A 57671-nucleotide genomic window follows, 5' to 3' on the forward strand; every position below is an offset into this window, starting at 1 on the left:
AATCGTTATCGATTAAAATCTTAGCTTCCTTTGTTGGAAGTAGTTTATCTCCTTTATTGCTCAGTGCGATTTGCTCTAATATATCTATCCTATTAGGCAATCTTGTTAGTGCACCACCAGTACCAACTATCCATTTAACGTTTGTTAAGTCCTTACCTTCGGCTAAGGTTTTTTTGCCATTGCTGCCATATAAATCTCTGAAACCACCTGCGTGGCGATGCATAGAGATTTTAACGGCCTCAAGTGTAAGTCTTTCAACAAACTTCTTTTCTTCATCGGTAACCGGTATAGGCTTATGATTTTCTATTAACTCCTGAGTTTCTTCTGGAGTCATATTTAAATCCTTAGCCAGTTTTTCTACACCAATCATTTCGACAACGTTTCTCATATTTACATATACACCCAAGTCACCTTCTACCGTTCTCTTAGCAACAGGTTCTGGGCTAATAAGTATTCTACCTATTTCTTCACTGCCTTCTGTTACAGAATGAACATCCGTTGTGGCACCACCTACGTCCAGTGTTACCAAATCCCCCATATGATCTTTTAAAAGCTTAGAAGCCTCCATAACTGCTCCAGGAGTAGGAATGATTGGTCCGTTCACAAGCTCTCTCACCCTAGCCATACCAGGCGCATGTATAATATGGTCTTCAAAAGCATCCTGTATAACCTTCCGTGTAGGTTCTACATTTAACACGTCTATCTTTGGATAAACATTGTCAACTATATATAACAAATGAGATTTACCGTTCTCTTCAAAAATCTCTTTAATATCTTCATGATTCTCTATATTACCAGCATAGATTATAGGAACATCAATATCAAGACCTGCAATAATCTCAGCATTATCAAGGGCCGTATCCCTTTCACCATAGTCCACGCCACCGGCAACGAGGATTATATTAGGATTTGTATTCTTTATTTTCTTTATATCTGACCTTCTGAGTTTACCAGCAGTTACTAGATGTATGTTAGCTCCAGCTCCAAGGGCAGCTTCCCTCGCAGCCTTAACTGTCATATCATAAACTAAACCATGTACTGTCATCTTAAGACCACCGGCAGCACTACTAGTAGCAAGCATCTCATCATAGCTTATTTCTTCAAGTCCTAGATTATTTCTTAAATCTTCTATTGCATTATTTAGTCCTATATTCACATCTCCCTCGACTACTGTCGTTGGAGCCTGACCTTGCCCCAAGAACTTGGGGCAGTCAGTGTCTATACCATTAAAAGCGTTTACTACTGTCGTGGTGCTACCAATTTCGGCTACCAGGACATTAATTTTCATTTTTCTCCATTTCCCTTCTTTTCTTAACTAAGAATGTAGCAACATGTACTCCCTTTGATGTCTTATCAAATCCAGCATCAATACCTTGTTGTACAGCTATTTCTGGAGTAACCTGTGTACCACCACAAGCTATCATAATCTTATCTCTTATACCTTTTTCTACTGCATATTCGTGGATTTTCTTCATGTTCTTATAGTGAATATCGTCGTGACTTATTATTGTAGATGCAAGGATAGCATCAGCTTTTAATTCGATTGCAGCATCTACAAGTTTTTCTACTGGGCAAGAAGTTCCAAGGTACTCAACTTCGATTCCCCACTTTTCTATACCACCATGCTTAATGTCTATAACTTCACGAAGTCCAACTGAATGCTCATCTTCTCCAACAGTTGCAGCAACAACCTTAAGTGGCTTTCTCTCCATTTCTTCCCAAAGCTCTTCATTACTCATTATTTCTGGCTCTGGTGGTATTTCTAAAGTGCTTATGTCAAGGTCAAATTCTACTTTACCCTTTACTTGAACTCTTGATCCTTCAGATGGATGTAGCACTTCAGTATGGATAACCTCTGGATCTTTTAAGTTCATTTTCTTAGCAAATTCTATAGCCGCAAATTCTGCAACTCTTTTGCTTGTTGGTAAGAATATTTCAACTTGTACAGTTCCATCAGCTAACCACTCTACCTCTGGCTTAACAAGGTTTGTATTTCTATACTCTTCGCATTCTGCCATACGAGTATTTACATTATCATTTTCATCTAATTCATCGATGTATATTATTTTTTCTGGCTTTTCTAATGTACAACCATCGATTAAGCTTGATGGATTATCTACTGCTGCTTCACCATACTGAGCAAGATTGTTGTATCCATAGTGAGCTGTTACAGGAGCCATGTAGTCTTCGTCTCTTTCGAATACCATTCCAGCACCTATACCTGCATTGATCTTTCTTCCAATACCATCTCCATTTCTTTCTGGGTACATTCCTGAATCAACGAAGAATCCTTTTTCAACAGCTTCAAAGTATCCACCAACTTCAAGAAGCTCTTCAAGATAAAGAACTGCTCTTTCCTTTAACTCTCTAACTTGCTCAGGCAAGTATCCATCCTTCTTAAGTTCAACCATCTCTAGTAATCCGTCAAGACCTACTAAAGTTTGCTTAGCAGTATCACAAGCTTCGATGTTAAACATATGCCAAGGTACATTTCTACCTTCGTCAGGAGTTATTGTTGATTGAATATCAGCACTTGTAAGCTTTGAAATCATCATGTTCATAACATGAGTTACTGTAGCTTCTCTAGATGAAGAAGTTATATACTTAGTGTTTTGTTGTGCTCTCATTTTGTACTCTGAGAATATATCTCTAAGTGCAACAGCGTATGGTAAATCATACTTTGTACAAGGTACTGGAGCTGCTGAAGGTGGAACTGTAGAAAGACAAATATTTTCTTTCTTCATACCTACCTTGTGAGAGAATATAGAGTTAATACCATGTTGAACTATAAGCTCTGGCATAACCTTCCATGCATCCCTTGCAGTTGCATTAGCATTATGTGCACCATCTATTTGAGCCATGTCTACATGAGCCATTACCTTCTTAGACTCAGCAGCGTCAATGAATGATCTTACCATGTTGATATTTCTATAAAGAACGTTGTATTGTGGATCCTGGTGAGCACCATTAACTCCCTCTTCTGCAAACATAACTGCTATATCAGGACCAGCAACACCTGATACATATGAATGGTAGTTAATTGGTCTTCCTACTTCGTCTTCAATAAAGTCTAAAGCTTTTCTTTGAGCTCTAACTTGCTTTCTTGTTACAGGGATTCCACCTATACCTTGAGGCGAACCTTCTATAAGTCCATCGTAGTGAGATTGTCCTGCAGTTCTGATAACCATTATGTGGTCAGCACCATGCCATGCAGCCATTCTCATTCTTCTAATATCATCTTCAAATCTACCTGATGCGATTTCTGTAGTAATTGTTTCTTGTGGTTGAGGATCTAAGTTCTCAAAGTAACGAACAGCAGCAGGTATACCTATAGAGTTAGTTAAAGGCTCTGAACAATCTGAGTAAGTGTGAGGTCCTACTTGAAGATTATCTACTTTCTTTCTCCAAGTCCAACCTTTTCTCTTTGGTGTATAGTTTTCTAAATCATTTAGTATGTCTTTTATATCCATTTTTTCATTGATATCTACTTTTTTCATTACTTATTCCCTCCTTTAAAGATTGCTACTGCGTCATCCCAGTGCTTTCCGTCTATCATTTCAAGTCCTGCTTGTCTTAGAGGGATATTTTTCTCCTTTGACACTCTGTATACTACATTACCTACACCTTTACCTATTAAACCTCTATCTATTGCTCCCTCAACTAGTGGCTTAGCTTCTAAACTTGAAAAACCCATTCTTAGAAGTACTGAACGCTCAACAGATGGAGTTGTATGAGTTCTAGCAAGCTCAAGTAACGGCTTTACAGATTCCTCTGCAAGCTCCCAAAATCTTTGCTTTAATTCTTCGTCAGAAAGATTCGCTAAGTGCGCTCTTCTTTGGTTAAAATCATCTTCTCTCTTTAAATGTCCTTTCATGATTCTCCTCCTTTTTTCTCTTGTTACCTTTTATTTCAATTCATTAAGAATCTTTTCTACAAATTCTTTATCTGACTTTGTGTCAGCAGCTAAAAACTCTAAATCTTCGGCACTTACCTCAGATACATCGTTTTGCGCTAAACAGTTCTTAATATATGATTTTCTGATCTTCTCTAAATCTAAATCTACAGTCTTAATCATCTCTGGATGAGCCGGGAATATAATATTTTTACCAGGAACTTCATCCTGAGGATTTCCAAATACAATTTCTATTCCGTTTTCCCTAGCAAAGGATAATTGTGGCTGAATATGCTTTCCAGCTCCTGTATACTCTGTCTCTTGTGCAATTATGATTTGATCTTCATCCATTTGCTGAGCAAGACTAAAGGCTGCCGCTAAGGATGTATTTCCCGCTGGACCTCTTTCAAGTCCCTCTAATTGAGCAAGAGCCTCAGTCATATAGAATACTTCACCTTGTGTTACTGTTACATATCTATCCATGTATCTAAGTGGTCTAGCAGCTGATCTAGGAACGTCAGATCTATCAGGCCAAGTTGAAAATGGAATTCCAAATCCTGTGTGACCAGTTGTAAATGACTTTTTGTTAAATTGCTCGTCGCTTGCCATGTGTAACCCCTTAAGATTTACACTAGCACCAACTACCTGAGTACCCTCTGCACCTGCTTTCATTAGTCCTCTTGCAGTTCCAGTTAAGTTTCCTCCACCTGCATTTGTACAAACCACTACATCTGGGTCTCTTCCTATCATTTCTCTCATTTCCATAGAAAGCTCATATCCTAGGGTTTCAACCCCTGCTATTCCAAATGGAGTATATAGAGAAGCATTGAAGTATCCCGTTTCCTCAAGTAATCTTAAGAAAGTATAGAATAACTCTGGACCTACAGTAAGTTGAACAACCTCTGCACCATAGGCTTCACACTTTCTAGCCTTTTCGATTATTTCTGGCTGTCCCTTTCCTTGACTGTCATAGCATTCCTGAACTATGATACATTTAAGCCCATGAATAGCTGCTTGGCTAGCTACTGCCGCGCCATAATTACCACTAGTTGCGGCAATTACACCTTTATATCCATTCTTTTTGGCATGGTAAACTGCATTGGCAGCTCTTCTAGCCTTGAAGCTTCCTGATGGATTAGCAGCTTCATCTTTGATGAATATCCTTGCACCCTTTCCTTTTCCTGCTATTTTTCTAGCAAGATTAGTCAGGTTTTTCATCTCTAGTAATGGAGTGTTTCCAACTCCAGTAGATCCTTGAATTTTTTGCATTTCCTCAAGGGTGTATCCAGTTTCCTTCATCATTTTTTCATAATCAAAGGCAATACCTTCACGCTCAAATCTATCATAGTCAATACCTACGGCTTTTTTCATTATCTCATTTCTGCGAGACATTACTCCACCATAGCTCATATCTTTACTCATTTCCTTCACCTCCAAATAGTATTTCCTTTAATTGAAGGCCTATCTTAAATACCTCCGGTACTGTGTTACCAAAGGAATGGGTATATGAAGGGTTAACCTCAACAAGCTTACCAGTAACCGTTCTACCCGTCATAGTCTTAATAGTAACCATATCGCCTATCTCTGCATCTTTTTCAATAAATCCCTTTACCCATGTTTCAAGTGGTACTTTTTTAGTATCTTCTGGAACCTGTGGAGCTCTTTCTTCAGGTTTCAAAACCACATTGTATATATTAACCCAATCGCCCTTCTTTGCGCTCACTGCTTCCACCTCACATAATTAAACTTTTTTATGCATAGAGCGAAATGCTATGTTTTTTAACACTGCACTCCGCACTACACACTAAATACTATTTTATCAATTATTATCTTTCAATAAAGTCTCTCATGTCACCCATAATTGCTCTAGGTACAGGTAAGTCTAACATTGTCTTAAGTCCTGCAGAAGCATTGATAACTTGAGGAATCATGTTAACACACATAGCTATAGTTCCAAGTCCACCTTCAACTTCAGGCTTAATTGACATATTTACTTCTGGAGTACCTTTGATATTTATATAGTCTCCTGTAAAAGTTCCTTCCATTTCAGGCTCGATTTGTTGTGGGTGAATCATGTCAATCTTAACTTCACCATCAACATAACCTTGTCCAGTCATGTTAACTCCTGCAACATCTCCAGCAGCTGCAAATCCATGAGGTGATTTTCTATCTACGCTTGTAACGATTGGCTTCATTTGTTGCTCAAACTTACCAACTTTCCAACCAATAGCATCAGCGATCATTTGAATAGATTCAGCAAATCCAACGTGACCTGCCATAGTTCCTTCTTCACAACGTCTGTTGAATTCATCAACTTTCATTCCAACGCCTTGTTCTTCCATAACAGTATGTCCAAATGGAGATAAACTATTAACTCTTTTTGCTTCGATATGCTTTACATCTGTCATACATCCAGTTAAGCAAACAACTAGTAAGTCCATTATTAAACCAGGGTTGATACCAGTACCTAAAATAGTAACTCCATTTTCCTTTGCTATTTTATCAAGTTCTGCAGCTAATTCTGGTTCTTGAGCTTGTGGGTAAGCCATTTCTTCAGCTGTAGAGATAACGTTTACCTTTTGCTCTAAACAATACTTAAGTCTAGGAAAAGCTGCCTTAGTGAAAGAGTCAGTTGCTGTTAAGCAAACATCGCAAGATTTTTCAGTTACAACTTCTTCTATATTAGAACTTATTATAACTGGTTTTCTATCTCCTCTTTCAACTCCTAAAACTTCATACATGTCTTTTCCAACTCTAGCTTCATTTCTGTCGCAAACTCCAACGATTTCTACACCTTTCTTATTAAGTAACATTTCTGCCATGCCACTTCCCATTGCTCCAAATCCCCAAATTGCCACTTTTACATTTTCCATTTTATAAAGCACCTCCGAAATTTTCTATGTTTTTCACACTAAATAGTATTAGCAATTCCCGTGCCATAATAATATTTAAATAATAAAAAATAATAATCTTTTTATCAATTAGTTATGCATATTTATAATGTATTTCGTGTCGATTCATGCATATTTATAAGTTTATAGATTCTATTTATGTCAGATTAGCCTGTAGAAAAAAGAAAGAGCAAAATATTTTGCATGGTGTGCAAATTATTTTGCTCTATGTTCCTAATTTAAACTTCCTCATCTTATATTGTAGGTTTTGTCTTGATAATCCCAATTCCTTTGAAGTTCTAGTAATATTAAATTCATTCTTATTTAAATAACGTTCAATTATTTCTCTCTCGATATTCTCTAAATAATCGCCTAAGTTCTCAAATTCTTCAAACTTGCTTACTTCTTGGTGCTCAGTATTTAAAGATTCATTTTGCATCATTAACTCTTCTACATAGGATGGAAGATGCTCTTTCTTAATAACATGTTCCTCTAGTACCATATTCATAGCCGATTCAATGAAATTTTCGAGTTCTCTAACATTACCGGGCCAAGAATAATTTAAAAAGGCTTCTAAAAGTTCCTCTGATATCATCCAAACATCTTTATTTAACTTTTTATTATAGTACCTTATAAAATAGTCTATAAGTGGCGGAATGTCTTCCTTACGCTTTTTTAGAGGCGGTATATTGATACTTATTACATTTATCCTGTAATACAGATCTTTTCTAATGTTGTTTTTCTGAACGGCTTCAATAGGATTCTCGTTTGTAGCAGCAATAATTCTTACATCAATAGGTATGTCCTTTAAGCCTCCAACCCTTCTAATATAGCCCTCTTGAAGAACTCTTAAGAGCTTTGCCTGTAGTGGTAAACTCATGGAGTTAATTTCATCTAAAAATAGTGTTCCTCCACTTGCTTGTTCAAAGAGTCCTGGTCTATCAACTGCACCGGTAAAGCTCCCTTTACTAGTTCCATACAATATACTCTCTAGAAGGTTTTCTGGAAGGGCTGCACAGTTCTGAGCTATGAAAGGCTTGTCCTTTCTTCCGCTTTCATAATGTATGCTTTGAGCAAATAGCTCTTTTCCAGTTCCAGTATCTCCATATATAAGGACACTTGAGGTTGTTCTACATGCTCTTTTAGCAAAGGCTATCGCCTTTATGAAGGCTTTGTCATTTCCGACGATATTATCGAAGGTAAAATGCTTCTTTATTTTCTTTTCACTCTTAACGGGTTCTATCAATCTTTCTTGAAGCTTAATAATTTGCTCCGATAAATTACTTACATTAGTAATATTTTTTGCTATTTCAATAGCCCCTATAATCTTTGATTTTTCAACAATTGGAAGGGTTGTATTAATCGTTGAGATTTTCTTGCCCTTTAAGTTTAAGTAACTTTGCTTAAATTGCTCTATGGTTTTACCGGTCTTTAATACCTTTAGAAGGGTACTAGTCTCGTTAGTAAGGCTTGGAAATACTTCTAAGAGATGCTTTCCAAATACTTGTTTTTCTTCTAAACCTTCAATCTCAACCATAGCAGAATTATATATTATTGTTTTACCACTTTCATCAATTACATGGATACCTTCTTCGATATGGGGCAAAATATTTTGCACTATGTGATTTAATATTGTTGCATTTTCCAAACCGTTCCCCCCTTGCTATCAAAGGCTCTCTACCATATTTTTAGCTTGCAATTTCGTTTATATTACTCAAGCCCGCTATTTTACTACCCGAATCACCAAATGCATCTCTATATGATTCACTGTTCAAAATCTTACAGTTAAAACTATTGTCTAAAGTTTAATGGGTAAATTATTTTCTAGAGTGCAAAAAGTAAATATTATATTTATACATAATTAAAAAACTTGAAATTTTTCTACATATTATGAAAAATGAATCAAAATTACTCGACAATTTCAGTTATCTCAGATAAATATTTTTTACTTTCCTTAAATTTATCATCTTTTTTTCTAATAATGATGTAAGTTAAGGCCAATAATATAGCTCCAATAAATAGAGAATATAATTCGATCCCTTTAGTTACACCTAAAAGAGTTAAAATAGAATTACCACCAGCAATTCCGATAATCAGCATAATTAGTGGTATCCCATAGGCTATAAAGGCAGCTGTCAATACATTTGGAGTTCCCATATCAACCATTACCTTATCCCCTATCCCAGCACTAGCTGAGTTTAACGCTTCAATCTTCATATTCATATTTTCTTCACCTATATGACAGGCTCCACAATCACCACAAGCAGAATGCTTCATTAACAGAACCGTAGCATTACCTTTATCAGTTGCTATAACTCTTCCTTCTCTTCTCATAGTTTTCTCCTTTTATCCATTAATTACTTTATAAACTTTAACATTGTATTAATTAATTCGTCTATTACTTCATCTTCAGGGTTATTTTGTAGAGAATTTTTAATACATCCTTTTAAATGATTCTCTAAAACTATTCCTCCAACTTTATTCATGGCTGAACGAACAGCTGCAATTTGCACTAGTATATCGTTGCAGTACCTATCATCTTCAATCATTTTTTGTATACCCTTTACTTGACCCTCGATTCTCTTCAATCTTTTAAGAAGGGCATCCTTTTCTGTAGAATATGAATTCATTACATCACCTCATTATTATTCTTTTGTCATCTTGTTATGTCTATTTTAATCAGTAGATTATGACAAATTCCCCATATCTATAGATTAACATATATCCTATAAATATGGGGAATTATTTTTCCTATTCTTCTATATCTTCAACTAATTGAATCTTAAGCTCTTCTAATTGTGTTTCATCTGCAACGGAAGGAGCCTCAGTAAGAAGACATCTTGCATCTTGAGTTTTAGGGAATGCTATTACGTCTCTGATATTATCGGTACCAGTTAATGTCATAGTTAATCTATCAAGACCATAGGCAATTCCACCATGTGGAGGAGTCCCATATTTAAATGCATCTATTAAGAATCCAAATTTTTCATTAGCTTCCTCTTCACTAAATCCAAGGGCTTTGAACATTCTTTCTTGCAGCTTAGAATCATGAATTCTGATACTACCTCCACCAATTTCCGAACCATTTATTACTAAGTCATAGGCTTTAGCTCTAGCTTCTTCAGGCTTAGACTCTATAATATCTAAATCTTCTTCAAGCGGTGAAGTAAATGGATGATGCTTAGCATAAAGTCTGCCATCCTCTTCATCATACTCAAATAGTGGGAAGTCAGTAACCCATAGGATTTTATATTCATTTTCATCGATTACTTCAAGCTTTTTGGCAATCTCAATTCTCAGTGCTCCAAGTGTCGCATATACAACCGATGGCTTATCTGCAACAAATAGAATTAAGTCTCCCGCTTTTGCCTCCATCTTATCAGTTATTGCCTTAATATCTTCTTCACTCAAGAATTTAGCTATTGGAGAATCTACACCTTCATCTGCCAGCTTCATCCATGCAAGTCCTTTAGCTCCATAGGTCTTAGCAAATTTCTCAAGGTTCTTCATACCTTTTTTACTAAATTTGTCTGCTCCCCCATTGATATTGATAGCCTTTACATCGTTACCATCCTTAACAGTCCCAGCAAAAACTCCAAACCCACAATCCTTTACAATTTCATTCAGATTCTTAAGTTCATATCCGAAACGTAGATCTGGTTTATCGCTACCGTATCTTTCCATAGCTTCCTTGTATGGCATTCTCATAAAAGGTGTATTAAGTTCTATTCCATTAACCTCTTTAAATACCTTTGAAACAAGTTTCTCATTTATCTTAAGTACATCCTCTACATCCACAAAGGACATCTCTATGTCTACCTGCGTAAATTCAGGTTGTCTATCTGCCCTTAGGTCCTCATCTCTAAAACACTTTACTATTTGATAGTACTTGTCAAATCCTGACACCATCAATAACTGCTTAAATATTTGAGGTGACTGAGGTAGTGCATAGAACTTTCCAGCGTTAACTCTACTTGGAACAAGATAATCTCTTGCACCCTCTGGAGTAGGCTTAGTCAATACTGGGGTTTCTATATCTAAAAATCCATTCTCATCTAAGAAGTCTCTAATAGTAGAACCAATCTTACTTCTAGTTCTTAATAATTTTTGCATCTTAGGCTTTCTAAGGTCTAAATATCTATATTTTAATCTTAATCTTTCCCCAGCATCATCTTCGTCCTTTATATGGATAGGTGGTATTTCCGATTCCGATAGGATCTTTAATTCCTCAACGAAAACTTCTATTTCTCCAGTTGGTAGATTTGGATTTATTGATTGCCTCTTTGTTATCTTTCCCCTTATAGCAATTACAAACTCGCCTCTAATCTTTTCAGCTTTGTTAAAGGCTTCTTCTGATACGTCCTTATCGAATACGATTTGCATAAGGCCATCTCTATCTCTTAGATCAACAAATATTAGTCCACCTAAATCTCTTCTTCTTTGAACCCATCCCATTAATACAACTTCTGTACCAATGTCTTCAGTTCTTAGTAGTCCACACATGTGGGTTCTTTTCAATCCACTTAACATTTCAGCCATTTATAAAACCTCCACTCTTTTTACTATTTCATCAACTATTGAATCTAAGGCTATTTCATCTTGATTTCCTGTCTCCATATTCTTTAATGAAACAACATTATTATCAAGCTCATTATCTCCAATTACAATAGTATATAAGCTCTTTAGCTTATTTGAGAATTTAAACTGAGCCTTTGTACTTCTTCCCATGTGGTCTATATCTACAGCAACCATATTCATTCTCAGTTTTTGAGATATTTCAACGGCTTTCTCATAAGCTCTATCTCCCATAGTTACGATAAACACATCCATTCCCTTTGGCTCAGGAATTTTAATATTATTATTCTCTAGAGTTAGAAGTAGTCTCTCAATCCCCAGTCCAAATCCAACACCTGGAGTTTCTGGTCCACCAACTTCTTCTACTAAACCGTCATATCTTCCTCCACCACATACGGTAGCTTGAGATCCTATTTCTCTAGATATGATTTCAAAGGCTGTTTTATTATAATAATCTAATCCCCTTACAATTTTGGGGTCTATCTCATACTTTAATTCCATAAGCCCTAAATATTTTTGTAACTTATCAAAGTGGTCTCTACAGTCATTGCATATGTAATCAAGTATAAGAGGTACATCCTTAAGTTCTTCCTGACATTCTTCTTTTTTACAGTCAATAATTCTCATTGGATTTCTCTCATATCTGTCTGCACAAGTCTTGCATAGTTTATCTAGCTTTTGCTTTAAAAACTCCCTTAGTGCCTCATTATATTTTTGTCTGCAAGCTGGACATCCTATACTGTTTATTTTAAGTTCAAGGTTTTCTAATCCTAACTTTTTAAAGAATGTCATCGCAATGCTTATTACTTCAGCATCTACAGAAGGATTTTTAGCACCAAAAACCTCTACTCCAAACTGATGAAATGCTCTTAATCTGCCTGCCTGAGGTCTTTCATATCTAAAGCAAGGTGTGTTATAAAAAAGCTTACTAGGCTGTGCATCTGCATAGATCTTATTCTCTACAAAGGCTCTTACAACTGGAGCTGTCCCTTCTGGCTTTAATGTAATATCTCTGCCACCATTGTCAGTAAAGGTGTACATCTCTTTTTGAACTATGTCAGTGGTTTCTCCAACGCTTCTTTTAAATAACTCTGTATGTTCAAATACCGGAGTCCTTATTTCCTTGTAACCAAATTTTTCACATATCTCACTAAACATCTTTTCTACATAGGCCCATTTATAGACATTAGATGGTAATACATCCTTTGTCCCTCTTGGAGCTTTAGTTAACATATTATAACCTCCTTTTTTTGTTCCAATAAAAAAACTCCCTTCCTATGCTTAATAATCATAGGGACGAGAGTTTGTAATTCCCGCGGTGCCACCCTAGTTGGATAATCCCACTTTTCACAGTTAACGCCTGTATACGTACTATCTTTATATTTTAAATAGTATGCTCAGAGGTGTCTTCTCCATAACTTTGATATCAGGCTCCCACCTTCCCCGACTCGCTAAAACCATCATTATAGGTACTCTTCCTCTTCTTAGCTGTTAAATTATTATAAAGTTTTCATTTATTATAAATCACTCTTACTATTATGTCAAGGATATTTGCTTTCTTTTTCGTTCAACCATTTCATCTACTCTTTTTATATACTCGTCAACATTTTTCACATTAGGAACTCTTTCAAACCTATTTTCCTTAGGTGCAGTAATCTTAGATATAGCTCCTGCTCCAAGGGCAATAATCGATTGCTTTTCCTCCATTATCTGCATATTATAAATACATTCATGGCCTTTTTTAGAGTATCCTACATTTTCTAAATTACCCACCATATATTTCTGCCTATACATATAGTATGGATACATACCAATTTCATGAGCATAGTTCTTAGTTAAATCTAGCATTTCCTTGGCTAAAGTTTCCTTGGCCATTTCAAAGTCATCTATTGATTCATTTAATTTAGAACTCTTCTTAATGGCTAAGGTATGTACTGTAAGGTTTTCCGGGCTAAGTCTTTTGATTACCTCAAGGGTATTTCTAACTTCCCTTACACCTTCATCCGGTAGGCCAATGATCATATCCATATTGATTGATTTAAAGCCTACTTCCTTTGCCTCATAAAAAGCTCTTTCAATTTCCTCTGGGCTATGCTTTCTTCCAATAAGCTTTAAAGTTTTGGCGTTCATGGTTTGAGGATTAATACTAATCCTTTCCACACCATTTAGTTTTAGTGTCTTTAGCTTATCCTTATCTATTGTATCAGGTCTTCCAGCTTCAACTGTAAATTCCTTTAAGTTTGTTACATCAAAGCTTTTAAGGGTCAAATTAATAAGCATATCAAACTGATCTGCCGACAAGGTAGTCGGTGTTCCTCCACCTATATAGATAGTTTCTACCCTTTTTCCATGATCAGACAATAATCTACTTGTATCTGCTATTTCCTTTTTTAAGGCTTCTAGATAATCATCAACCTTACTACTTCCATCCTTAATAGGATTTGATGGAAATGAGCAGTACACACATCTTGTTGGACAAAATGGGATACTTATGTATAAGCTGACTAATTCTTCATTAATTGGATAGATATATTCCCTTTCACAAAGAGCTACATCAGTTACAAGCTTTATTTTTTCATCTTTTATTTTATATTCATTATTAAGAACTTCTTTTATTTCATTCAAACTTTTTTTCTCGTCTAAGAGTTCATGTACTATCTTTGTTGGTCTAATTCCAGTCAAAATTCCCCAAGGTATATCTACTTCACAGGTTTTAATTAAAGATTCAAATATGTTTACTTTGATCTTTCTCTTTAGCTCTTTTCTTTCTTCGATGTCACTTATATCCCTTGGTACTTCATAGGTTGTTTCATTTGCATCCGTTATATCCTTACTATTTAAAAGCTTAGTTATTATAGTATATTTGTCATTTTCCTTTGTAACTTCGTTCATCAAAACTAACCCTTGCTTATCTGCGTTTAGCTTAACTTCATCCACAAAGTTTATATCTTTAAATAGACCAAAAATTTTAATTAATTCTCCAACTTCATATCTAAAGTCATGTCCCTTTAATACTACATTTATCATATTTCCACCCTTAGTAATATTTATCGATTTCACTCTTAAGGTTATTTATTTGTTCCTTTGAAACAGATAAGGCCTTAGCGATTTCTTCAGTTTTGTATCCAGAGTCAACCATTCTCATTAACTCTTCACAATCGATATCCATAAAGTTATTTTTATTATTGTTGTTAAAGTAATTATTAACCTTTTTAGCCATTTGAACTCCTCCTAAAACATAATTTAAAAGTATTTTCTCCATATGGCTTAAAGGGTATTCATTATCCCGAATTATTCATAAAAAGTTTGAAAATGTACAAGTAATTTCAAATTTTTCGTGAATAATTCGAAGTTAATTTTGCCAAAAACTATTGGGGTGTCTCTCAATGATGAATTTCTCTATTATTCGAAATCCATTCACCCTGAAACACCCCCAAATCGAACTATCGTAAAAAAGGATTTTTAGCCCTTTCTATACCTATTGTTGATGCTGGTCCATGACCTGGTAGTACCTTTACCTCATCGTCATAAATCAACAGCTTATTTTTGATAGAGCTAATAATCTCTTCAAAGGATCCACCTTCAAAGTCGGTTCTTCCGATGGAGTTAGCAAATAAGGTATCTCCTGTGAAAATCATATCTTCAGCTTTAATAGATATACCTCCAGGTGTATGTCCAGGCGTATGAATAACCTTTAGCTCCAACTCACCAAGATTAATAGTTTCACCATCTTCTAAAAGATTATCGGCTAAAAAAGCTACATCCGGTCCACTCATAAGGCTCGATAGGTTTTTAGAAGCACTCTTTACTAAGTATTCATCATCTTTATGAATTAGGATTTTAGCCTCAGAGTTTTTCTTTATCTCTTCAACTCCTCCAATATGATCACCATGTCCATGGGTTAAGATAATATATTCAAGGTTAAATCCTTTTTCCTTTATCTTCTGTAAAATCGTATTAGCATCTCCACCGGGATCAATAACAGCTGCTTTATTAGTTTTCTCGCAGGCAATCAAATAACAATTAGCTGCGTAGATTCCCGCCGGTATCCTTTCCAAATACATTGTATCAACTCCTTAAAATGTTTTGTTGCTATCAACTAGTATCGTAACAGGTCCATCATTTGATAGATTAACTACCATATGTTCTCTAAAAACTCCTGTTCCAACCTTTAGTCCTTTTTTTCTAGCTTCTGAAACAAACTCTTCATAGAGCTCATTCGCAATCTCAGGCTTAGCCGCCTTCATGAAGTTTGGTCTTCTTCCCTTTCGACAGTCTCCTAATAAAGTAAATTGAGAAACAACAAGGATTTCACCCTCTATATCTAAAACTGAAAGATTCAGCTTATCATTTTCGTCTTCAAAAATACGCAAGTTCGTAATTTTTTCTACCATATATTTGACGTCATCCATACTGTCCCCATCTTCTACTCCTAAGAGTATCATAAGCCCTTGTCCAATGCTCCCAGTTGTCTTCTCTTCTACAGTTACCTTTGCATCGCTGACTCTTTGTACAACTGCTCTCATACTGCTTTTCTCCCCTTCACTACTATGATATAACTCTTTTAACCTCTATTACGTCCTTCATAGATCTAAATTTATTCATTAGCTTTGAAAGCTGCTGAGTATCTGATATTTCTATGGTTAAGTTTATAATCACTAGCTTTTCTTTAGTTGTCCTTGCATTAATTGCTGAAATCTGTAATTTTGATTCAGAAATCATAGTAGTCATTTCAGCTAGTATACCTTTTCTATCTCTAGAAACAATCTGTATTTCAGCTGAATAGGAAATCTTTTTACCTGCATCCCATTCTACATCAATCAGTCTATCATAGCTGTTTTGATCATTTTGTATATTCGGGCAATCCTCACGATGTACCGTAACACCTCTACCTCTGGTGATATAACCGACTATCTCATCACCAGGAACTGGACTACAGCATTTAGCAAATCTTACAAGAATATTGTCTATTCCTTTAACCGTGACTCCCTGATGAGTCTTTTTGTTACTCTTTCTTTTAGAAACAGCTGCTTGAATATTATCGGGGTCTTCAACTGGTTTATTCTCTTTATGTTCTTCTTTATAAAACTCCTTTAGCTTAGGAATAACTTGGTTTAGGGCTATTCCCCCGTAACCAATGGCAGCATACAAGTCTTCTATGTTATTAAAACGAAGTTTTTTCATTACTGCGGTTAGCCATTCTGTCTTCAAAAGTTCTTTATATGAATACCCTTGTCTTTTTGCTTCCTTTTCAAGCATTTCCTTACCTCTTTGGGTATTCTCTTCTCTTCTTTCTTTTTTAAACCATTGTCTTATTTTATTCTTTGCTTGGGAACTTTTAACAAATTTAAGCCAATCCCTACTAGGTCCGTTACTATTGTTAGATGTTAATATATCAATAATATTTCCAGTTTTAAGTTTATGATCTAAAGGAACAATACGGCCATCTACCTTTGCCCCTATACACTTATTTCCTACTGCAGAGTGGATTTTATATGCAAAGTCAACAGGCGTTGAGCCAGCAGGAAGATCAATTACGTCTCCCTTCGGTGTGAAAACAAAAACCTCATTAGTATATAGATCAATCTTCAATGATTCCATGAATTCTTTAGGGTCCTTTAGTTCTCTTTGCCATTCTAAAAGCTGTCTAAGCCATGCTAACTTCTTATCCATCTCTTCTTCATCATCTTTACCCTCTTTGTACTTCCAATGGGCTGCAATACCATATTCAGCAACTCTGTGCATTTCCCAAGTTCTTATCTGAATCTCAAAGGGTTCTCCCATAGGACCTATAACAGTCGTATGCAGGGATTGATACATATTAGACTTAGGCATAGCAATATAATCTTTAAATCTTCCTGGTATTGGCTTCCACTTTGTATGAACTATCCCTAGTATGGCATAGCAATCCTTAAGGTTATCTACCAGTACTCTTATTGCCGTTAGGTCAAAGATTTCTTCAAAGGTTTTATGTTGATATACCATCTTTTTATATATGCTATAAAAATGCTTTGGTCTCCCGTATATCTCGTATTCAAACTCGTGATCTTTTAGATCTTTCTCTAATTGACTGGTAACAAGATTTATATAGTCTTCTCTTTCTTTTCTCTTCTTGGCTACTTTTTCAACTAGATCATAATATCCTTCAGGATCTATATATCTCAGACATAGATCTTCAAACTCCCACTTTATTTTAGATATACCTAACCTGTTAGCGATGGGCACATAAATTTCTAGGGTTTCCATAGCCTTTTCTTTCTTTTTGGCTTCCGTCATGTATTCAAGAGTTCTCATATTATGAAGTCGATCAACAAGCTTGATAAGTATTACCCTTATATCCTTAGCCATGGCTAAAAACATTTTTCTAAGGTTTTCTGCTTGCCTTTCTTCCTTTGTCTCGTATGTGAACTTCTTTAGTTTAGTAACCCCATCTACTAATATGGCTACCTCTTCTCCAAATTCCCTCGTTATATCATCAAAAGAATATTTTGTATCCTCAATAACATCGTGCAATAGCCCAGCGATAATTGTACTTTCATCGAGTTCCAATTCCGCTAGTATAAGAGCAACGTTCACTGGATGGACAAAAAACTTCTCTCCAGACTTCCTGTATTGACCTTCATGGGCACTATCACCGAAGTTAAAAGCCTTTATTATTCTCGATAAATCATAATGAGGGTTGTACTGTTTTATTTTTTCTATGAAATTTTCTAACATTAGATCATCACCCTCTACAGCCTCAAAATAAATAAGAACAAAGTCTATTATAAAGATTGTTAAGATTGACTTTGTTTACACTCATAATGGAAATTATATTTTTAAAAAATCTGTCACATTTTTGAATGTTTTTCAAATATCGTTTCCAGTATTAGCAAACTTTTATATTTTATTTGTTCGGTTATTTATAATATGTCAAATAGACGAAAATATATTTGTAAATCTTTAAATTGGAATGTTTTATAGTTGTATAATGTATACTTTAAACAGTAATAAATTCAGTAAGTATATTATATAATAAAAAAGTCATTTTTCATAGTTTTTAAAAATGACTTTTTGTATTAATCGACTAAATTCGATTTATTAGTATATAGATGCTTATTAAGTACTATATATTAAAATAGCAAATTCTAATCCATTGCCTAGTATTTAATTATAGATCTTACATCATAATCCTTTAATACATCTTTTCCATTTAGAAAAGCTAATTCTATTAAGAATACCATGCCTACTACTTCTCCACCTAATTGCTCAACTAGCTTTATTGTAGATAAAGTTGTTCCACCAGTAGCTAATAGGTCATCAGCGATTAAAACCTTATCTCCAGGTTTAATAGCATCTTTGTGCATTTCTAACACATCAGTTCCGTATTCTAATTCGTATTCATACTTAACTGTTTCAGCAGGTAGCTTACCAGGTTTTCTTACTGGAACAAAGCCTTTTTTTGTTGCATAAGACATTGGCGCTCCTATTAAGAAGCCTCTAGCTTCCGGTCCAATAATAACATCAAAGTCTATATCCTTTACTTCTTCTATACATAAATCAATGGCAGCCTTATATGCCTCACCGTCTTGAAGTAAAGTAGTAATATCTTTGAAGCTTATACCTTCCTTTGGAAAATCTTCTATAACTCTAATTTTGTCAACTAAATTCACTTTAAAACCTCCCTAAGATCTAATATTAGTTCATATTTAATTTAAAACTATTTAAAGTCAATAGTAAAAGCAGTTTTAGTATATCTTCTAAATCTATCCCTCAAAAAACATATATTTGTGTAGAGCTTTGTAGCTGTAATATCTATTTTTTTCTTAGGTGGTGGTAGTAATTCTAAGCTTAAACTCTCGCCATGCTGACTAAAATTTAAAAGTTCCGCATCCGATAGTATATCTAAACCAATCCTAAGTTTAGGATAATCCATTTTATATAAGTCTTTTATCATGTCTTGATATAAAATTTCCTTATCCTTCACACCACTCTTCAAATATTTATAAAGTTCTGCCAAATCATCTCTCGCAGGAATTGAACCCTTAAAAAAAGCAGTTACTTTTTTACATTCATCCTTATTATAAAGAATATGGATAGTTTTATCAGAATCTGATAATATGTCAACTTCCTCTTCCAATAATGGTATATCATAAACGTAAATATTTTCATACTCTTTTAAATCAAAGTCCATTAAAATAGGATTTACAACTATGACACTATTTTTATGAGCCGTAGGATAGTTAAAACTAATACTATCAAGTAGACTAAAATTTTTGGTATCGCTTAAAAGCAAGCATAACTCGATAAGTCCATCTACTGTATTAACCAGTATTAAGTTAGAATCACTGGATTTTAAATTATTAACAACATACCTAGCTCTATCTTCGGCATTACGTAAATCCTTGATATTTTTATAGCTGGCTTCCCTAGGCAAATACTCATAACTCTTTATTTTCTTAATAAATGCCTGATAATAACTATGAATTAAGCTATTTTCTTTATAGGCATCCTCACATCGCCTTCTCAAGTCCTTAATATTTAGCTGTATAGTTTGTATATCTTTAAAGGTACTTACTTCTAAGCTAAAAGCCAAATCTATTTTCTCAAGTTTAGACAGTGTTGTATTTGCTTTAGCTAAACCTAGGCCTATACAGTCAAATATCCTATTCTCATCTTGAACAAGAAGCTTTAAATCATCTCCATTTTCACCGGAATAGGTGAAGCTCTCTACTGTAATTTTGCTATAGGAAAATACTGGCTTAGGATTTCCAAATCCAAATGGCTCAAACATATTTATTTCTTCAATTAGCTTAAATCCTATATCTTTTACATCGATTTCCATATCAATTTCACAAACCGAAGCCTCGCACTTTTCAATCTTAAGATTATTGGCCATGAAATCTCTATATAAATCTTCACAAATCTCTATCGCTTCATCATGATCTTGAGATAATAGAAGTTTTACAATAACAGATTCCCCATTACTTTTTTTATCTAAACAGGCAAGGGCTGTAATATCCCTAAGTATATCTTCAATCTCAAACTCACTATTATTATACCCAAAAATTTGAATAAAGGCTTTAAGCCCAGGATTCCGTGTAACTCTAAGAGCATCTAAACCAATCTTAGCAAATACTCTGTTTTCACCTATAATAGGTACATTGTCGGCTAAGGTTCCTAGGGCAACAATATCCAAATCTCTGTATTTTTTAGAAGCCTCTTCATCCTTAGTAATCCCTTGGATCAATTTCAATGCTATTCCAACACAAGATAACATTTCAAAGGGATACTTGGATTCTTTCATTCTAGGATTAATAACTGCCACTGATTGCGGAGGAATCTCCTTATATTCAAGATTATCGATTATTATTATATCGATATCATTTGAATGAGCATACTCAACAATCTCATTCGTCTCAACTTGACAACCTACGCAGATAATCAAATCTCCACCCATAGATTTAATGTAGTCAATTGAATCATGGGTTATTATAGAGTTTTGTCTGATTTGATCATTTATATAATAAGTAACACCATAGTTAACTGACATAAAATATCTACAAAGAAATGCTACGGATATTATGTTCTCAATGTAATCGCTCCCATATACCCAAAGACTTTCCCTTTCTTTGATAGCTTTATTAATCCTAGCAACTGCCCTATCCATATCCCAAAGCAGGAATGGATCGTTTTGCTGACTCAGCCTAGGACTTAGAAAATCTCTAGCCTCGTCTATACTATCTATACCTCTATTTAATAGAAGCCTTGCTGTAATCTTTGAAATTCCCAATTGTTCTACAAATTCTTGAAGATTTATATTATTACCTTCAACATATCTCCATAAATTATCATGTAATTGCATATTTTCACCTATAAATAAGCACCACCAAAGTATAATGACTTAAAATTTATTGTCCCTATATTCTTATAAAGAATTTTAGAAATTACAAAAACAATCACTTCTTATTATATGATAAATTGTGATCTGATTCAACAGGTTTTAGCTCCTATATTGCTTTTACAAGGAAAATCTCATAAGTATTCTATGATTAATCTGGTTTTAATTACACTTTTTATACAGTATATTCAAAAAAAAACGACCAAGATTTTTCTCAGTCTTAATCGATCTCTTTTTATGCTTAATCTCTATACTTGCCCTTCATCTCCTGATTCTGGTGTCTCCTCATCTGGAATTATTGGCTTCTCTATTATATTCACACTCTCTTCAGCTTCATCATTTGTGCTAGCTTCAACCTCTACACTGTCAACAGGTTTAAACTCTTCTAGCTCCTTTTCCAGACCCTTTATTTTATTTTGTAATTCACGAATTTTAAAACCTGATTTAACCCTATTTACCATTCCTAAAAGCGCTACTATTATTGCACCAATTGCAGCTGATCCTAAAATAATTATAGCTTGAGAAAATTCATATTGTTTCCATAATAATTTTATGGTAACCGGATCGGAATTCATAACTGCGAATACCGAAACAAGGATGGCAAAAACAAGTGAAAATATAAATAAAATTTGCATCAAATCACTCCTCTTACTGTTTCAAAATTTCGAATAGTATTTAATTAATATTCAACAAAAATTTCTTTTCTCCTTCTCAATTCTAGATTATTCATCAAAAAATAAAAGGTTCCTTTGTCTACTCACTATTATAATTTTTTCTCCAAAACACAAAACCCATCAGACCTATTATCTGATGGGCTTGATTTTCTGAGGTCATTTTTCTAAGAAAATCTGACCAAAACGAAGGGGTTCGATGCCCCTGAGTTTTTATTCGCCTATTTATTCTTTCCAAAACTATTTGATAAAGCCCAAACAGGACTAGCTATAAATATTGATGAATATGTTCCAGTAATAACACCTGCCAATAAAGGAAGTGCAAATTCTTTTATTGATTCAACACCTAGAACGTATAATGAGCCAATAACTAGTAGTGTAGTTAATGAAGTATTGATTGATCTAGTTAATGTCTGCTTAATACTAGTATCAGCAATTTCAAATGCTGTTTCCTTTTTCTGATATTTAAGGTTTTCTCTTAATCTGTCAAATACAACTATTGTATCATTTATTGAATAACCAACGATTGTTAATATGGCAGCAATAAATGGACTGTTTACTGGTATTTTAAATATAGCGTACATGGATAGTACAATCAGCGTATCATGTACTAGTGCTATTATCGCAGCTGCACCAAATTTGATTGATTTAAATCTGAAGGTAATATATATAAGCATTCCTATAGAAGCTAACAGTATAGAGATTAGGGCTTTGTTTCTTATTTCAACACCCATTGAAGGTCCAAACTGCTGAGCTTGTCTAAAGTCATCATCTACAAGATTATACTTTTCTTTAAATGCATCAAATACTTCCATTCTTTGTTGATTTGAAAGATCTTTCTTTGTCTTGATTATAACTTCTTTCTTTGTAGCGCCTGCATGTAATACGTCAGCCTCTAATTCAAATGTAGAAGTTATTTCCCTTATTTCTTCAACTGTAAAGTCTTGTCCGATGTTAAATTGCATTAAAGTTCCACCAGTAAAATCTATACCAAAATTAACACCAGAGGTAGCCGCCATTACTATACCTAAAATCATAACAGCAAGCGATATACTAAACCATATCTTATAATTCTGTGCAATTTTCATATTAATTCTCCCTTCTACGCCCCAAACAGCTTAGTGTTTTTAAAGATATCCATTCTAATGATTAGCTTTAATAGGTACTTCGTTACAAATACTGCTGTAAACATACTAGCTAAAATACCAATCATAAGCGTTACAGCAAATCCTTGTATTGGTCCAAGACCAAAGTAGTACAATACTATTGCGGCTATGAAGGTTGTTATGTTAGCATCTAGAATTGTTCTTAATGCCTTAGAAAAACCTGAATCAATCGAAGCTCTTATAGTCTTTCCGTTTCTTATTTCTTCCTTCAATCTTTCGAAAATGATTACATTTGCATCAACGGCCATACCTACACCTAGTATCAAACCTGCAACCCCTGGTAGTGTTAGTGTTGCGTTAAGTCCAACTAGCGTAAAGATTACAATTAACATGTACATAACCAATGCTATGTTTGCAACAAATCCAGGTACTCTATAGTATAGTAGCATAAATAGTAATACTAATCCAACACCTATTTTTGCGGCATCAAGACTTGTATTAAGAGAGTCTATACCTAAAGTAGGTCCAATCGCAGAAGTTTGTATTTCCTTCAGGTTAACTGGTAGTGCACCCCCTCTTATTAAAGCAGCAAGGTTTGCAGCTGATTCACTAGTAAAGCCTCCACTAATGAATCCCTTTCCATTAGGAATCTCATCAGAAACCACTGGACTAGATATAGGATTTTCATCTAGTACAATATGTATCAACTTATTATAATTTGATATTATTTTCTCAGGATCATTAGGATCCTGTAATGCGTTAGGCAATTTAGCAAGTTCCCTAGTTGCCAATTGAAATTTCTTTGCTCCTTCACTGTTTAACTCAAAGGTAACAACAGGTTCTTGAGTATCAGGATGGAAACCTAGTTTAGCATCCTTTACCTCACTACCTGTAACAACTACTTCTCCATCGGATTTCATAAATTTCAACTGCGCAGTTTTACCTATAGCGTCTATTGCTTCTTGAGTATTTTTTACACCTGGAAGCTCTATTCTTATTCGTTTTTCACCTTCTAGTACTATATTTGGCTCACTAAGACCCATAGCATTTACACGTCTTATAATGACTTCCTTAGTTTGAGCCATTATGGTTTTCAGTTCGTCTCCCTGGGCATCTGTCTCAGCCTCTAATACAACAAAAGCTCCACCTTTAATATCCAAACCTAGATTCATTGAGTCCTTAACGGGAGCGATAGTAAAGTTACCGATTTGTAGCCCCATAAAAGCAGTGTATGCACCTGTACCTATAATTGCTAGGACAAGCAGAAAAATAAAAAAGTTTTTTGCCTTCATACCCCTTATCCTCCTAACTTTCTTCATCATATAGTATGTTGATTTTAGATTATAATGTGTTGCAATATTACTTTACATTTTCTTTGTATTCCTTTGAACGATTTACATAAAGCGTCGCCGATTCTTCTAATCCCTTTAAATCTTCTTCAGTTAGTTGTCTTACCACCTTACATGGTGATCCAAGAACTAAAGAGTTTTTAGGAATTCTTTTACCCTGCGGAACTAATGCACCGGCTCCTACGATTACATTATCCTCTATTACAGCTCCATCTAAAACAATAGCACCCATACCTATTAGGACATTGTTTCCAATTGTACAACCATGAATTATTGCGCAGTGTCCTATGGTACAATTCTCTCCAATAGTAGTTGGAGTATCGTCATTTATATGAACAACACTATTGTCTTGTATGTTTGTGTTGGCTCCTACTTCTATAGAGTTTCCATCCCCCCTTAAAACAGTTCCAAACCAGATGTTTACATTTTCTTTTAATGTAACTCTGCCTATGATCTGTGCTGTTTCTGCTACATAGCAACTGTCATGAACGTTTGGAACAAAATCCAGATACTTCATAATCATAAATTATTCCCTCCATAATTTCAAATTCTACTTCATATAGAGATTTCAGTAAAAACTTTAACTCTCTACACTTAGTTTTGCCTTTATATAAAGAGAACATTCTATTCTCTTTTTTTCCATCTCACAACCTAATTCATAGGGAATATTTATATCTTTGTTAAAATTAAAGGCATTAGCATGACATCCACCACTACAGTAGAACTTGGCCCAACATTCTCTGCACTTTTCTTTGTTGTAGACATGGGCATCGCCAAATTCTTTGCCTAAATCCTTATTAATTAAGCCTGAATCAACATCCCCAATTTTAAAGTCTTCATTACCAACAAATTGATGACATGGATATAAATCTCCTTCTGGAGTTATAGCCAGATACTCTGATCCTGCTCCACATCCAGTCAATCTTTTAATTACACATGGCCCCTGATTTAAATCTATCATGAAGTGAAAAAAGTTAAAGCCTTCTCCAGCTTCCTCTCTACGAATCATTTCCTTAGCTAAGTTTTCATAGTGTTCATAGATTACTGGCAGATCCTCTTCAGTCAGCTCATATGCCATTCCAGGCTCAGCTACTACGGGTTCAACAGATGTATTTTTAAAGCCTAAATCTGCTAGATGAAGTACATCATTTGCAAAGTCTAAGTTATGCTTTGTAAATGTCCCCCTAACATAATAGCTCTTACCATTTCTAGTTTCGGCCATCTTTTTAAGTTTAGGAATAATAATATCGTATGTACCGCTTCCGTTTACAGTATATCTCATTTTATCGTTTACTTCTTTTCTTCCATCTATACTTAGGACTACATTTTCCATATTTTCATTAATATATTCAATTATTTCGTCATTTAATAAAACTCCATTTGTAGTTAATGTAAATCTGAAATTCTTATTTGTCTCTTTTTCTCTCTTTCTACCGTAATCAACTAAGCTTTTTACCACGTCAAAATTTAATAGTGGTTCTCCTCCAAAGAAGTCTACCTCCAAGTTTCTTCTATTTCCAGAATTTTCGATGAGTAAATCAAGGGCTTTTTTCCCTACTTCTTCTGACATTAAACTTCTGTCACCTTTAAAGTCTCCCTGTGAAGCAAAGCAGTACTCACATCTTATGTTGCAATCATGGGCTATATGTAGACATAGAGCCTTGATGACTGGCTTTCTATTTATAAATGATGAATCATTTATATATGAATCTCCACAGAATAGCATCTCATTTTCCTTAAGATATCTTATTTCCTCAAAGGCATTGTCAATCTCATCCTTGCTATACTTGTCCTTTAATAACTCAGTAGTTTCAGTTATATCCTTAGAAGGATAGTAATCCAAGATCTCATATACTAACTTATCTACTATATGGACTGCCCCACTGTTTACATCTAAAACTATTCTAATATCATCAATTTCAAATTTGTGTATCATAGCTCTTTCCTTTCTTTACCAAATCACTAAAAGTCTCTAACTTTAATTTTATTAAATTTAAAACTATTATTCAAGTTAAAAAATTTATATATATTAATATATTATTTTTTCACATAGAAAAAGCAGCCTTATTGCTGCCTTTTATATGTACTATCTATTTTCGCATTCTTGATTTGCAACTGTACAAGAAGTTTTACAAGCAGATTGGCAAGAAGTTTGACATTCTCCGCATCCACCTTTTTCAGCAGATTTCTTAAGTGATCCAATGCTTAATGTTTTGATATGCTTCATCTTTTATTCCTACCTCCTATTTTAAAAGTACTTCTAAATTATAGCATATTGCTATCACTAATGAAAAGTATTATTTTAAATTCACACCAATCATGCCACCAACACCACCAGAAATAATACCTATTATGGCTTTAATTATAGTATATCTATTTATAGAAAAATCTCTTGCAAGAACCCAGCTTAAAAATAATACAAGCATTATATATATGGCTCCAGTGATCAATCCGTGCATTAAGCCACGCTTTCTTATTTTTGTTGCTGAGAGCAATCCACTATAGGCTATACTAATGACCATAATTACAGAAGTTAAAAGAGGCATTATAGAATCTGAAACTGATGTATAGGTAATTATAGCTGCTATAATTAACATTAAGATTACAGTTATGATAAGGGATCTACCAATGCTCCTAAAGTATATTAGCTTAGGCATCCTTTCCTTACCTTCATAATATTTGGCGTTAGCCATATGATTACACCTCCACAAACTATTGTATAGAGTTCTTAGTAAGACTTAATTTATACATGTACAAATATTCAGCGTTTCTGAGACTTTTGGATATGTGTAAATTAAAGTCTTTACTTGAGTCTCTATATTACTAAAATATATGTGGAGAGAAATTATTTAGAACAAATAATAAAGCTCAGGGACATCGAACTCCTTTGTTTTAGTCAGATTTCTCTTCGAGAAATGACTCCAATAAAAAAAGAATGGCTTGAATTAAAAGACCATTCTCTTGAAGATTTTCTTATGATTACTCTTTGACGCTTCCTACAGCCCATTTAGAAACCTGTAGCTTAACCTTGTCAGCTCCAACTTCTAAAGTTAAAACCTCATCTTTGATATTTACTACTTTCCCATGGATTCCACCTATGGTAATAATATTATCCCCAACCTTTAATTCGCTTCTCATTTTTTGGACTTGCTTATTCTTTTTTTGCTGAGGTCTAATCAGCAAGAAATAGAAGATACCAAAAAATACTACCATCATAATTAAACCTGAATATTGTTGTGGCATTATATTTCCTCCTCCTTATATATGTATACAATCAACACCTTATAGTATTCAACGAAAAATTTAATTTCCCTTTATTTTTTTTATAACACATAGGAAATTGTTAACTTACTAAAGCCTTTTTTATACTTCATATCCATACTTTTCAAAAAACTCATTTCTGAAGTCTAACAGCCTGTCATTTCTTATGGCTTCTCTAACATTCGCCATAAGCTTTAATAAGAAGTATAGATTGTGATATGAGAATAGTCTCGATGATAAGATCTCATTAGCCTTGAACAAATGTCTTAAATATGCCTTCGTGTAATTTTTACATGTATAACAATCGCATTCTGGATCTAGTGGAGAAAAATCATCAAAATATCTTGCCTGTTTTATGGCAATTCTTCCTTGACTAGTCATCGCTGTACCATTTCTAGCTATTCTAGTTGGCAGCACACAGTCAAACATATCTATTCCCCTAATAGCACCTTCAATCAAACAGTCTGGGCTTCCTACTCCCATCAAATATCTAGGTTTATCCTTTGGCATCAATGGAGTTGTATACTCAAGCACCTCATACATTAGCGGCTTAGGCTCACCTACGCTCAATCCACCTACTGCATAGCCTGGAAAATCAAGTTCTATTATTTCCTTAGCACTTTGCTCTCTAAGATCCTTGTACATTCCCCCTTGTATGATTCCAAACAGTGCTTGCTTGTCAGTATTCTTGTGGGCTTCTTTACATCTCTTAGCCCATCTTGTAGTTCTCTCCAAGGACTTCTTGACATATTCTCTATCGGCTGGATATGGTGCACATTCGTCAAAGACCATCATTATATCTGATCCTAAGGCATTTTGTATCTCCATAACTTTTTCAGGGCTTAAGAAGTGTTTAGAGCCATCTATATGGGATCTAAACTCTACCCCTTCTTCTGAAATCTTTCTAAGATCACCCAAACTAAATACCTGAAATCCTCCACTGTCCGTAAGAATTGGTCTATCCCAGTTCATAAACTTATGAAGACCTCCGGCTTTTTCAACCAATTCATGACCTGGTCTTAGATATAAATGATATGTATTACTTAATATTATCTGTGACTCAATCTCCTTCAATTCTTCTGGAGTCATTGATTTAACAGTAGCCTGAGTTCCTACTGGCATAAAAATCGGTGTTTCTATCGTTCCATGGGGAGTATGCACTTTCCCCAGCCTAGCACCGGTTTGTTTACACTCTTTTATAAATTCATATTTTACAGCCATTTCTTTTCCTCCTAAACAATTAACATTGCATCACCAAAGCTAAAGAATCTATATCTTTCTTTTACTGCCTCGTTATATGCATTTAATACATTTTCTTTGCCAGCTAAGGCACTTACAAGCATTATAAGTGTAGATTCCGGTAAATGAAAATTCGTTAAAAGACAATCAACTATTTTATAATCATAGCCGGGATAAATGAAGATATCCGTCCAGCCATTGCTCTCCTTAATTAACCCATTTTCATCTGCTACAGTTTCCAAAGTTCTAGTTGCCGTTGTTCCAACGGAAATAATTCTTCCACCTTCAGCTTTTGCAGCATTAATGGTATCAGCTGTCTTTTTGCTAACCATATAAAACTCAGAATGCATCTTATGCTCAAGTATATTATCTGCCTTAACAGGTCTAAATGTGCCAAGTCCTACATGCAAGGTTATATATGCTATCTTAACACCTTTGCTTTTTATTTCATCTAATAACTCATTTGTGAAATGAAGCCCTGCCGTCGGGGCAGCAGCTGATCCTCTATGCTTAGAGAACACCGTTTGATATCTTTCTCTATCATCTAGTTTTTCAGTTATATAGGGTGGTAGTGGCATATTACCAAGCTTGTCTAAGACTTCTTCAAATATCCCTTCATATGTAAACTCTATTATTCTAGTTCCTTCTTCAGCTAAATCAACAATTTCTCCCTGTAGTTCTTTATTGTTACCGAAGAAAAATTTCGAACCAATTTTCGCCCTTTTTCCAGGTTTAACTAGGGTTTGCCATCTGTCTTTATCTATTCTTTTTAAAAGTAAAAATTCTACGTTAGCCCCAGTATCCTTTACTCCAAAAAGTCTTGCGGGAATAACCCTAGTGTCATTTAAAACTAAACAATCACCCTTTTTTAAGTAATCTAAAATGTCTCTAAAGCCTTTGTTTTCTATTTTTCCACTTTCCTTGTTGAGAACCATTAATCTAGATTGATCTCTAATGTCTAGTGGAACTTGAGCTATTAATTCCTCAGGCAAATCAAAATAAAAATCACTTGTCTTCATTATTTAAACTCCTATTCTATTGTTGTTCCGGTATAATAGTGCAAAAGGATATCTTCATAGGTATAACCCAGTTCTGCCATTTTCTTTGCGCCCCATTGGCTCATTCCAAGTCCATGACCCCAGCCTTTTCCATTGAATATATACTTTGTAGGGACCCCAGAAATAGTTTTATAATTGACTCCATCAAAAGCCTTGTAGGTCTTGCTTGATGAAGTTTTAGTAGCATCATTTGCTGATAATATGCTTACATTGCTTAATGTTCTTCTTGTCACCTTACTCATGTCAGAACTCTTTACAAATAAGTCACTATCTGAGCTTAGATTAAAGTACATACTTTTAATATCATAGTATCCAAATAATGCTCTTGTTTTTTCCTTAACTAATTCTACCTCTTTAGAACCGTCACTTATTTTCAGACTAAGCACTCGTCCATTTTCAGAATATCCTTCAGGATATATTGCTTTGATATCACCAATACTCATCCCATTAGCATTTAGGACATTTTTAATTTCCTCTGGACTATAGACCTTTGTCCAAGTACTGTGAGGTGCTCCAAGAGAAAACTGGTCCTCTACTCCCTTTATATAGGGCAATGATATACCCCAGATATTTTCACTATCCTCTGTTCTTCCACCACTATTTGAATGAAAAAACGCACTTACTATTTTACCATCATATGTTAGTATTTTTCCAGTAGTTTCATCAACAGCCATGTTACTTCTTGGTTTTTCTATATCGTATCCACCATAAACCTGACAATCTATTGTACTACACATATTAAATCCGTGGTCCATATGCTTATCCATGTTTGCAACAGCAAAGTTTCTCGCTGCTACTGCCTGTGCCTTCAATGCCTCTAAAGGCCAGTCGCCGGACATTTCCTTTGGCAAAACACCATATAGATATTCGTCAAGGTTCAAATAATTAATAACTGTCATATCACTATCTGAGTATCTACTAATTATTATTTCACCGCGGAACCTTTTTCCATCAACAGATATAATATCATTTCCATCCTTATCTATGAAGGGCCTAAAATTATATTGTCTCTGAGAACTGTTATATATAAATAGTACTTTTCCTTTTTTGCTTAAAACAACAACTCTTCCATTATTAGGTTTTACAACTTTCAGATTTTTATCATTAATTTTTTCATTTGAGTTAGCAAACTCTTGAGCCTGCTCCTTTGAAATAAATAAACCTGCCCATATTTGCCACCCATCATCATAAACAGGATAATAAGTTGATCTATCATCTATTGCATCTAAAAACTCTTGCATTTCTACCCTAGATTCAAATCCACCACCTACTTGTACATGATAAGGACCGTAGGCACTTTCCCCTGCATTATCGGAATAGGTTTCTATGTATGAATTATTTAGCTTCTTATAATATCCATCTTTTCTTATGGTGATATCCTCAACATCCATAAGTGTAAACAGGTCATTAAAGCCATTGTCGTTATAATATCCAAAATCAAAACCACTGGTTGAACTCAAACTAACTACAGAGGCTGCCTTATCACCATACCTCAATCCAACCTTAATCCTCTGTGGTAAATTACTTTTATCAAATCCTAAGGAAACACTGGTACTCAAAAGCAATACTAGTATTAAGCAATATAAAATATATATCCTCTTTTTCATTTCAACTCTCCTTAATGATAGCTAATCTATCTTCTAAAAAGTAGATTAGCTATAATAGTTAATAAAATACTAATTATTATACTTGTGAGTATAGGAAAATAGAAGGTCACATTGCCTTTTTTTACAAATATATCTCCCGGTAAACGACCTAGTCCAATTTTGCTGCCAAAGGTGATTATTATACCAACTACGATAAGAATAATCCCGAGGGTAATAATTAATCTTCCAAAAGCTTCCATAGTGTCTCTCCCTCATCTTTTTGATGATAGTCTACTCCCATGTGCTCGTATGCTTTCCTTGTTATTACTCTACCCCTTGGTGTTCTCTTCATAAAACCTAATTGAAGTAAGAATGGCTCAATTACATCCTCTACAGTATTTTTTTCCTCACCGGTTGAAGCCGCTAAGGTATCTAAACCTACGGGGCCACCGTCAAATTTTTCTATTATTGCCCTTAGTATTCTTCTATCAACACTGTCTAGCCCAAGGTCATCAACCTCCAGCATTTTCAGGGCTTTTTTTGCTATATCAAGGGTTATTTGACCCTCTCCCACTACCTGAGCAAAATCCCTTACTCTTTTAAGCAGTCTATTAACAATCCTTGGTGTTCCTCTACTTCTTTTAGCTATCTCATATGCCGCATCATTATCAATGGGAACATTAAGAAGCTTAGCAGATCTTAAGACAATGACTTTTAAATCTTCATTACTATATAGATCCAGCTTACATATAACTCCAAATCTATCCCTTAGAGGAGAAGTAAGCATTCCAGCCCTTGTTGTTGCACCTATTAGAGTGAACTTAGGAAGGTCTATACGAACAGACCTAGCACTTGGTCCTTTACCTATAATAATATCTAAGGCATAGTCTTCCATAGAAGGATATAGTACCTCTTCAACACTCCTGCTAAGTCTATGTATCTCATCAATAAACAGAACATCGTTTTCCATAAGGTTTGTAAGAATAGCTGCCAAATCTCCTGGCCTTTCTATGGCGGGACCCGAAGTAATCCTTATATTTACTGCCATCTCGTTAGCTATAATATTAGAGAGGGTCGTTTTCCCAAGCCCTGGAGGCCCATACAACAGTACATGGTCTAAGGCTTCATTTCTCATCTTTGCTGCATCAATAAATATTTTCATTTTGTTTTTAACCTTATCTTGGCCAATATATTCTTTAAGGTTTTTGGGTCTTAAGCTGCCCTCTACTTCGCTATCATCTTCCTTTAGGGTTGGTGTTACAATTCTATTATCATCCAATCCGTTACTCATGGCAATCCATCATCCTTCCCATATTACAATCTTACTAAAAGCTTTAATGCCTGCTTTATCTTTTCCTCAATAGAGAGATTATCATCAATACTTCTAAGGACGTTTTGTGCTTCGGCTTTACTATAACCTAAAGAAACAAGCGCTTCAATAGCTTCATCATTTGCACTTCCTATAAAGACTGGAGTATTATCAAAACTAATATTATCTAATGTTTTAAATTCTTCTGTTTTATTAACCTTATCCTTTAGTTCTAAAATAATTCTTTGCGCTGTTTTCTTCCCTATTCCCGGTGCTTTAGTTAAACTGTTTGCATCTCCTGCCATTAATATATTAACTAGTTGTACATAAGGAATAGAAGATAATATCCCTACGGCAACTTTAGTTCCTACTCCTTTAACAGTTCTTAAAAGGTCGAATACCTTTAGTTCGGCTCTAGTACTAAAGCCACAAAGCCTAATATCATCTTCCCTTACAATCATCTGAGTATATACTATAGCATTTTCCGATTTACCATTCAAGTCTGCAGTTGTATATGCTGAAGTAAATATCTTATAACCTATAGAATTATTTTCAATAACTAAATAGTCTTCACCAATATGTTCTATCTTTCCTTTTATAAAATCAATCAACTTTTTCACTCCTTTTTTAGCTGCAAGTTCTACGCTTCTGGTTCCAAGTTTCAAAGCATTTCTTTTAGAAAACTATTAATGGAATTTTTACAGATTAGAAATCTACTTTTTTAAACCTAATAATATTTATCTAATTTATTTTTAGATGCCTTTGAAAAATGGTTAGACATTCAAATAATCCATTCCTAAAGCTTAAACGAACTCGCCATTCTACCGGTATGAGCGTGACAAATTGCAACAGCTAAGGCGTCGGCAACATCGTCGGGTTTTGGAACAGATCTTAGATTTAGAAAGGTCTTCACCATCATCTGTACCTGTTTTTTTTCTGCCCTTCCGTAACCAACTACTCCTTGTTTTACTTGTAGAGGAGTATATTCGTAGATGTCTAAGTTCTTCCTTGCCGCGGTCAAAATCAAAACTCCTCTAGCTTGTCCTACAGCTATTGCAGTCTTAACATTCTTGTTAAAAAATAGTTCTTCAATAGCAGCCACATCGGGTTTATATATGTCTATAAGCTTTCCTAATTCCTCATAAATTTTGTTCAATCTATTTGGTGTAGTCTCTTTTGAGTCGGTAAGTATCGCACCATAATCTAATGTCTTAAAAGAGTTCCCATTATATTCTACTATACCATATCCAACTATTGCAATCCCTGGGTCAATTCCTAAAATAATCATTTTTTATCCTCCATAAAATCTTTCTCTGATATAGGGATTCAAGTAGAGACTTTAATTTATACATGTCCAAAACTCTCAGAAACACTGAGTATTTGTACATGTATAAATTAAGTTCTACTATATGAACCCTATATTATTAATTTTATTTACATTTCTATACAAACATATATTCGATAAAACTTTGCTTAATCCTCTTATTTTTTTACGAAATAAAAACCCAGATGCGTCGAACTCCTCGTCTCAAATAGACTTGTCTCCAAGAAATGAACTCAAAAAAGGAGTGTTTCAGAATGACTAACTTCTGAAACACCCTTTGGAGATATATTCTCAATACATCTCCTAACTGCTATAATCTTCTATTATATTATATACATCATCTAGACTTCTGACAGTTATTCCGTCCTCCATCTTCCTTTTGTCTGTTTCACTTAATAAAGATAAAGAAATACTCGTTTTTTCGTATACCTCTTTTTCGCCTGCTTCGTTGATTCGGTATATAACTACATATCCATCATTACTTTGAATTACAAAACTATTTGGTTTGTAACCTTCGACCTGCTTAAACAAAGAGGCCGATTTAGTTGAAACACTTCGTATTTTCCAATCACTATAGTTACTTTCAATATATGATTTAAATTCATTTAGAGATGCTCCTACAATCGTAATCGGTATCTGGATTTTCTTAGTATCCATTTCACCTGTTTTAGAATAATAGGTTTTAAGCATTATATTGGTCTCTTTATTTACTTTATCCATGATGTCATTTGAATTTTCTATGCCATTTTGAGCTACCTCATCAGTTGTATTGGATTCAGTTCCTTTCTTGTTCCCTGTGTCTTTTTCTTTATTTATTTTATCTTTATCTGATATTTTAGTAATATCATTTGGATTTGGCTTAACTTGTGGTTTATTGTTTGATACATATCCATATGTAAATCCTGCAAAAATGAGTAACATACATACTAAGAATACAACTCTGCCTCTTTTTCTCTTTTTCTTATAAAACACGCTAGATTCCTCCCTTCACAAGGTAATATATATAAACTTCTGCTCAGTACTGTTGTAGGTTAATTTATCTAGTATTGTAGCCACTTCAAATTATTTTATACAAAATATTGGTAATTTGTTTTTTTGCCAATCAAAGGATATGTCTCTTTTTCGACAATTTCCTACATTTTTTAATAATTCTATTGACATTCTTTGTCGTTTTGAGTAAAATAATATTATAATATGTTATAACACGCGTATATATTGTTTTGAACCTTCTTGGTTCATTTTTTCTTTTTTGTACTTCTAGTAATTGAAAATACTTCAATGGAGATTTCCATTGAAGTATTTTTTTTACATTAATTATTGAAGTCTTATTTTGTCTTGGTAATATGGGTATTATTCTCAATACACTATTCATTCTTTAGAAGATATTATAAAAACAACTTAGCTATTTTCATTTTTTAATCAGCCTTTTATTCCTTTGACAATAGGTCTTTAATTGCCTGAGCAAGTAATTCATCTGACACATTATCTATTTTCTTTTTCTCTTTACTCTTCTTTTCCATAATCTGAGTTAAATCCTCTTCAACAGGTTTATCTTCTTTCTGGTTTAAAGCCTTCTTCTTTTTCTTAAAAAACAAATTAAATCCCCCTTTAGTTTAAGTAGAACTATAGAGATTCCAGTGAAAACTTTAATTTATACACATCAAAACTCCCCAGAAACATCGGATGTTTCTATATGTATAAATTAAGATTTACTTGAAACTTTCTATATTTAGTTCATTTTACTATGTTTCATATATTCTTTTTCGTCTATAGGTGTTATATACTCTTTTTCAACATTATAATTATTCACAACACTATCTATCAATTTTTTCGATGCAATATTATACTCTTCATCCGTTAAAGGTAGATTTCTTTCAAAATCCATAAGTATGTATTTATCACTCTTTACTTCCTTGTTTTCAATATCATTAGCTAATCCTGCTTTATCTAAACGATAGTAAAATTCATACTTATACTTTTTTACCATGAACTTCACTCCTCAAAATTGTTGTACTATTATTTTACCATATTTCATTTTACATATACTAAAATTCAGATGAAACTTTCATTTTTCTTCTAATTGAAATATAAAAGAGCTAACTTTTCATTTACCAAAAAATAACAAGAAAAACTCCCATGCAATTCATTTGCCGGAGTTTTTCTTTGTTGTTTTTTGTTACATTTTCTATTTTCCAAACAAGTTCATGAAGAACGTTATTATTCCTGCATTAAAGAAGTCAATGAATAAACTTCCGATTAGTGGTAAGATGAAGAATGCTCTTGGAGCAGGTCCAAACTTACCAGAAAGCGCATTCATATTTGCCATTGCGTTTGGTGTAGCTCCCATACCAAATCCACAATGTCCACATGACATAACTGCAGCTTCATAGTCTCTACCCATTACATTGAATGTTATAAAGTAAGCAAATAATCCCATTAGAAGTGCTTGAGCTACTAGCATCACAACAAGTGGACCAGCTAAGTCAGCTAATTGCCACAACTTTAATCCCATTAATGCCATCGCTAGGAATATTGATAATGATGTATTTCCAATAATATCGATTTCTTCACCAAATACTTTATAAATACCAGTAAAGTCAGATATATTTCTAATAATTGCAGCGGCAAACATCGCTCCAATGTAAGGAGGGAAAGTCATACCAGTCTTTTGAAGAAGCACTGATAATATAGTTCCAAGTCCCATTGCTATGATTATTTGACAGGCTCCAGCCATAAAACTATTTGAATCTAATTCTCTTTTTATACCTACTTCTGCAATTGCTGCTTCAGCTAAGGCAACGTTTGAGTTTTCCTTTTTCTTTAAAAGATTATTCTTTTCAATCAATCGTTTTCCTAACGGGCCGCCTATCATACTACCCATTATTAAACCAAATGTTGCTGATGCCATTGCTACAGTAGTTGCTCCAACAGCACCCTTTTGCTCAAACAAAGGAGCGAATGCACCTGAAGTACCGTGTCCACCTGTCATCGGAACAGAACCAGTACTAAGTCCTATAAGCGGGTTAAGACCGAAAACCTTTGCCAAACCTATACCAACTACATCCTGTAGAATTACTAAAACAGTAGCTAAAAGTAAAAATATAATAACTTGTACTCCACCTTTTTTAAGCAATTTAAAGCTTGCAGTAAATCCAACAGTTGTAAAGAATGCTGTCATGAATAATGATTTAAGCGTCATGTCCATTTCTAGTGTTAACGCACCAGTTTGCTTACATACTAAAATAAAAATCGCAAATATTAGTCCACCAATTACCGGTGCCGGAATACAGAATTTTTCTAAAAAATTCACCTTTTTCTTGATGCCTTGTCCTAAAAGTAGCACTAATACAGCCAGTGCCAGCGTTTGAATTACATTCAAATTCAAAATCATTTACATACCTCCAAATAATAAATTTATGTAATAAGTTCTTACAAATTTATTATACGAAGGTGCAACAGTTTCTCGTGCAATCCGACAAAATGTTACATTTGTTTTTTAGATTTTTCTAATTTTTCAATTCAATTTAGCTGAATATATCATTTTTCTGATAATTCAACTTAGAAATAATACCTTCAATAAATTTTTTAATATATATTTTTCCACGCTCTTCTTTATTATTATCTATGTACCTCATCTCTTGCTTAACCTGCTTAAAATCGAATAGTATAGTACTATATTCGGTGAACTTAAGGTTATAAAAATCCTCATGGCCTATTTCAGCTATATTTTGTAGTGCCTTCTGAATAGTTCTTCTAATCCTTTGCTCTATAGTTCTTTTATTTACGGCTTCTCCTGTCTTCATGCACTCTTCCTCTGCAATTTCTTCATATATCTGCTGTAATTGATAGGTTGAAGACGGAGTCTTTCTCTTGATTTCTAGTATCTTTTTTACAACTTTACCAAGGTCATTACTGCCTGTACCTCCAATAATTCCTATGTCCGTAAAAATATCTGTCAATTGTTCATCTATAGACAATACCTTAGCTTGTTTTTGATTCTTTATTTCGTCGATATTTAATACGGCATTTTTAATAAGTGCCACGGATTGCTCAAGCTCAATATTTCGACAGACCCCTTTAATAACATTAATGGCCTCAATGTTGTTTATTGGCTTACTTATAAAAAATAGTATACCGCTTTCATATGCCTTAGAAACCATCTCATTATCTTCTACTTGAGAAATCATAATGAATTTTCCATTATAGCCCCTAGCCTTTGTAGACTTGATTATCTCAATTCCATCTTGTACTGGAAGAAGTAGATCTATGAGTACAATATCAGGATTATAGAAAATGATTTCTTCGACTGCATGTTCTCCACTATCTAATTCAGCTACTATCTTTCCAAGATTATTTTTTCTTATTAAGAACCCTAGCATCTTTCTTATATTTACGTCATCATCAATAAGTAAAAAAGTCTTATCCATAATTATCACCCAATCAATGATTTTTTTGGTATTACTAGTTTTATAGTTGTCCCAATATCAGGCTTAGACTTAATCTCCACATCACCATCTAAGTCCTCTACAATATTTTTTATATGGGAAAGTCCTATTCCTGTTGAAGGTTTTCCAGTGGTCTCATCAAATTTAGTTGTAAAACCAGGATTAAAGATATAAGGAAGGATTTCCTCATCTATACCTTCTCCAGTATCAGATACTTCAAAATACAAATTTTCTTCATCGCTGTACTCTGTGACTCTAATTAGATCATTATCTTCACAAGCATCTATACTATTTATGATTAAGTTATTGATCATAGAAAATAGGGAGTAGTAGGTATTTAAGACGAATTCGTCTTTGAAGTCTAAAGAAATTTTGATATTTTTTTTGGTTTCCTTGAGGTATCTTTTTGTGTTATCCCTTATAATTGCAAGAACATCTGCTATTGTCATTGTATCATCATTTTCAAAATTCTTTAGAAAGCTTTCAAACCCCCTTAAAACTCTATAATAATCCTTCTTTATTTCATGTACCTCCCTTGAAATATTTAGAGTTTTTTCTTTAAGCTCTTCATTATTTTTATAGGTTTCATATAAGCTATAGCTCTTACGCATGACAGTTTCTATATCCTTCATTGATTTTCTAAGATAGAACATTTCTGCCTGTATATCCGAAATTATTTTATTTAGCTGACTATACCTTTTTTGATGCTCTCTGTTTAGAATATATAGTTCCTGTTTTTTATAAAACCAATAAATAAAATAAGCTATAAAACTCCTTGTAAGCCCCACTAGAACGATAATTTTTATCATGTTAGTGGATATGTTATTCCTGATCAATGCTTCAATGATATTGCTAAAGGAGTCTATAAATGCTAATAATAGAATGGTTTTAACTAAATTATCCTTATCTCTTTTTATCTTTATAATAAATGCTATTAATCCAAAACATATATAATAAACCATTGCAGGATAATTGAGTACCATAGCTTCTTGCAAGGTCATAGACTTAAATGTAACAACTAAAATATTTCTAATAAGAAAAACAGCGACTCCACATGAAAGTGATAATTTAAGTTCTGATATCTCATCAAATATTAGAATGAATAGGTTTAGTGCAATGACACCCGCTGCAAATCTTAGAGTACTTGTAAAGGGATAAAAATATATTTCGCTTAAAAACGCAACTGCTAATGTTGACAAAATGTACTTCTTAAACCTGTTCATATATTCCTCCATCAAGGTTTTTGAAACTATTTCATTATAGAGATTCCAGTCAAAACTTTAACTTATACATAACAAAATTCTCTAGAAGCATTGGATATTTTGCTATGTATAAATTAAGATTTACTTGGAACTCTCTAGATATTATTCTTTGAGCAAGCAAAAAATATAACCATTCAATATATTTTCTCAAATCGAATGGTTATATCTATATTTTTAAGTTAACTGGGTTTAACCCGTATTATCCCATTATATGATATCCACAATCAACATGGATGTTTTCCCCCGTTACTCCTGTCCCAAGTCCGCTACATAAGAATAATGCCGTATTAGCTACTTCCTCTGTAGTAACAAGTCTCTTAAGTGGGGCAACCTCCTCAAATCCTCTTAAGAGTTTACTGAAGTCTCTAACTCCTTTAGCAGAAGTAGTTTTTATCGGACCTGCAGATATTGAATTAACAGTAATGTTATCAATACCAAGGTCAACTGCTAAGTACCTAACGCTAGCCTCTAATGCAGCCTTTGCAACACCCATTACATTGTAGTTTGTAATAGCCCTTTCAGCTCCAAGATAGGATAATGTAATAATACTTCCTCCTTCAGTCATTAGAGGCTGAGCATTCCTTGATACTGCTACTAAAGAATAGGAACTTATATCCTGTGCCATCAAATAGCCTTCTCTAGAAGTATTATAATAAAATCCTTGTAATTCATCCTTATTAGCAAATGCTATACTATGTACAACCCCATGAAGAACATCGACTTCATTTTTTAATTGATTAAAGGCATCTTCAATATCTTCATCCTTACTTACATCACATGAAATTAGTGTAGGGTTGTCTATTCCCTCTTCCTTTAAGAACTTTTCTAAATTTGTTTTACTTTTATCACCCAAGTATGTAAACACAAGGTTCGCTTCTTCTTGAATGAATTTCTTTGCAATCCCCCAAGCAATACTCCACTTGTTAGCAACACCCATAATTAATATATTTTTACCCTTAAGTAACTTCCCCATCTTGTATCCTTCTTAGAACAAATATAAATCAAAAATTATCACAAGTAAATTATACAATATCTAAAGATAAAACTCAAAGCTTAACAATTTCTTAACACAGCATTGATTTTAACCTTTATTACATATAGATTATATCCTAATAACATTAACATATAACAGCAAACAAATCAAAATTACTGTTAATCCCGGATTATTCATGAAAAGTTTGAAAGGGTGCAAGTAATTTTGAATTCTAAGACTTTCATCAAGTTCGAAGGCATACCCAAGCGGTACGTCAAGAATTTGATGGATGTCTTAGAATCAAAATGACGCAGCAGAGTTTTGAATTTTTCATGAATAATCCGGGGGTATTTATGTTTATACTAATATTTCTCTCATCTGGCAAAGCACGTATTCTACATCTTCTCTAGAAACATCGTTATTTGTTACAAATCTATACTCACCATCTTCTTTTCCATTAATTTTTATATTTTTATCTAGCATCTTTGAAATAAATTCATCCTCTTCAATAATATCATCAGACATTTCAAAGAAAACCATGCTTATGTCATTTCTATCAAATTTCACTTCTATACCTTTAAACTTTGATAATTCCTCAGATAGATATTTACAATTCTCATGATCTTCCTCTAGCCTGTCTACCATATCTTCCAAAGCTATTATTCCAGCAGCAGCTAAGATACCAACTTGTCTTAGTCCTCCGCCCATCAACTTTCTGTTTCTCCTTGCCCTTTTAATGAACTCCTTACTTCCAGCCAATATGGAACCTATAGGAGCACATAACCCCTTTGATAGACAGAACATGAGACTATCACAATTTTTAGCAACTTCTTTCACATCTACCTTTAGTGCCTTAGCTGCGTTAAAAACCCTCGCTCCATCAAGGTGAACCGGTATATTATTGACACTTGCTATACCCTTTATTTTCTTCATATTGTCTAGACTCACTACAGCACCACAAGAATGTGCATTTTCCATACATATTAGTCCTGTATCTGGAAAGTGGATGTCTTCATCCCTTATAGCCTTTTCTACATCTTCTGGGTTCATAGCCCCGTTCTTACCTTCGATGGTTCTTATATGTACACCCGCAATAACTGCTGCAGCCCCTACTTCGTGCATGACGATATGTGAGTTTGCCTCTAAAATTACTTCGTCGCCCCTTCTAGTATGTGTAAGTAATGCCAACTGATTTCCAAAGGTTCCACTTGGAACGAATAAAGCATCTTCCTTTCCAACTATGTCAGCTGCTAGTTTTTCCAATTTCTTTACAGTAGGATCATCACCATATACATCATCCCCCACCTCTGCATTAGCCATAGCCTTTCTCATTTCATCAGTAGGCATTGTCACAGTATCGCTTCTTAGATCAATCACTTTCATCTTCATTCCTCCCAAGCTAAATATATACATTAATTTTTCTTTAATTCTAGCTTAAATGCTTTTCTTTTAATAATTTAAATTTTATAATATATGTATATCGTCTATAGGTTCAAGTAAAACTATTATTCTAAATATAATCCCTTTTAATTAATATTACATTTAAAATAGTTCTTTTTCAATCTACATAAACTAATTATATAATTAAATATATCTTTTGCATAGGAGGATAACATGGGAAATATTATTATCTCCAAGCTCATGATCGTACTTATTGTAGTAGTTTTATATTTTATCATAGCTAAGTCTATTGTTTTTATGTTACCTTTTATAATAGGTTGGTTGATTTCAATAATTATTGAGCCAATGGTAACTTTTCTACATAAAAAGTTGAGAATTTATAGAGGAATAGCATCCTTTATCTCCATAATTCTTTTCGTAGTAATAGGCGGAGTACTTATTTCTACTTTAGGAGGTTTCTTATTTTCAGAGTTAACTAAGCTCACCGACAAGCTTCCTGATATTGCTGTAAAAACTAGTGAGTTCTTTACATATATAGATGAAAAGTTTCAAACACTTTATATAAATATACCTCCAAATATTGCAACTTCAATATATGATTCTCTATATAATTTCTTAACCTCATTAACGAAGTACTTCGGAGTATTAGCAACGTCAACTATAAATGTTGTAACTGCAATACCCAATTTTCTTTTGTTCCTTCTCTTTACTCTACTTTCTTCATTCTTTATATCTAAGGACAAAGAAAAAATTTATAGCTTCTTTAAAAATCATGTTCCAGAAAAAATCTATAATAATAGTAAACTAAGGATTTTAAAGGATGACTTACTATCTGCTTTACTAGGATACATCAGAGCTCAGTTAATACTTATGACCATAACCTTTACGGAAAGTGCAATCGGTTTAACATTGATAGGTGTTAATTACTCAATACTCTTTGCATTTATAATAAGTCTCGTAGATGCTCTTCCAGTTTTAGGTTCGGGATCAATTTATATACCTTGGATAATACTAAAGCTTATAGAAGCCGATTACAATACTGCTGTTTTTCTACTCATTTTATATTTAACGGTTACGATTGTAAGGCAAACTCTAGAACCCAAAATATTAAGTACTCAAATTGGTTTATATCCTTTAGTCACGTTGATGTCGATCTATATCGGAATCAGACTTTTTGGATTTATTGGCATTATTTTGGGTCCTATTATCGTTATTGCTATCTTCGCTCTCCAAAAGATGGATATAATACCAACAAGAAAAGGTCATTAATCTGTTTAGAAATAATTGTTTCTTACTTTATGCCTCTTAATATTCGTCATGTCACGAACATTAAGAGGAATTTTTATTTGTTAAACCGTTGTAATATTTATGCAATCCAGTTATTTTAACGTGAAAACGTTATCCATTTTTATATACACCTTTACATTTTGTATATTTATGCTATAATTGTTCATAATATTTTAAAAAATGAAAGAGGTGTAGTTATGAATAATCTTATATATTTTATACCACCAGAAAAGCATGATTCAGAATCTTTAAGATCTTTACTGACTGCTCACAAGGAAATTAAGTTCGTTTCCTTAGTAGCCGTTGATCTTGGTAATAACAATACTGATGAAAAAATTCCGATTAATATAATGCTTGAAGACATTGAAGAGTTTTTGAAAAACGGAGTACAAACCGACGGCTCTAGTGTATACTTACCTGAAATAGCTGAGATTAATGATGCTAAAGTAGATATTCTTCCTGACCTTGATGTTAAATGGTTTATAGATTATAACTACGATTTCATTGACCCTGAAACTAATTTACCTGTGGGTACATTGCTTATTCCATCATTTCTTGAGCACAATGGCAAACTTGTGGGATCCCGCTCCATCCTAAAAAATGCATCTGATAGCTTTAAAAAAGAAATTTTGGATTTATTCGATAATGAATCTCTACTCGAAGAATTCAATATCAATTCAAAAAATGATATTGAAAAGGTATTACTTACCACTGCAACCGAACTAGAATTCTGGGTACAAACACCTGGAGATAAAGCAGATTACGAACATCTATCTACATCACAGATTTTAAAGGAGCAGTATTGGAAGCGTACAGTTGGTCCTGTTCGTACAGCTATGGAACAGTCATTGTTACTATTAAACAAATATGATTACGAAGCTGAAATGGGTCATAAAGAAGTTGGCGGAATCCCTTCGTCATTATCTAAAAACGGTAAGTTCGCACATATAATGGAACAGCTTGAAATAGATTGGAAATATAGTACTGAGATGCAAACAGCTGATAACGAGTTATTTGCAAAGGACATTATTAAGGAAACTTTTGTAAGTAACGGACTCGATGTAACTTTCTTGGCAAAGCCAATTGAAGGTGTTGCAGGAAGTGGAGAGCATACCCACGTAGGAGTTGCAATCAAACTTAAGGATGGTTCTATACTCAATCTATTTACTCCATCGGATATGAGAAAATATTTTGTAAGCTCCATTGGTTGGGGAGCTATTATGGGACTTCTTAAAAACTACGAAGTAGTGAATCCGTTTATAACATCTACTAACGATGCTCTAAATAGATTAAAGCCTGGCTTCGAAGCACCGATATGTATCGTTTCATCCCTTGGTCATGAGGTAGAAACACCTTCAAGAAACCGTACTATCTTAGCAGGTTTAATCAGAGACTTAAATAACCCTATGGCTACGAGATATGAAGTAAGGGTTCCAAATCCTACAACTAACACTTATTTAGCAACGGCTGCAATCTACCAAACTATGTTAGATGGAATAAAGGCTGTTGTAGAGTCTGGTAGATCTAATAAGGAACTTGAAAATGAATTTTCAAAAGCTGCTGGCGAAGAAGGCTTCTACCTTGAAAAAGACAGAGCCTATAGAAGTGAGTATGACGTATTCGAACATTATACCGACGAGGAAAGAAATAAATTATTCGGAATACCTCCTGCAACAGTTTGGGAGAACATCTGTAATTTTAATCAGTATCCTGAAAAGCTTAAGGTTCTATCAGCTAATGATGTTTTCACGGAAAAAATTATTGCTTCCTTTAGAACCAGTATATTGATGCAATGGACTATGGAATTAAAAAATAGAATCATTCCTTCTAACATTGAACTAGTTAGAGATTGTAAAAAGGTACATGACTTAGAATTCGCAACCGACCTAGATATAGTAAACTGGGAGAAGGTTAATAAGCTAAGATATTATTTAATGAAAGATAGTATGAGTCAAAAATCTCTTTTCACTCAAATCAGAGAATCTATTGATAATGAGGAATATGATTTAGTCTCTGATCTCCAGATAGAAATGAGCGAAAAAATAACTGATTTAAAGAAACTATACGCAATCTATAAAAGGAATCTTTTCAGAACTGAATAATACTTAAAATGTTCAAAATACACTCTGTTTTTCAGAGTGTATTTTTTTTATGTGCTTCTTACATACTAAGTATTAGACATGTCAAAAATGAATGTCTAGAATTTTACAATGCCGAGGTGATTAAGTGGATATACAGAACTTAAAACTATTAGAGAATTTTAATATCGAAAATGTAAATCTAAGTATTCGTCCATTTATTTCATCTATTCTTATTCTTATCCTGGCCTTTGCCCTCATAAAGGTAATAATGTTCTTAACAAAGAAAATTATAGATATTACGAACTTTAACGTCCAAAGAGAAAAAACTATGAAGAGTGTTATTGATTCCATAGCCGCATATTTTATAATGGCCTTTGCCATTCTAACTATTATGAGTGAATTTGGCTTAATTAAAAAGGCTACAATACTAACCGGTGCAGGTATTTTTACTGTAGTGGCTGGTCTTGGAACTCAAAATTTGATAAAGGACATAATCAACGGTTTTTTTATTCTGTTTGAAAGACAAATGAAGGTAGGAGACTTTGTAGCAATAAACGAGAAATATTTTGGTACCGTTGAAGAAATTGGGTTAAGAGCTACTGCTGTTAGAGAATGGTCCTTAACGAAGATTTATATTCCTAACGGTGAAATCAAAACTTTAAAGAATTACTATAAAGAAAAGGCCAGAGTTATTATTGAGATTATCGTACCCTTTGAAGAAAGCCACGATGAAGTTGACGAAGCATTAAAGTACGTATGTCAAGTCATTAATGAAAAATATGAAGATAGATTATATAAAGTAGGAAATACAAATTATTCTGAGTTCAGTTTAGTTGGAGTAATTGGCTTTAGCGGAATCGATGGTGGTGCCAGATATATAATCACAGGGGTTGTTAATCCACGTCATAAGTGGTTTATTAGAAACAGAACCTACGAAACAATACTAAGGGTATTTAATGAAAGGAATTTACGAATTGGATATCCTAAGATATGGCATGAAGATAGAAAACATAAACATTAAGAAAGTCCTTTATGAAGATTCTCAAGGTTGACCTTTTTGAAATACATAACGGGATTTATAAAAAAGATGGACAACAAAACAAATTTGAGTAGGTAGAATCCTTTACACTTGACAAAGTAAATAATTCAATGACTATAAATTTGTTTTTAACTGCCTTATCATAAACAGACAACTTATCTAGGTTTATACAAAATATAAAAAAATCTAGCATGGAAGGCTAGACTAGTATCTTGTAAATTTAGATAATAGAAACTATTCTTCCCTCCGAAGATTTCTTGTACATATAGGCAGGTTTCCTGACTCACACTTCAACCTACTTCCTCGCCTTCCCGGGGGTTGCCAGTGGCTTCATGAGGTTTCGTCGGTGTTTACAGTAGCGGGGGCTGCGACGGACTTTCACCGTACTTCCCTTTTATCCTCTTTCGAGAGGCACCTACATCATTATTTTGCTGTCCACTGATATTATATACCAATATTGGCTAAAATTCAATACATAACCCAGATTATTCATAGGAATTTTGCTACCTATAAGTAATCTGGGTTTAACTTAAAATAAACCAAACCGCAGTTCAATGTAATAAATAATCAATCCAAAAATAAGAGCTGGAACAGTCGTTATAATCGTAGCCCATAGAGATGATTTTCTATCTATTGCTAATAGAGGAAACAAAGCATCTCCATCCTGGGATATAGCATTTGCTAATAGTGCCGCAAATGGCACCATTCCCTTCGTAAATAGTGCAACGAAAATAACCTGAGGACCACATCCTGGGATTAATCCTATCAATGCTCCTACAATAACAGCCATAAGCCCTGCAGAAGTCATAAGCTCCGTTATCATCGTTTCACCTACACCATAGTTTCCGCCCCCAAGTCCAAAGACACCAAACTCGTAAATCAAATAGGCTACATATACCCATGTAGAAACAAAAGCTGTTTCCTGGGCACTATGGATAAGTGTCTCCTTTAAAGACATAACCTTAAGCTCGGCTTCTTCATGGGTTTCATCCTGAATAAACTTTTTCCCCATGATCATAAGAATTATTGAAAAGAATGTTCCAGCGATACCAATGATAGTTCCGAGTTTTGGAATAAACAATGTATTTACATCTATCTGGAATAGTAACATTATCCCTAGAACAAGACCAATTGATATTATCACCCAGTAAAAGGAAAATCCGCTATGGGTAAACCTATAACCTAGTGTATTGATATCTTGATGCCCTTTAGCATTATGGTGAAGGGCTAAATCAACTTCATCCCCCTCGTCATGGCCAATATGAGATATTAGCTCCTTTTTACAGTTATCAATACTTTTACATTCATAGCTCTGTGTCATATGGTCAACCTTTTCATGTACGTTCTTCAACTCATCCTTTGATAGCTTTTTCATATTGCTTAATAATTTATCTCCAACTTTATAATAGTCAACAATATATCCTGTAATTATAGCTGCTATAAATGATAAGATACTAACTAATATATAGTGCAGAGGTAGAGTTGAAATTATTACAAAAGCAGAGTCTCCCATTGTTGCGATAAGTGTCGCAACTACGGTTCCAAAACTAACCTTTCCCTTTACAAATAACGGCATTACAAATATTGCTCCACCGCATCCTGGTGTCAGACCTAGAATAGCTCCTAGAACAGGCTGCAATTTCTTTGATTGCTCTATTTTTCTAACGAATGCCCCTGAGTTCTTGTAATCTATATATCCGAAAAGGAGTAATACCGCACCAACAAATACTCCTACCTGTAAAAATGAATTTTCAGCACTCAGTAGTGCTATGTCAATAATATCTTTAAGCATTTTGTCCCTCCTTGATAAAACTTATCATTTATTAAGATACCCTTATTTAACAAAGTTAAACAGTAATAAAAGAGGGTGTCTCAGAATGACGAATTCCTGAAACACCCGGGGCTGTACTCATAAGAAACCTTTATAAGACAGCCCCTTTCTAAAGTTCTTCTATCATTTCTAATATCTTAAACTTATCATTTAATGGCTCCATACAGGTAAAATCCTTACATATATATACCGTCGTTTTGTCATTAACCATTTTATAGCCTTTAAGTTTATCATGTATATTATCATATGTGTTTATATCCATATCTATGAATATTTTGCTAGTAAAAGGAAGGAACTTTTGATTGATTATTTTTCTTATTTGCTTGTATCCATTATCGCTATTTCTCCCAACAAGAACTATTTTGTCCTTCATTCTATTATAACTTTGTAGTGCCATTAACATAAATGCATAGGATATTGGACTGAGGTTTATACTAGCACCAAAGATTTCAAATTGCTTTGAAATTACTTCACTATTTTTTTCATCTTCGAAAATCTGTGATAGCCTTATAAGATTATAAGTCGCAACTGAGTTTCCTGATGGGATAGCGCCGTCATATATCTCCTTTGGTCTAACTATAAGTTCTTCACTATCTTTACCATATAGATAGAAGCCACCCTTTTCTTCATCTAAAAATAGATCAAACATGTCTTTATTTAAGGACTCTGCTTTTACTACATATTTTTCATTACCGGTTGTCTCAAAGAGTTCAAGCAAGGCCCATATAATAAAGGCATAATCATCAAGATATGCTAAATACTTTGACTCTCCATCTCTATATCTGGCTAGCAATCTTCCATCATCTCTAGTTAATTTATCCATTATAAAACTCATAGATTTTTCTGCCGCTATCGTATAATCTTCATTATTAAAAACTCTTCCTCCAATAGCTAAAGCAGCTATCATTAGTCCATTCCATGAGGTTAATATCTTATCATCCTTATAAGGGTGGACTCTTTTCTCTCTATGTTCAAATAATTTGTGTCTGCACATTTCCAATCTATTTTTAAAATCTAAATCTTGAATTTCAATGGACCTTCTGTTTTTAATCAAGTTTGGAATACTCTTACCCTCAAAATTTCCACCTTTAGCTATGTCATAATATCTGCAAAATAGTTCTCCGTCCTGTTCTCCTAATACTTCCATTATTTCCTCAGGAGACCAAACGTAAAACTTTCCCTCTTCCCCTTCAGAGTCCGCATCTTCCGCTGTAAAGAATCCCCCATCCTCCGAGGTCATATCTCTAATAATATAAGCAAAAATGCACTCAGCAATCTCTCCGTATTTCTTCTTTTTAGTTGCTAAAAATAGTTCCGTATATGCTATCGCTAGTAGTGCATTATCATATAGCATTTTTTCAAAGTGCGGTACAAGCCACTTTTCATCGGTAGAATATCTGGTAAAACCAAGTCCGATATGATCAAACAACCCACCTCTATACATACCCTCAAGGGTCTTCTCTACCATTTTTATGGTCTTTTCTTCTCCACTTAACTTCCAATGTCTAAGAAGAAATAACAGGCTATGGGGTGTAGGAAATTTAGGCGCTCCTCCAAAGCCTCCGTAAACTTCGTCAAAACTGTCTATGTAATACTCATATGCCTTATCAAATACTTTTTCGTCAATTTCTTCGACTTCAAAGTTTTCACTTGTATCCTTCACAGCATTATATATTTTTTCAGTTGATTCTATAATCTCTGTCTTGTTTTCCTTCCATTTGCTACTTATATAGACTAGTATCTCAATAAGTCCTGGTCTTCCGTATTTAGTCCTTTTAGGGAAGTAGGTTCCTGCATAAAAGGGCTTTTTATCAGAAGTCATCAATATAGTTAAAGGCCATCCACCATGACCAGTTATAGCCTGACAGACATTCATATAAATAGAATCAACATCGGGTCTTTCTTCTCTATCTACTTTAATGGATATAAAATCCTTGTTTAGTATCTCTGCTACATCTTTATCTTCAAAGGATTCTCTTTCCATTACATGACACCAATGACAGGTAGAGTATCCAATACTTAGAAATATAGGTTTATCTTCTGACTTCGCCTTTTCAAAGGCTTCATCCGACCACGGATACCAATCAACTGGGTTATATGCATGCTGTAGAAGATATGGACTTTTCTCATTTATAAGTCTATTGGTTTTCTTATTTGAACTCATACTATCATCTCCAAATATTATTCATAGTTACTTATATAATACCCAAAAAAATAATGAGGTATTATAATTAATCTACCTCAAAGCTGAATGTTTAAGTTTTCTTTTTTGACTCATTGCGTAATCGAGTTTTTAATGTCTGACCCTTCTCGTATTTCTCTTCTAATGAATAGGTGTAGTATTCAGTTTTGTCACAAATCCAGAGTCAGTAAAAGCATCACCCTTTTTCTCATTTTGAAATGCGCCTAAGGTTACTGGAAAATCTGATGATATAGTACTTCCTGTAACATAAGCATTCCCCTTATCATCCAACGCAATACCAATACCACTATCACCCTCAAATGTTTGAGTTTCTAGGCAATAAAAAATAGACTCTAATCCAAGTCTATCTTAAGCAATAATTTATAAGAGAAACAGCATAGATCATGACATGATCTAAAATACACTAAAAACCTTAGAGAATTTTGTTTTTTGGAGCATGGGCTTTCCTACTTTCGCATAAGTTATATAAAAAGTTTATTAGGGAGTGTGTTTTATGGATAAGTACAGGATTATGACCTTTGACGGCGGAGGCATTAGGGGTGTGCTGACAGCAACTCTCCTAAAGAGATTAAAGGATGAACCTGAAATTTCTGAGTTTATAAATATGACTGAACTTTTTGCCGGCACCTCTACCGGTTCTATCATTACCTTAGGCCTTGCTTATGGCCTTTCACCAGAAGATCTTGTAGATTTTTATGTCCGTTATGGTAAATACATTTTTACCCCTCAGTATATGCAATGTTATAGGCCCAAGTATGATAATAAACACCTCAAACAAGCACTCAGTATGATATTTCCTAAAAATCTTCGCCTATCTGATTTATCTCACAAGGTGCTGATACCTTCATTCAGGGTAACTGGTTCTTATTCGAAACCTTATTGGAGTCCTGTCTTTTTTAACAATTTACCCGATTCTACAAATATGGAAGCATTAGTGATAGATGTTGCCCTCGCTAGTAATGCCGCACCAACCTATTTTCCCTCTTACAAAAGCCATGTAGACGGGGCAGTTATAGCGAACAATCCTAGTACAGCAGCTATAGCTGCAGCAAGAGGTGAACAGGGAAATATAAAGGCCCTTGATGACATGTATCTTTTATCAATCGGTACCGGAATATATCCTCAGCAAATTACCGCTGATACAACTAAATGGGGATCTATTGAGTGGTCTTTTTATCCCAAACCGCCCTATCCTCTATTAGAACTCTTGTTCAACAGCGATATAGGTGTTAACGAATTTTATAGTTACCAGCTTTTAAGAGAGCAGTATTGTCGCTTAAATTTAGAAATCCCAAAAGAAATTGGGCCGATACCGCTTGATGCATATTCTAAAACACCTACCTTGATATCCCTAGCCAATGGTTTAGACTTGGAGATGACTATTAACTGGGTTAGAAATAATTGGTTTTAATGTTAAGAAGATTAGAGCTCTTTATTTTATCTTTTTACATGTTCTGTGAGATAAGAGATAAATATCGGCTCTTATTTTATTATTGAATACTTTATTAAACATAGCACCAGTGACAGGTCGAGTATCCAATACTTAGGAATATATGTTTATCTTCCCTTTTAGCCCTTCCAAAGACTTCATCTGACCATGGATACAGTCTACTGGGTTATATCCATATTGTAGAAGATATGCACGTTATTTATTTAGATCGACTTTTTTCATTTATTAATCTATTAGATTCTTTATCTAAACTCATACTTTTCATCTCCAAGCATTTTTCATAGTCTATAATATAATACCAAAAAATAATGTGGTATTATAAATTGTATACCTCAAAGCTTAATAGATTGGTATTTTATTATTGACTGATTAATTAAGCAAATTACATTGATAAGTTAGATAAAGCTTCTATTCTTGCCATAAAATCTCTGAGAGATTTTATGAGGTAATTAAATATCTTATTGCCCCTATAAATCCCTTGTAACTTATCTTGTCACCTCAAAAGACTTGTCTGCATATTGTATATGGAAAAAAGGAGGTGAGACTTTATGACAATAATTATTGTTCCTTCTTCTGGAGTTAATTCCATTCAAGATGCAGTCAACATTGCTCAACCAGGTGATGAAATTCAGGTTCAAAATGGTATTTATAATGAAAGCGTAACTATTAACAGCAGTAATATTAGCATTATTGCCATTGGCAGTAATGTCGTCCTTGATGGTGTAATTATGACTGGTACAGGATTTTCCATACAGGCTGACAATGTAGAAATCAGAGGTTTTAGAATAGAAAGATATTCTTCTGGTATTGAAATTTTGGGAAACGAAAACACTGTCACTCTAAACACTATTATTAATAATCAAAATATAGGAATTTCCCTTTTTTTAGGAAACAAGACCAATATAGCCAACAATACAATAAGCAGTAATAGATTTCACGGAATCTTCTTCGGTACTTCAAATGATAATATTGTCACTGACAACATTATAACAAACAATGGAAACAATGGTATTTTCGGAGGATTTGACTCTAGTAATAATACTATTTCACACAACGCCATAAAAAACAATGGTAATACTGGAATTTCCATAGATGCTAGTACATTTAATACTATGATAACTAACAATATAATAAGGAATAATGAAAATAATGGTATCACATTTGCTGGGAATCTCGGTACTATAACTGACAATACAATAAGAAATAATGAAAATAATGGTATCCTTCTTTTCTCTTCAATAACTATTACTAACAATATAATAAGAAATAATCAAGGTAGCGGAGTAGTAATTTCTCGAAATTCTAGCACTATCAAGATAAATAAAATAAATTATAATTTAGAGGATGGCATCTTCATTGATTTCTTCTCAGACAAAAACGTTATTACTAAAAACGAGATAATAAACAATCTGCAGGCTGGAATTGACATCGATGGTAAAAATAACAATATTATTGAGAACACTGTGAAAAACAACGTAGTCTTTGATATTGTAGATGCTGGAATGGACAATAATTTCGTAGATAACGACTATGATACGAGCCAGCCACCAACTATCTGTAGTAGTTGTTAGATGCAAAACTATAGCAGGGATTTGTTCTCCCTGCTTTTTTTTATGTTCATCTCAATACTCATTACTCACATCACAATATCCTTACATTTATAGTGTTGTGAGGCTCTGCAACTCTCCTATCACTTATAAATTTATCATCCATGTCAATAGCCATAGCCCCTAGAGGTTCTAGAATAGAACTTAATACATGTACATTTTATTTTCATTACATTATATGTTCTTTTATTAAATCAGTGATAGATTTTATTCTGACAAACCTTTTTCTTAAGATAAAAAAAAGAATATGCCTTATGCATTTTCTTTTTGCTATATCTTTTTCAATTTTAAAGCTACTTGTATCCAAAAGGGGGGGTAATTAAAAAGGACAAGAGGACAGGTTGTGAATCATTCATCGAAATATGAGATACAATAGTCCCCTACAATTTTAATAATTGTAGGGGTAGGGTTAAGTACTGATATGAATGATAAAAATCTTTTTAAGAAATCTTCTTAACATCTTCATTAGTAGCTAGGATTGTTCCTTTTGTAAAAGACTTTGAATATGGAAGCATTTTTAATGATAAATAGTAGACAATCATAGTTGGAATGAAGCTTATGAAAAATGACAACCCTATATTAATGAAACCAAATGCCGCTCCAACCGTAATAGCGATTATTCCGGCAACATTTACACCCTTGAAAGGTCCATTTTCATCGTATAAATCATCCAAATTAATTTTTTGTTTTCTGAGAATGTAATAATCTGTGAGTAAAACGGCGAAAATTGGTCCAAAGAATACAGTATATACTCGTATGAATATTCCTAGTCCAGCCGCTGAAGATTCTTTCACAAGCTCCCATGGGAATGTACCTACTGCAAGAACACTAACAAGAATTGCAGCTTTTGCATGCTTCAGTTTGAAAATATCCATCAAGGCATATGTCGGAGGTATTATATTACTTAAAAGGTTTGTTGTCATTTGTGCAAAAATAATAAATAGTAATGTGATAACAACCAATAATTTATTATCTACCGCAGTGGAGAACGCAACAATTGGATTCGAAATTCCTGTAGCAGTTGTAATCATTAGCCCAATAATACCCATAAACACGGTAGCCGGAACCATTGCAAGGAAATAAATGATTCCTCGTTTAGTATCACTGTAGCCATATTTTAACTCTCTTACATAGTCTCCAGCGTTCAGCATAACGGTAATGTTTACCCCAAAGAATGAAATAACTGCTGCCCAAAATGGAAGTCCCCAGCTACCTTTCTGGTTAATAAGATTTGTTGTAATAACATCACCATAATTGGTTAAGCAAATATATAACATGTAAGCCAATGCACTAACAATAAATATAGCACCAATATTCTCAATCCATTTAACGCCTTTAAACCCTAAAAGTGAAAGTAACATTTGAATAATTTGAAATACTATAAAAAAAGCTATAGTGTTATCATAATTAAATAATGTTTTAGAAACTTCATTTAATGCGGTACCCGCTAACCAGCTCTGAACACCATACCATACTATTGCTGGCGCAGCCCTCATTAATGCAGGTACGACTGTTCCCTTCATCCCAAAGGCAGCTCTAAGTTGCACAACATAAGGTATACCAGTTTTATAACACTGTCTGTCATTTAAAATTAGTCCTACGATAAGGATCAATGATCCAATTAACATTGCTATACCAGCCTGCAGCAGGCTCAGTCCTGAGCTTACTATGCTGGAGCCCAATGCAAATGTTCCTATTGATATACATCCACCTAGCCATGCTGTCAGATAAGATAGCCCACCTAGAATTCTTTTGTCTGCAGGAATTGGTAATAATGTATCTTCGACATGGGCTATGCCGTTTACATTCTCAACACTCATATTAAAATCCTCCCAAATTATATTTCTATTTTATAGGCTTGATAAACTCACCATAGCCAAATACATCCTTATACATTCCATTTTCAGCGACAACCTCACCTCTAACAATTGTATGTGTGGGAAATCCTTTTCCTGAGACACCCTCAAAAGCAGAAACCTTGTTCATTGTCATTAATGTTTCTTTAGATATATGCCATTCCTTTTTTGGATCTAGAATTACAACATCACCATCAAATCCAATTTCAAACGCTCCTTTGCGACCATATAAGTTAAAAAGTTTAGCTGGATTGTAACCTAAGGTTCTTCCAAGTAAAGTGGGACTGTATCCTCTTTGATTAACTGCCATATCAAACATCATAGGTAATAAGAATTGGATTGAGTTTAGGCCACCCCAAGCAGTCCAAATAGTATTAGTTTCATTATCTTTTTCTTTTTCGTCTGCTGGAGAGTGGTCAGAACCAATACATGAAAGCGTACCATCTAAAACATAATCCCACAATTGTTCTACTGCATCTCTAGTTCTCATAGGAGGAGTACACTTAGCAGGAGCTCCTTTTTCAATTACCAAATCTTCTGTAAAACCTAAGTAATGAGGACAGGTTTCTCCTGTAACTGACAAACCTTCATGAATGGCATCTTTTACAAGCTGTGCAACTGATGGGTGACTAATATGGCAAATATGTACTTTTCCACCTGTATCTCTGGCCATATCAATCATATTTCTAGTTGCTACATATTCTACTAGCACACTATGAGCATCCAAAAAATCTCGAACTGTATTTCTATTTTCTAACTTAGCATTCTTTTCTAGTTCAAGCACTAAACCGTATTCTTCACAATGAAAACCGCAAATTGTGCCATGTGGTTTTAGAATTTCTAAAGCCTCTTTTATATGTCCAAGATTGACTGATGTGAATGAACTATCACCCATTGGGCATACAAACGCTTTAAAAGCTGCTACGCCACAATCGTTTAGCCCAACTAAATCATTAAGGTTATAATCTACTAGTCCACCCCAAAGACTATAGTCGACAACAGCTTTCTTACTAATCAAGCCATACTTTAAATCAAATACTTTTTTATTTGTAAGAGGAGGTTCATTATTTAAAGGCATATCAATAAGAGTTGTAGTGCCACCAACAGCTGCTGCTCTTGTACCCGTTGCGAAATCTTCTCTCCATGTAAAGCCTGGCTCATTGAGATGTGCATGACAATCAATAATACCAGGGAATACGAAGTTTCCCTTTGCATCGATGGTCTTCTTTGAGTCGACTTCTTCTCCATTTTCTATAAACGCTGCATATTTGCCGTCCCTGATGCAAATATCAGCTTCAAATATTCTGTCATGTGTCACTAATTTACCATTTTTTACAACTAAATCATACATTAAAATCACTTACTTTCTATTTAGTTTAACATTAGCTTTGTACTGCTAAACTCCTATCATGAAAGGAATATGGTAATCAGCCTTATATAAACTATATCATTAATTCAAAATTAAAATACTGTATATTTGGATAAAAATACCACTAACAGTTTAGACATTCCAGATAATAAAAGGACATAGGAACAGGTTCATCTCCCTGTTGTTTCCCTAAGCATTATATGATATATGCTACTTTTACTCCCCCTGGCTTTCCTTTCCATTTTCAGGACAATTAACCTGCAACCTAGTTCTTTGCAGAAACCTTACACTTATTTTCATGGTATAAATTGACACAATTTTTAACAGCTTGTAACACAATTAGACTTATCTACATATGTTCCTACTAGATAAGTGAACTGAACTTTAGTAACTTATTAAGATATTCTATAATGAGAGGAATGATTTTATGGCAACATTAATAGTTCCAACAGACTTTCCAACTATTCAATCCGCTGTTGATGCAGCTTCACCAGGTGACACTATTTTAATACAAGAGGGTATTTATTCTGAATCGGTAATGGTCAATAAGGACAACATCACAATTAAAGCAATGGATAACGAACTTGTTGAGATTAATGGTGTAACAGATGAAGGTATAGGTATTGATATAAGTGGAGCCCATAGGGTTTTACTACAAGATTTACGTATATCAAACTTTTCTATAGGTATTTTTTTAAGAGGAGATAAGAATTCAATTGTTAATGT

52 protein-coding genes, 1 pseudogene, 1 riboswitch and 1 other annotated feature (2 of these 55 running past the window's edge) are annotated in these 57671 nt (G+C 34.0%); of the genes and pseudogenes, 6 read left to right on the top strand and 47 right to left on the bottom strand.

The window, feature by feature from the left end:
* The 41 genes from R9X47_RS03745 to ltaE all read right to left on the bottom strand — a co-directional run.
* A protein-coding gene (locus R9X47_RS03745) for a GlmL-related ornithine degradation protein (protein ID WP_432665374.1) crosses the window boundary here: on the bottom strand, nucleotides 1–1288 show its 5' portion. It extends 86 nt beyond the left edge of the window; 1288 of the gene's 1374 nt are visible here — the first part of the coding sequence; the start codon lies at nucleotides 1286–1288; its stop codon lies beyond the left edge, outside the window.
* A complete protein-coding gene (gene oraE, locus R9X47_RS03750) occupies nucleotides 1278–3497 on the bottom strand; it encodes a D-ornithine 4,5-aminomutase subunit OraE (RefSeq protein WP_432665375.1) in 2220 nt (739 codons plus the stop codon). Before oraE ends, R9X47_RS03745 begins: the two co-directional genes overlap by 11 nt.
* Nucleotides 3497–3874, bottom strand: coding sequence for an ornithine aminomutase subunit alpha (locus R9X47_RS03755; protein WP_432665376.1), 378 nt, complete (start codon nucleotides 3872–3874; stop codon nucleotides 3497–3499). Before R9X47_RS03755 ends, oraE begins: the two co-directional genes overlap by 1 nt.
* A gap of 30 nt (nucleotides 3875–3904) precedes the next feature.
* A complete protein-coding gene (gene ortB / locus R9X47_RS03760) occupies nucleotides 3905–5314 on the bottom strand; it encodes a 2-amino-4-oxopentanoate thiolase subunit OrtB (RefSeq protein WP_432665377.1) in 1410 nt (469 codons plus the stop codon).
* Nucleotides 5307–5615 (bottom strand): 2-amino-4-oxopentanoate thiolase subunit OrtA, encoded by a 309-nt coding sequence (gene ortA, locus R9X47_RS03765; protein WP_432665378.1) that lies wholly within the window; start codon nucleotides 5613–5615, stop codon nucleotides 5307–5309. The genes ortB and ortA overlap by 8 nt, the downstream gene beginning before the upstream one ends.
* Nucleotides 5616–5718: 103 nt before the next feature.
* Entirely contained in the window at nucleotides 5719–6765 is a 1047-nt protein-coding gene (ord, locus tag R9X47_RS03770) for a 2,4-diaminopentanoate dehydrogenase (protein WP_432665379.1), read from the bottom strand.
* A gap of 244 nt (nucleotides 6766–7009) precedes the next feature.
* Nucleotides 7010–8431 carry a sigma-54 interaction domain-containing protein gene (locus R9X47_RS03775; RefSeq protein ID WP_432665380.1) on the bottom strand — a complete coding sequence of 474 codons (1422 nt, stop codon included), beginning with the start codon at nucleotides 8429–8431 and terminating at the stop codon, nucleotides 7010–7012.
* 260 nt (nucleotides 8432–8691) lie between these two features.
* A complete protein-coding gene (locus R9X47_RS03780; RefSeq protein ID WP_432665381.1) occupies nucleotides 8692–9117 on the bottom strand; it encodes a SoxR reducing system RseC family protein in 426 nt (141 codons plus the stop codon).
* A gap of 23 nt (nucleotides 9118–9140) precedes the next feature.
* Entirely contained in the window at nucleotides 9141–9413 is a 273-nt protein-coding gene (locus R9X47_RS03785) for a metal-sensitive transcriptional regulator (RefSeq protein ID WP_432665382.1), read from the bottom strand.
* 121 nt (nucleotides 9414–9534) lie between these two features.
* Nucleotides 9535–11322, bottom strand: a complete 1788-nt coding sequence (gene aspS, locus R9X47_RS03790; protein WP_432665383.1) for an aspartate--tRNA ligase — start codon at nucleotides 11320–11322, stop codon at nucleotides 9535–9537.
* The gene (hisS, locus tag R9X47_RS03795; RefSeq protein ID WP_432665384.1) at nucleotides 11323–12591 is read right to left on the bottom strand and encodes a histidine--tRNA ligase; all 1269 of its coding nucleotides are present in this window, start codon (nucleotides 12589–12591) and stop codon (nucleotides 11323–11325) included.
* 56 nt (nucleotides 12592–12647) lie between these two features.
* Nucleotides 12648–12853, bottom strand: a binding site (T-box leader).
* A 41-nt stretch (nucleotides 12854–12894) separates the two neighbouring features.
* A complete protein-coding gene (gene hemZ, locus R9X47_RS03800; protein ID WP_432665385.1) occupies nucleotides 12895–14385 on the bottom strand; it encodes a coproporphyrinogen dehydrogenase HemZ in 1491 nt (496 codons plus the stop codon).
* Between the two features lie 10 nt (nucleotides 14386–14395).
* Nucleotides 14396–14578, bottom strand: a complete 183-nt coding sequence (locus R9X47_RS03805; protein ID WP_432665386.1) for a hypothetical protein — start codon at nucleotides 14576–14578, stop codon at nucleotides 14396–14398.
* A 223-nt stretch (nucleotides 14579–14801) separates the two neighbouring features.
* A complete protein-coding gene (locus R9X47_RS03810) occupies nucleotides 14802–15422 on the bottom strand; it encodes an MBL fold metallo-hydrolase (RefSeq protein WP_432665388.1) in 621 nt (206 codons plus the stop codon).
* 12 nt (nucleotides 15423–15434) lie between these two features.
* Complete coding sequence (gene dtd, locus R9X47_RS03815) at nucleotides 15435–15884, bottom strand: D-aminoacyl-tRNA deacylase (protein WP_432665389.1); 450 nt, start codon at nucleotides 15882–15884, stop codon at nucleotides 15435–15437.
* 22 nt (nucleotides 15885–15906) lie between these two features.
* Nucleotides 15907–18075: a RelA/SpoT family protein gene (locus R9X47_RS03820; RefSeq protein WP_432665390.1), complete on the bottom strand. Its 2169-nt coding sequence runs from the start codon at nucleotides 18073–18075 to the stop codon at nucleotides 15907–15909.
* A 422-nt stretch (nucleotides 18076–18497) separates the two neighbouring features.
* Nucleotides 18498–19010, bottom strand: a complete 513-nt coding sequence (locus R9X47_RS03825; RefSeq protein ID WP_432665391.1) for an adenine phosphoribosyltransferase — start codon at nucleotides 19008–19010, stop codon at nucleotides 18498–18500.
* A gap of 47 nt (nucleotides 19011–19057) precedes the next feature.
* Nucleotides 19058–21202: a DHH family phosphoesterase gene (locus R9X47_RS03830; protein WP_432665392.1), complete on the bottom strand. Its 2145-nt coding sequence runs from the start codon at nucleotides 21200–21202 to the stop codon at nucleotides 19058–19060.
* 284 nt (nucleotides 21203–21486) lie between these two features.
* Nucleotides 21487–21873, bottom strand: a complete 387-nt coding sequence (locus tag R9X47_RS03835; RefSeq protein ID WP_432665393.1) for a LapA family protein — start codon at nucleotides 21871–21873, stop codon at nucleotides 21487–21489.
* Nucleotides 21874–22130: 257 nt separating this feature from the next.
* Nucleotides 22131–22997, bottom strand: a complete 867-nt coding sequence (secF, locus tag R9X47_RS03840; protein WP_432665394.1) for a protein translocase subunit SecF — start codon at nucleotides 22995–22997, stop codon at nucleotides 22131–22133.
* 14 nt (nucleotides 22998–23011) lie between these two features.
* Nucleotides 23012–24307 carry a protein translocase subunit SecD gene (secD, locus tag R9X47_RS03845; RefSeq protein ID WP_432665395.1) on the bottom strand — a complete coding sequence of 432 codons (1296 nt, stop codon included), beginning with the start codon at nucleotides 24305–24307 and terminating at the stop codon, nucleotides 23012–23014.
* Between the two features lie 67 nt (nucleotides 24308–24374).
* A complete protein-coding gene (locus R9X47_RS03850; protein WP_432665396.1) occupies nucleotides 24375–24887 on the bottom strand; it encodes a gamma carbonic anhydrase family protein in 513 nt (170 codons plus the stop codon).
* Nucleotides 24888–24944: 57 nt separating this feature from the next.
* Complete coding sequence (gene scfB / locus R9X47_RS03855) at nucleotides 24945–26300, bottom strand: thioether cross-link-forming SCIFF peptide maturase (protein WP_432665397.1); 1356 nt, start codon at nucleotides 26298–26300, stop codon at nucleotides 24945–24947.
* A gap of 150 nt (nucleotides 26301–26450) precedes the next feature.
* Nucleotides 26451–26591: a six-cysteine ranthipeptide SCIFF gene (gene scfA, locus R9X47_RS03860; protein WP_432401248.1), complete on the bottom strand. Its 141-nt coding sequence runs from the start codon at nucleotides 26589–26591 to the stop codon at nucleotides 26451–26453.
* A 70-nt stretch (nucleotides 26592–26661) separates the two neighbouring features.
* Nucleotides 26662–27057, bottom strand: coding sequence for a TIGR04086 family membrane protein (locus R9X47_RS03865; RefSeq protein WP_432665398.1), 396 nt, complete (start codon nucleotides 27055–27057; stop codon nucleotides 26662–26664).
* Between the two features lie 286 nt (nucleotides 27058–27343).
* A complete protein-coding gene (yajC, locus tag R9X47_RS03870; RefSeq protein ID WP_432665399.1) occupies nucleotides 27344–27607 on the bottom strand; it encodes a preprotein translocase subunit YajC in 264 nt (87 codons plus the stop codon).
* Between the two features lie 120 nt (nucleotides 27608–27727).
* A complete protein-coding gene (gene tgt / locus R9X47_RS03875; protein WP_432665400.1) occupies nucleotides 27728–28846 on the bottom strand; it encodes a tRNA guanosine(34) transglycosylase Tgt in 1119 nt (372 codons plus the stop codon).
* An 11-nt stretch (nucleotides 28847–28857) separates the two neighbouring features.
* Nucleotides 28858–29883, bottom strand: a complete 1026-nt coding sequence (queA, locus tag R9X47_RS03880; RefSeq protein WP_432665401.1) for a tRNA preQ1(34) S-adenosylmethionine ribosyltransferase-isomerase QueA — start codon at nucleotides 29881–29883, stop codon at nucleotides 28858–28860.
* Nucleotides 29884–29894: 11 nt separating this feature from the next.
* Nucleotides 29895–31529 (bottom strand): SpoIID/LytB domain-containing protein, encoded by a 1635-nt coding sequence (locus R9X47_RS03885; protein WP_432665402.1) that lies wholly within the window; start codon nucleotides 31527–31529, stop codon nucleotides 29895–29897.
* A 26-nt stretch (nucleotides 31530–31555) separates the two neighbouring features.
* Nucleotides 31556–31768 (bottom strand): DUF2905 domain-containing protein, encoded by a 213-nt coding sequence (locus tag R9X47_RS03890; protein ID WP_432665403.1) that lies wholly within the window; start codon nucleotides 31766–31768, stop codon nucleotides 31556–31558.
* Nucleotides 31747–32799, bottom strand: a complete 1053-nt coding sequence (gene ruvB, locus R9X47_RS03895; RefSeq protein ID WP_432665404.1) for a Holliday junction branch migration DNA helicase RuvB — start codon at nucleotides 32797–32799, stop codon at nucleotides 31747–31749. The genes R9X47_RS03890 and ruvB overlap by 22 nt, the downstream gene beginning before the upstream one ends.
* Nucleotides 32800–32822: 23 nt before the next feature.
* On the bottom strand, nucleotides 32823–33428 hold the full coding sequence (gene ruvA / locus R9X47_RS03900) for a Holliday junction branch migration protein RuvA (protein ID WP_432665405.1): 606 nt from the start codon (nucleotides 33426–33428) through the stop codon (nucleotides 32823–32825).
* Between the two features lie 185 nt (nucleotides 33429–33613).
* The gene (gene ruvC / locus R9X47_RS03905) at nucleotides 33614–34105 is read right to left on the bottom strand and encodes a crossover junction endodeoxyribonuclease RuvC (RefSeq protein WP_432665406.1); all 492 of its coding nucleotides are present in this window, start codon (nucleotides 34103–34105) and stop codon (nucleotides 33614–33616) included.
* A gap of 339 nt (nucleotides 34106–34444) precedes the next feature.
* Nucleotides 34445–35113: a BofC C-terminal domain-containing protein gene (locus R9X47_RS03910; protein ID WP_432665407.1), complete on the bottom strand. Its 669-nt coding sequence runs from the start codon at nucleotides 35111–35113 to the stop codon at nucleotides 34445–34447.
* Nucleotides 35114–35568: 455 nt separating this feature from the next.
* Nucleotides 35569–35736: a hypothetical protein gene (locus tag R9X47_RS03915; protein WP_432665408.1), complete on the bottom strand. Its 168-nt coding sequence runs from the start codon at nucleotides 35734–35736 to the stop codon at nucleotides 35569–35571.
* A gap of 134 nt (nucleotides 35737–35870) precedes the next feature.
* On the bottom strand, nucleotides 35871–36128 hold the full coding sequence (locus R9X47_RS03920; RefSeq protein WP_432665409.1) for a hypothetical protein: 258 nt from the start codon (nucleotides 36126–36128) through the stop codon (nucleotides 35871–35873).
* A gap of 198 nt (nucleotides 36129–36326) precedes the next feature.
* A complete protein-coding gene (gene gltS / locus R9X47_RS03925; RefSeq protein WP_432665410.1) occupies nucleotides 36327–37532 on the bottom strand; it encodes a sodium/glutamate symporter in 1206 nt (401 codons plus the stop codon).
* A 133-nt stretch (nucleotides 37533–37665) separates the two neighbouring features.
* Nucleotides 37666–38568 (bottom strand): response regulator, encoded by a 903-nt coding sequence (locus R9X47_RS03930; RefSeq protein WP_432665411.1) that lies wholly within the window; start codon nucleotides 38566–38568, stop codon nucleotides 37666–37668.
* A 5-nt stretch (nucleotides 38569–38573) separates the two neighbouring features.
* Complete coding sequence (locus R9X47_RS03935) at nucleotides 38574–39809, bottom strand: ATP-binding protein (RefSeq protein ID WP_432665412.1); 1236 nt, start codon at nucleotides 39807–39809, stop codon at nucleotides 38574–38576.
* A gap of 238 nt (nucleotides 39810–40047) precedes the next feature.
* Nucleotides 40048–40821 (bottom strand): enoyl-ACP reductase FabI, encoded by a 774-nt coding sequence (locus tag R9X47_RS03940; RefSeq protein ID WP_432665413.1) that lies wholly within the window; start codon nucleotides 40819–40821, stop codon nucleotides 40048–40050.
* Between the two features lie 357 nt (nucleotides 40822–41178).
* Nucleotides 41179–42204: a low-specificity L-threonine aldolase gene (ltaE, locus tag R9X47_RS03945; RefSeq protein ID WP_432665414.1), complete on the bottom strand. Its 1026-nt coding sequence runs from the start codon at nucleotides 42202–42204 to the stop codon at nucleotides 41179–41181.
* Nucleotides 42205–42435: 231 nt separating this feature from the next.
* Here ltaE and ytvI point away from each other — a divergent pair, with 231 nt between their 5' ends.
* The 3 genes from ytvI to R9X47_RS03960 all read left to right on the top strand — a co-directional run bounded on the left by ytvI (nucleotide 42436) and on the right by R9X47_RS03960 (nucleotide 46611).
* Nucleotides 42436–43491, top strand: a complete 1056-nt coding sequence (gene ytvI / locus R9X47_RS03950; RefSeq protein ID WP_432665415.1) for a sporulation integral membrane protein YtvI — start codon at nucleotides 42436–42438, stop codon at nucleotides 43489–43491.
* 215 nt (nucleotides 43492–43706) lie between these two features.
* Nucleotides 43707–45611: a glutamine synthetase gene (locus R9X47_RS03955; RefSeq protein ID WP_432665416.1), complete on the top strand. Its 1905-nt coding sequence runs from the start codon at nucleotides 43707–43709 to the stop codon at nucleotides 45609–45611.
* A 124-nt stretch (nucleotides 45612–45735) separates the two neighbouring features.
* On the top strand, nucleotides 45736–46611 hold the full coding sequence (locus tag R9X47_RS03960) for a mechanosensitive ion channel family protein (protein ID WP_432665417.1): 876 nt from the start codon (nucleotides 45736–45738) through the stop codon (nucleotides 46609–46611).
* 269 nt (nucleotides 46612–46880) lie between these two features.
* Nucleotides 46881–47063, bottom strand: a riboswitch (cobalamin riboswitch).
* 95 nt (nucleotides 47064–47158) lie between these two features.
* On the opposite strand, the gene R9X47_RS03965 is transcribed toward R9X47_RS03960, so the two are convergent.
* From R9X47_RS03965 to R9X47_RS03975, 3 genes are all read right to left on the bottom strand, one after another.
* The gene (locus R9X47_RS03965; protein WP_432665418.1) at nucleotides 47159–48421 is read right to left on the bottom strand and encodes a putative manganese transporter; all 1263 of its coding nucleotides are present in this window, start codon (nucleotides 48419–48421) and stop codon (nucleotides 47159–47161) included.
* Nucleotides 48422–48569: 148 nt separating this feature from the next.
* The gene (locus tag R9X47_RS03970) at nucleotides 48570–50624 is read right to left on the bottom strand and encodes a thioredoxin domain-containing protein (RefSeq protein WP_432665419.1); all 2055 of its coding nucleotides are present in this window, start codon (nucleotides 50622–50624) and stop codon (nucleotides 48570–48572) included.
* A gap of 159 nt (nucleotides 50625–50783) precedes the next feature.
* Complete coding sequence (locus R9X47_RS03975; protein WP_432665420.1) at nucleotides 50784–50933, bottom strand: SBBP repeat-containing protein; 150 nt, start codon at nucleotides 50931–50933, stop codon at nucleotides 50784–50786.
* Between the two features lie 223 nt (nucleotides 50934–51156).
* Between R9X47_RS03975 and R9X47_RS03980 the strand changes: the two genes are divergently transcribed.
* The gene (locus R9X47_RS03980; RefSeq protein WP_432665421.1) at nucleotides 51157–52074 is read left to right on the top strand and encodes a patatin-like phospholipase family protein; all 918 of its coding nucleotides are present in this window, start codon (nucleotides 51157–51159) and stop codon (nucleotides 52072–52074) included.
* Between the two features lie 97 nt (nucleotides 52075–52171).
* Here R9X47_RS03980 and R9X47_RS03985 read toward each other — a convergent pair.
* A pseudogene (locus tag R9X47_RS03985) lies at nucleotides 52172–52302 on the bottom strand (DUF255 domain-containing protein); the annotation flags it as partial.
* A 359-nt stretch (nucleotides 52303–52661) separates the two neighbouring features.
* Here R9X47_RS03985 and R9X47_RS03990 point away from each other — a divergent pair.
* Nucleotides 52662–53684: a right-handed parallel beta-helix repeat-containing protein gene (locus R9X47_RS03990; RefSeq protein ID WP_432665422.1), complete on the top strand. Its 1023-nt coding sequence runs from the start codon at nucleotides 52662–52664 to the stop codon at nucleotides 53682–53684.
* Between the two features lie 476 nt (nucleotides 53685–54160).
* Here the strand turns inward: R9X47_RS03990 and R9X47_RS03995 are convergent, their stop codons facing one another.
* Both R9X47_RS03995 and allB read right to left on the bottom strand, forming a co-directional pair.
* Nucleotides 54161–55540 carry an NCS1 family transporter gene (locus tag R9X47_RS03995; RefSeq protein ID WP_432665423.1) on the bottom strand — a complete coding sequence of 460 codons (1380 nt, stop codon included), beginning with the start codon at nucleotides 55538–55540 and terminating at the stop codon, nucleotides 54161–54163.
* Nucleotides 55541–55565: 25 nt separating this feature from the next.
* Nucleotides 55566–56927 carry an allantoinase AllB gene (gene allB / locus R9X47_RS04000; protein WP_432665424.1) on the bottom strand — a complete coding sequence of 454 codons (1362 nt, stop codon included), beginning with the start codon at nucleotides 56925–56927 and terminating at the stop codon, nucleotides 55566–55568.
* A 445-nt stretch (nucleotides 56928–57372) separates the two neighbouring features.
* Between allB and R9X47_RS04005 the strand changes: the two genes are divergently transcribed.
* On the top strand, nucleotides 57373–57671 hold the 5' portion of the coding sequence (locus R9X47_RS04005; RefSeq protein WP_432665425.1) for a right-handed parallel beta-helix repeat-containing protein. 697 nt of this gene lie beyond the right edge of the window; 299 of the gene's 996 nt are visible here — the first part of the coding sequence; the start codon lies at nucleotides 57373–57375; its stop codon lies off the right edge, out of view.

Source organism: Wukongibacter baidiensis, from assembly GCF_050888315.1.
GTDB lineage: Bacteria > Bacillota > Clostridia > Peptostreptococcales > Caminicellaceae > Wukongibacter > Wukongibacter baidiensis.

Excerpts from the sequence above, each read along its gene's own strand:
- oraE (WP_432665375.1), bottom strand. The coding sequence starts at position 3,497 with ATGAAAAAAGTAGATATCAATGAAAAAATGGATATAAAAGACATACTA.
- R9X47_RS03755 (WP_432665376.1), bottom strand. The coding sequence starts at position 3,874 with ATGAAAGGACATTTAAAGAGAGAAGATGATTTTAACCAAAGAAGAGCG.
- ortB (WP_432665377.1), bottom strand. The coding sequence starts at position 5,314 with ATGAGTAAAGATATGAGCTATGGTGGAGTAATGTCTCGCAGAAATGAG.
- ord (WP_432665379.1), bottom strand. The coding sequence starts at position 6,765 with ATGGAAAATGTAAAAGTGGCAATTTGGGGATTTGGAGCAATGGGAAGT.
- R9X47_RS03780 (WP_432665381.1), bottom strand. The coding sequence starts at position 9,117 with ATGAGAAGAGAAGGAAGAGTTATAGCAACTGATAAAGGTAATGCTACG.
- R9X47_RS03785 (WP_432665382.1), bottom strand. The coding sequence starts at position 9,413 with ATGAATTCATATTCTACAGAAAAGGATGCCCTTCTTAAAAGATTGAAG.
- aspS (WP_432665383.1), bottom strand. The coding sequence starts at position 11,322 with ATGGCTGAAATGTTAAGTGGATTGAAAAGAACCCACATGTGTGGACTA.
- hisS (WP_432665384.1), bottom strand. The coding sequence starts at position 12,591 with ATGTTAACTAAAGCTCCAAGAGGGACAAAGGATGTATTACCATCTAAT.
- hemZ (WP_432665385.1), bottom strand. The coding sequence starts at position 14,385 with ATGATAAATGTAGTATTAAAGGGACATGACTTTAGATATGAAGTTGGA.
- R9X47_RS03805 (WP_432665386.1), bottom strand. The coding sequence starts at position 14,578 with ATGGCTAAAAAGGTTAATAATTACTTTAACAACAATAATAAAAATAAC.
- R9X47_RS03810 (WP_432665388.1), bottom strand. The coding sequence starts at position 15,422 with ATGTATTTGGAAAGGATACCGGCGGGAATCTACGCAGCTAATTGTTAT.
- dtd (WP_432665389.1), bottom strand. The coding sequence starts at position 15,884 with ATGAGAGCAGTTGTACAAAGAGTCAGCGATGCAAAGGTAACTGTAGAA.
- R9X47_RS03820 (WP_432665390.1), bottom strand. The coding sequence starts at position 18,075 with ATGTTAGAAAATTTCATAGAAAAAATAAAACAGTACAACCCTCATTAT.
- R9X47_RS03830 (WP_432665392.1), bottom strand. The coding sequence starts at position 21,202 with ATGCAATTACATGATAATTTATGGAGATATGTTGAAGGTAATAATATA.
- R9X47_RS03835 (WP_432665393.1), bottom strand. The coding sequence starts at position 21,873 with ATGCAAATTTTATTTATATTTTCACTTGTTTTTGCCATCCTTGTTTCG.
- secF (WP_432665394.1), bottom strand. The coding sequence starts at position 22,997 with ATGAAAATTGCACAGAATTATAAGATATGGTTTAGTATATCGCTTGCT.
- secD (WP_432665395.1), bottom strand. The coding sequence starts at position 24,307 with ATGAAGGCAAAAAACTTTTTTATTTTTCTGCTTGTCCTAGCAATTATA.
- R9X47_RS03850 (WP_432665396.1), bottom strand. The coding sequence starts at position 24,887 with ATGATTATGAAGTATCTGGATTTTGTTCCAAACGTTCATGACAGTTGC.
- scfB (WP_432665397.1), bottom strand. The coding sequence starts at position 26,300 with ATGATACACAAATTTGAAATTGATGATATTAGAATAGTTTTAGATGTA.
- scfA (WP_432401248.1), bottom strand. The coding sequence starts at position 26,591 with ATGAAGCATATCAAAACATTAAGCATTGGATCACTTAAGAAATCTGCT.
- R9X47_RS03865 (WP_432665398.1), bottom strand. The coding sequence starts at position 27,057 with ATGGCTAACGCCAAATATTATGAAGGTAAGGAAAGGATGCCTAAGCTA.
- yajC (WP_432665399.1), bottom strand. The coding sequence starts at position 27,607 with ATGCCACAACAATATTCAGGTTTAATTATGATGGTAGTATTTTTTGGT.
- tgt (WP_432665400.1), bottom strand. The coding sequence starts at position 28,846 with ATGGCTGTAAAATATGAATTTATAAAAGAGTGTAAACAAACCGGTGCT.
- queA (WP_432665401.1), bottom strand. The coding sequence starts at position 29,883 with ATGAAGACAAGTGATTTTTATTTTGATTTGCCTGAGGAATTAATAGCT.
- R9X47_RS03885 (WP_432665402.1), bottom strand. The coding sequence starts at position 31,529 with ATGAAAAAGAGGATATATATTTTATATTGCTTAATACTAGTATTGCTT.
- R9X47_RS03890 (WP_432665403.1), bottom strand. The coding sequence starts at position 31,768 with ATGGAAGCTTTTGGAAGATTAATTATTACCCTCGGGATTATTCTTATC.
- ruvB (WP_432665404.1), bottom strand. The coding sequence starts at position 32,799 with ATGAGTAACGGATTGGATGATAATAGAATTGTAACACCAACCCTAAAG.
- ruvC (WP_432665406.1), bottom strand. The coding sequence starts at position 34,105 with ATGATTATTTTAGGAATTGACCCAGGGATTGCAATAGTTGGATATGGT.
- R9X47_RS03920 (WP_432665409.1), bottom strand. The coding sequence starts at position 36,128 with ATGGTAAAAAAGTATAAGTATGAATTTTACTATCGTTTAGATAAAGCA.
- gltS (WP_432665410.1), bottom strand. The coding sequence starts at position 37,532 with ATGATTTTGAATTTGAATGTAATTCAAACGCTGGCACTGGCTGTATTA.
- R9X47_RS03930 (WP_432665411.1), bottom strand. The coding sequence starts at position 38,568 with ATGGATAAGACTTTTTTACTTATTGATGATGACGTAAATATAAGAAAG.
- R9X47_RS03935 (WP_432665412.1), bottom strand. The coding sequence starts at position 39,809 with ATGAACAGGTTTAAGAAGTACATTTTGTCAACATTAGCAGTTGCGTTT.
- R9X47_RS03940 (WP_432665413.1), bottom strand. The coding sequence starts at position 40,821 with ATGGGGAAGTTACTTAAGGGTAAAAATATATTAATTATGGGTGTTGCT.
- ltaE (WP_432665414.1), bottom strand. The coding sequence starts at position 42,204 with ATGAAAGTGATTGATCTAAGAAGCGATACTGTGACAATGCCTACTGAT.
- ytvI (WP_432665415.1), top strand. The coding sequence starts at position 42,436 with ATGGGAAATATTATTATCTCCAAGCTCATGATCGTACTTATTGTAGTA.
- R9X47_RS03955 (WP_432665416.1), top strand. The coding sequence starts at position 43,707 with ATGAATAATCTTATATATTTTATACCACCAGAAAAGCATGATTCAGAA.
- R9X47_RS03965 (WP_432665418.1), bottom strand. The coding sequence starts at position 48,421 with ATGCTTAAAGATATTATTGACATAGCACTACTGAGTGCTGAAAATTCA.
- R9X47_RS03970 (WP_432665419.1), bottom strand. The coding sequence starts at position 50,624 with ATGAGTTCAAATAAGAAAACCAATAGACTTATAAATGAGAAAAGTCCA.
- R9X47_RS03980 (WP_432665421.1), top strand. The coding sequence starts at position 51,157 with ATGGATAAGTACAGGATTATGACCTTTGACGGCGGAGGCATTAGGGGT.
- R9X47_RS03990 (WP_432665422.1), top strand. The coding sequence starts at position 52,662 with ATGACAATAATTATTGTTCCTTCTTCTGGAGTTAATTCCATTCAAGAT.
- R9X47_RS03995 (WP_432665423.1), bottom strand. The coding sequence starts at position 55,540 with ATGAGTGTTGAGAATGTAAACGGCATAGCCCATGTCGAAGATACATTA.
- allB (WP_432665424.1), bottom strand. The coding sequence starts at position 56,927 with ATGTATGATTTAGTTGTAAAAAATGGTAAATTAGTGACACATGACAGA.